This window comes from Candidatus Uabimicrobium helgolandensis (assembly GCF_041508025.1).
In the GTDB taxonomy this organism is placed as follows: Bacteria; Planctomycetota; Uabimicrobiia; order Uabimicrobiales; family Uabimicrobiaceae; genus Uabimicrobium; species Uabimicrobium helgolandensis.
On the sequence record NZ_CP165719.1, the window covers coordinates 7,088,419 to 7,146,089 of the forward strand.

34 protein-coding genes and 1 tRNA gene (2 of these 35 only partly in view) are annotated in these 57,671 nt (G+C 34.4%); 20 read left to right on the plus strand and 15 right to left on the minus strand.

The genetic code is table 11. The annotated features are described in order from the left end of the window. From UABHE_RS26310 to UABHE_RS26365, 12 genes are all read left to right on the plus strand, one after another. Positions 1-605 carry the 3' portion of a hypothetical protein gene (locus UABHE_RS26310; protein WP_372366289.1) on the plus strand. It extends 907 nt beyond the left edge of the window, so the window shows 605 of its 1,512 coding nt (coding positions 908-1,512); its start codon lies beyond the left edge, outside the window; it ends in the stop codon at positions 603-605. A 114-nt stretch (positions 606-719) separates the two neighbouring features. Continuing rightward, positions 720-4,982 carry a hypothetical protein gene (locus UABHE_RS26315; RefSeq protein ID WP_372366290.1) on the plus strand — a complete coding sequence of 1,421 codons (4,263 nt, stop codon included), beginning with the start codon at positions 720-722 and terminating at the stop codon, positions 4,980-4,982. Between the two features lie 282 nt (positions 4,983-5,264). Then, positions 5,265-6,293: a tol-pal system YbgF family protein gene (locus tag UABHE_RS26320; protein WP_372366291.1), complete on the plus strand. Its 1,029-nt coding sequence runs from the start codon at positions 5,265-5,267 to the stop codon at positions 6,291-6,293. Beyond that, positions 6,286-6,861, plus strand: a complete 576-nt coding sequence (locus UABHE_RS26325) for a hypothetical protein (protein WP_372366292.1) — start codon at positions 6,286-6,288, stop codon at positions 6,859-6,861. Before UABHE_RS26320 ends, UABHE_RS26325 begins: the two co-directional genes overlap by 8 nt. 8 nt (positions 6,862-6,869) lie before the next feature. Continuing rightward, positions 6,870-7,220, plus strand: a complete 351-nt coding sequence (locus UABHE_RS26330; protein ID WP_372366293.1) for a hypothetical protein — start codon at positions 6,870-6,872, stop codon at positions 7,218-7,220. Beyond that, a complete protein-coding gene (locus tag UABHE_RS26335) occupies positions 7,217-9,769 on the plus strand; it encodes a M14 family zinc carboxypeptidase (protein WP_372366294.1) in 2,553 nt (850 codons plus the stop codon). The genes UABHE_RS26330 and UABHE_RS26335 overlap by 4 nt, the downstream gene beginning before the upstream one ends. Positions 9,770-10,042: 273 nt before the next feature. After that, a complete protein-coding gene (locus UABHE_RS26340; protein WP_372366295.1) occupies positions 10,043-10,882 on the plus strand; it encodes a hypothetical protein in 840 nt (279 codons plus the stop codon). Next, the gene (locus UABHE_RS26345; RefSeq protein ID WP_372366296.1) at positions 10,879-12,408 is read left to right on the plus strand and encodes a pentapeptide repeat-containing protein; all 1,530 of its coding nucleotides are present in this window, start codon (positions 10,879-10,881) and stop codon (positions 12,406-12,408) included. The genes UABHE_RS26340 and UABHE_RS26345 overlap by 4 nt, the downstream gene beginning before the upstream one ends. Before the next feature lie 50 nt (positions 12,409-12,458). Beyond that, on the plus strand, positions 12,459-12,827 hold the full coding sequence (locus tag UABHE_RS26350) for a cytochrome c oxidase assembly factor Coa1 family protein (RefSeq protein ID WP_372366297.1): 369 nt from the start codon (positions 12,459-12,461) through the stop codon (positions 12,825-12,827). Positions 12,828-12,830: 3 nt separating this feature from the next. Next, entirely contained in the window at positions 12,831-13,430 is a 600-nt protein-coding gene (locus UABHE_RS26355; protein ID WP_372366298.1) for an HAD family hydrolase, read from the plus strand. 109 nt (positions 13,431-13,539) lie between these two features. Further along, positions 13,540-14,094: a hypothetical protein gene (locus UABHE_RS26360; protein ID WP_372366299.1), complete on the plus strand. Its 555-nt coding sequence runs from the start codon at positions 13,540-13,542 to the stop codon at positions 14,092-14,094. A 225-nt stretch (positions 14,095-14,319) separates the two neighbouring features. Next, complete coding sequence (locus UABHE_RS26365; RefSeq protein ID WP_372366300.1) at positions 14,320-15,030, plus strand: alanyl-tRNA editing protein; 711 nt, start codon at positions 14,320-14,322, stop codon at positions 15,028-15,030. 138 nt (positions 15,031-15,168) lie between these two features. Here UABHE_RS26365 and UABHE_RS26370 read toward each other — a convergent pair whose 3' ends face one another. Then, on the minus strand, positions 15,169-15,945 hold the full coding sequence (locus UABHE_RS26370; protein WP_372366301.1) for a hypothetical protein: 777 nt from the start codon (positions 15,943-15,945) through the stop codon (positions 15,169-15,171). Between the two features lie 563 nt (positions 15,946-16,508). Between UABHE_RS26370 and rbfA the strand changes: the two genes are divergently transcribed. Next, on the plus strand, positions 16,509-16,985 hold the full coding sequence (gene rbfA, locus UABHE_RS26375) for a 30S ribosome-binding factor RbfA (protein WP_372366302.1): 477 nt from the start codon (positions 16,509-16,511) through the stop codon (positions 16,983-16,985). A 68-nt stretch (positions 16,986-17,053) separates the two neighbouring features. Here rbfA and UABHE_RS26380 read toward each other — a convergent pair whose 3' ends face one another. Both UABHE_RS26380 and UABHE_RS26385 read right to left on the minus strand, forming a co-directional pair. After that, positions 17,054-18,142 carry a PQQ-binding-like beta-propeller repeat protein gene (locus UABHE_RS26380; RefSeq protein WP_372366303.1) on the minus strand — a complete coding sequence of 363 codons (1,089 nt, stop codon included), beginning with the start codon at positions 18,140-18,142 and terminating at the stop codon, positions 17,054-17,056. Positions 18,143-18,167: 25 nt separating this feature from the next. Further along, on the minus strand, positions 18,168-19,307 hold the full coding sequence (locus tag UABHE_RS26385) for an acyltransferase family protein (RefSeq protein WP_372366304.1): 1,140 nt from the start codon (positions 19,305-19,307) through the stop codon (positions 18,168-18,170). Between the two features lie 442 nt (positions 19,308-19,749). Here UABHE_RS26385 and UABHE_RS26390 point away from each other — a divergent pair, with 442 nt between their 5' ends. Further along, entirely contained in the window at positions 19,750-22,710 is a 2,961-nt protein-coding gene (locus UABHE_RS26390; RefSeq protein ID WP_372366305.1) for a protein kinase, read from the plus strand. 44 nt (positions 22,711-22,754) lie between these two features. On the opposite strand, the gene UABHE_RS26395 is transcribed toward UABHE_RS26390, so the two are convergent. Continuing rightward, entirely contained in the window at positions 22,755-23,495 is a 741-nt protein-coding gene (locus UABHE_RS26395) for a hypothetical protein (RefSeq protein WP_372366306.1), read from the minus strand. A gap of 280 nt (positions 23,496-23,775) precedes the next feature. On the opposite strand from UABHE_RS26395, the gene odhB reads away from it, so the two are divergent. From odhB to UABHE_RS26410, 3 genes are all read left to right on the plus strand, one after another. Next, entirely contained in the window at positions 23,776-24,981 is a 1,206-nt protein-coding gene (gene odhB, locus UABHE_RS26400; RefSeq protein ID WP_372366307.1) for a 2-oxoglutarate dehydrogenase complex dihydrolipoyllysine-residue succinyltransferase, read from the plus strand. A 1-nt stretch (position 24,982) separates the two neighbouring features. Further along, positions 24,983-26,380 (plus strand): dihydrolipoyl dehydrogenase, encoded by a 1,398-nt coding sequence (gene lpdA, locus UABHE_RS26405; protein WP_372366308.1) that lies wholly within the window; start codon positions 24,983-24,985, stop codon positions 26,378-26,380. 630 nt (positions 26,381-27,010) lie between these two features. After that, a tRNA-Leu gene (locus UABHE_RS26410) sits at positions 27,011-27,096 on the plus strand. 741 nt (positions 27,097-27,837) lie between these two features. Here the strand turns inward: UABHE_RS26410 and UABHE_RS26415 are convergent. Then, positions 27,838-35,316, minus strand: coding sequence for a LamG-like jellyroll fold domain-containing protein (locus tag UABHE_RS26415; protein ID WP_372366309.1), 7,479 nt, complete (start codon positions 35,314-35,316; stop codon positions 27,838-27,840). A gap of 1,054 nt (positions 35,317-36,370) precedes the next feature. Here UABHE_RS26415 and UABHE_RS26420 point away from each other — a divergent pair. Further along, positions 36,371-39,223 carry a hypothetical protein gene (locus UABHE_RS26420; RefSeq protein ID WP_372366310.1) on the plus strand — a complete coding sequence of 951 codons (2,853 nt, stop codon included), beginning with the start codon at positions 36,371-36,373 and terminating at the stop codon, positions 39,221-39,223. Positions 39,224-39,266: 43 nt separating this feature from the next. Here UABHE_RS26420 and UABHE_RS26425 read toward each other — a convergent pair whose 3' ends face one another. The 3 genes from UABHE_RS26425 to UABHE_RS26435 form a co-directional block, all read right to left on the minus strand. Further along, positions 39,267-40,811: an RNA-guided endonuclease InsQ/TnpB family protein gene (locus UABHE_RS26425; protein WP_372365609.1), complete on the minus strand. Its 1,545-nt coding sequence runs from the start codon at positions 40,809-40,811 to the stop codon at positions 39,267-39,269. An 18-nt stretch (positions 40,812-40,829) separates the two neighbouring features. Next, positions 40,830-41,423: an IS607 family transposase gene (locus UABHE_RS26430; RefSeq protein WP_372365789.1), complete on the minus strand. Its 594-nt coding sequence runs from the start codon at positions 41,421-41,423 to the stop codon at positions 40,830-40,832. Positions 41,424-41,696: 273 nt separating this feature from the next. After that, positions 41,697-42,368: a hypothetical protein gene (locus tag UABHE_RS26435; protein WP_372366311.1), complete on the minus strand. Its 672-nt coding sequence runs from the start codon at positions 42,366-42,368 to the stop codon at positions 41,697-41,699. 193 nt (positions 42,369-42,561) lie between these two features. On the opposite strand from UABHE_RS26435, the gene UABHE_RS26440 reads away from it, so the two are divergent. Further along, entirely contained in the window at positions 42,562-43,485 is a 924-nt protein-coding gene (locus UABHE_RS26440; protein ID WP_372366312.1) for an ATP-grasp domain-containing protein, read from the plus strand. 42 nt (positions 43,486-43,527) lie between these two features. Next, positions 43,528-44,076, plus strand: coding sequence for a hypothetical protein (locus tag UABHE_RS26445; RefSeq protein ID WP_372366313.1), 549 nt, complete (start codon positions 43,528-43,530; stop codon positions 44,074-44,076). A 662-nt stretch (positions 44,077-44,738) separates the two neighbouring features. On the opposite strand, the gene UABHE_RS26450 is transcribed toward UABHE_RS26445, so the two are convergent. The 7 genes from UABHE_RS26450 to UABHE_RS26480 form a co-directional block, all read right to left on the minus strand. Further along, positions 44,739-45,686 carry a histone deacetylase gene (locus tag UABHE_RS26450; protein WP_372366314.1) on the minus strand — a complete coding sequence of 316 codons (948 nt, stop codon included), beginning with the start codon at positions 45,684-45,686 and terminating at the stop codon, positions 44,739-44,741. 976 nt (positions 45,687-46,662) lie between these two features. Next, positions 46,663-47,931, minus strand: coding sequence for a Clp protease N-terminal domain-containing protein (locus UABHE_RS26455; RefSeq protein ID WP_372366315.1), 1,269 nt, complete (start codon positions 47,929-47,931; stop codon positions 46,663-46,665). A 20-nt stretch (positions 47,932-47,951) separates the two neighbouring features. Further along, on the minus strand, positions 47,952-49,766 hold the full coding sequence (locus UABHE_RS26460; protein WP_372366316.1) for a Clp protease N-terminal domain-containing protein: 1,815 nt from the start codon (positions 49,764-49,766) through the stop codon (positions 47,952-47,954). 25 nt (positions 49,767-49,791) lie between these two features. Then, positions 49,792-52,110 carry a Clp protease N-terminal domain-containing protein gene (locus UABHE_RS26465; protein WP_372366317.1) on the minus strand — a complete coding sequence of 773 codons (2,319 nt, stop codon included), beginning with the start codon at positions 52,108-52,110 and terminating at the stop codon, positions 49,792-49,794. Positions 52,111-52,218: 108 nt separating this feature from the next. Continuing rightward, complete coding sequence (locus UABHE_RS26470) at positions 52,219-54,912, minus strand: pentapeptide repeat-containing protein (RefSeq protein WP_372366318.1); 2,694 nt, start codon at positions 54,910-54,912, stop codon at positions 52,219-52,221. Next, positions 54,905-56,122: a P-loop NTPase fold protein gene (locus UABHE_RS26475; RefSeq protein ID WP_372366319.1), complete on the minus strand. Its 1,218-nt coding sequence runs from the start codon at positions 56,120-56,122 to the stop codon at positions 54,905-54,907. Before UABHE_RS26475 ends, UABHE_RS26470 begins: the two co-directional genes overlap by 8 nt. Continuing rightward, positions 56,119-57,671: the 3' portion of a CHAT domain-containing protein gene (locus UABHE_RS26480; RefSeq protein ID WP_372366320.1), read on the minus strand. It continues 1,126 nt past the right edge of the window; only the last 1,553 of its 2,679 coding nucleotides appear in the window; its start codon lies off the right edge, out of view; the stop codon is at positions 56,119-56,121. Before UABHE_RS26480 ends, UABHE_RS26475 begins: the two co-directional genes overlap by 4 nt.

Below are 57,671 nucleotides of genomic sequence, written 5' to 3' on the forward strand. Positions count from 1 at the left end.
TTTGGTTTTACCGAAGTCTAAAAAATATTTTCGACGTTCAAAAAAATATTGTTAATATCCAGGATCTTGATATAACTATTGCTGCTGGTTGGCAAGAACTTCGGAAAAAGCTAACTGCTAGTGACAAAAAAATTATTTGTTGTATTGACGGCATAAATTTTATGCCAGAAAAAGAATTTCGTCGTTTTTTAACTTTTATAACAGACGATCTTTTTTGTAATATAGTATTTATTTTCTTTAGCAGAACACATACAAAAAATAAAATAGACGCCACTTATAAAATTTGCCTAAATCCTCAAGACAATATTGCCTTTGAAGAAGCTTTTAATCAAACGTATGTAAACAACCTGTTAACAGATTATTTATATGAAAAAGAAACACAAAAAATATTCAATTATCTCGTTAAAGAAAAACAAAGCAATGAATTTACAATAAAAGATTTATCTGAAGAACTAGAAATTTGTACACCGAAAGTGTTAAAATACATTGAGAGTATAAAACCACTATTAGTCTATAACAAAGAAAAACAAACTCTGCGACTATTTGATATTGAAGTATGCCACCAACTAAGTTTGTCTAGCGTAGACAAAAATATCGACCTCTAACGAAAAATGGGCTTCTAGTAGTAAATATAAATTATATGAAAACTTTAAAAAAAATTGTAACTATGCACGCGAACATGACGAGCTTAAAGCAAAATTAATGATGGAGTAGCTGTGATGAACAAAGAAATTACATTTCAGGAATGTTGTAGCTTTATTTATGCCGCTAAACAATATTGCTTGTTTTACGATAAAAATTTAACAGAAGAATTACTAGCTGACTTCAAAAATGATCATGTTCTTATTATTGAAAGTGACAAAGAGCAATATTTAGTTGTTCATGCAGAAAATGAAATCATTGAATATCATTTTGCCAACGACACATTTGTCGAAGAAAACAGCATGTCTCCTTCCTTTAAGGATTCGCTTGTCGATACGAAAGCAGCTTGTTACGCAGTAGGCATTAAAAATCTCAATTATTTTTTAAATGCAAATCCAGGCACACTTTCCACAATACACGAAGAAATTGATTTTGAACTAGCTTTACGCTTACGTAACAGCTTTTTTACAAGCCCTGAAGTTGTGTATGTTATATTTGTATGGACAAATGGTTCGACTCTTTTGTGCCAAAAAGATGACCAAAAAGACAATTTCTTTTTTGGCGATGCACAGGAACTTATTCGTGATCAAAAAGCACTAGAAAAAATTCGCGAAGACTTAGGAAACATACCCTGTTCCCTGAAAGTGCTAAAATCAGAGCCTGATGAAGATTACATCGAAATCAGTCCTGACGTTCAACAAAATAGTTTTGATGCAGGAATGATGGTTGTGGAAATGGATATTCCACGTAGCAAACCAAATCTCGATGCTATCGGCAATGATCAGGTCATAGGAGAAGATTCAATTGTAACATTAGACGAACCTCTTCCTCCTCTAACATCTAGTGATATGGCGATTCTAAGTAAATATGGTATTGACACTATTAAGAAAAAAGACCTGCACAAAGGAATTTTTGAGGGCTCTGTGGTTATTCGCGACGAAGAACTACCACAATTAGGCCCTGATGACATCGAAGTACTCAAAAAATACGGAATAGAAATACCTACCGGCGGTCAAATACAAGAAGAGGAAGAAGAAGAATTCTTAAGCAGTAAGCAATTTGTTTTCGAAGAATCCCAAATTCCTCTTGATGAAGAGTTACCAAGTTTAGGACACGAAGAACTCGAAATATTCGAAAAATACGGTGTTGCTATTAACCAAGAAGAGAAAACAACACCACGCGCTATCCGCGAAGCATTCGAAGATTCGGTTGTGGTCAAAGACCAAGAACTACCAGCTCTTAGTGCAGACGATTTTAATATTCTCAATAAATACGGCATTACTTTAGCACCTGTCAGTAAAGAAAAACAGACTCAAAAAATATCGCGAACACAAACAAGCAAACGCGTACAAAAACCACAGATATCAAAAGATCAGTCACCGCAAAAAGCGCCTACATCACCAAGTCAAAAAAAACGCTTCCCTATAGAACAATATTTAACAAAACAAAACATCATCATTGTTCTAAGTTCTATTATTGCCCTTTTAGTAATATATTGGGGCATGGTTCTCTACAAAAATTACGATGAACGCCAAACAACAATTACTGAGTGTAACAATGTTATAGTTCAACTAGACTCTTACACAGAAGAAATGAAGAAAAAAACAAGTGAAGTAACAGTGATTGTCCAAGAAGTGACTAAAAAATTTCCTTCTAAGCTAGGTTTCCCTGAACCGAGCCCACGTATCACCACAGAGATAAAACGTATAGACCAAGAAATTGTGGGAATAAAAGACACTATTACCGAAGCAAACCGCCTAATAGCTGAAAATAAAGAAAAAGAAGCTTTAACATTCTTGCAAAATAAATTCAAAGGTTATTCGCAAGAAGAGTATAAAAACGAAATAACCAAAACCATTGACAATTTAAAATTAAAAGCAAACCACACGCTTAGTATGGCACAGTATATGAACAACATTCGTATACAAGAATCTTCAGTGCGTCGTGTATTACGTAAATTGCGTGAGAACATTATTTTATTCTCACAACTACACAAATCACTAGATAGTAAACTTTCTATCTTGCAAGAAAAATACCCAGAGTCAAATGGTTACCCATCTGCGCCACAAAGAAGTTCACAATTAGCAGTTAGTACCAAAAAAGACTTAGATAAATGGGGCAGTGCTCTTCAAAAAATAGAAAAACTACTGTTCACAGGTAGCCTAACAGCAGCTTTAAAACAAAGCAATACCTACAAAAATCTATCATCTCCTGATGGTACGGAAATCAAAAACATGATTGAATCCGTAGATCAAACACTTGTAATTTGTGAAACAGAAGCAACAAAGAAAGAACGTAGGCGTCAATACCTTGTGCTTCTACAAGGATCAACAAAAAGCCTGACCACAATAAAAAGTGAGTTAGATATTTTAAGTGCTGATTTGGTCACCCTCCAAAGTTTCGATCAGGCACTAGATATACCAAAAGAAAACCAAGAAACTTTAGCAATTAAAAACAAAGCCGAACAAGAAACTTCTCGCCTAAAACAAGCTATTGAGAATAGTCGAAGTGCAGCACACCAAGGCGATTTTGAAAAAGCCATCGCAATACTAGATGAGGTTTCGGAAGAAACAAACCTACTCATTTCACTAAAACAAGTAAGACAAAGCACAGCAGACACAGTAAAAATCGCTCAGAGTATGAAACAAAAAAGCGAAAAAGGTTTACGTGTTGTTATTCTTTTGCAAAAGATCAAAAAGCAGCTACTTCCTCTTACCGATTTAACATCTTTGCTACAAGAAAAAGTAAACTATGTGCGCACAAACTTCGACCCTGATCGCGAGTCGCGACAATTCTATCGCGCAAGTAAACCTCTTGTCGAAAAATCAAATAGAATGGTCGCACGTTTGAATTCCATATCAAACAATATAAACAAGAAAATAGAACAAGAAAATTTAGATGACGCCATATATATCCTAGAAAATTCATTATCCCTTGCATCAGATTCAGAGAAATACATAACAAAAATTAAAAGGTATCTACAAGAAGCAGAGCGAGTTATCAAAAGAGCACAGTTAATTAAATACGAGAAACAACAAACAGAAAAGCTAAGTGCTTACATCACCAAAATCAAAGATTACTTAGGACAAATGCAGGAAAACATAGATCCATTAAAAAGACAAATCGAAATGATGGAAAGCCGTTATCCTGTATCAGAAGGCTACTCTGAAGTTCCAAAACTTGTTAAATCGAAACTGGCTTCGAGTATATCTCTAGTTGCTAGCCTAAACAACGCAATCAAAGACGGTCAAAAACTCAAAAACAACAAAGAGTGGGACAAGGCAAACAATTTACTTCGTCGTTACGCCAAAGAAAGCAAACTAACACCTGAATTTTTAGCAGAAATAAGCAAATATCGTTATGAAATTCAGGATATGGTTACTGAGGCAATGAAAATCGGCAACAATAAAAATAAAGTATTCCAAATCAAAGATATACTACAAGTATTGCGCGATCGTCGTGGAGCGTTCAAAGGAATGATCCAAAAAATGAGTGAAACAATCAATACTTGGGACAAAAAATACCCAGATGATTTTTTCTTTAAACCACCCAAAGGTGCTCTAAGTATTTTACCTGAGTCCGATATTGAATTTAAAGAGCTTGATGATGTTATTGCTGATGGTGAAGAAGGATTACAAACAGGTGAATATGATAATTCACTGCGTAGTTTAACAAGTTATATGCGCGATGTAATTTCGGTACTCCCAGCAACCAAAGTCGCTTGGGAAAACTTAAAGAAAACACAGAAAAAAAATGAAAAATTACTCAACGATGATAGTTTCAAAACCCAAATAGTTGCCCAGCGACAACAAGAAGCTGTTCTTCAAAAAATAAAACAAGAATGGCGTAAATCTCCAGGCTCTTGGTACTCAAATGTACAAAGTGAAATCAAAACCATTAAATCAATGGAATCGAACATTCGCCGTGCAAGAATAAAAGCACCTATACTCGACTCTCTCAATGGTAACTTAAATTTGATTAAAAACATTCCAATTGAAATGGCAGAGTTAGGAGTAATCGTATACAAAATCAAGAGCGAAAAAGGGCGTTCTGCCGAAGACATACTACAAGAAAAATACAATAGTGCCAATGCACCTCTCGCCAAAAGAAAAATACAACTAACTTTAAATTTCTTACGCACAAAAACAATCGATGTAGATGTTGACTCACACAGCACAAGATTGCGTAAGAGTGTTGTTACCATGCGTAACAAAATAAACAGTTTTCAACCATTAGAAAATAAAGACGTCTCCAACGCAGCAAACGCAATGCGCTTAATTTTAAAAATATTCAAAGATTCTTTCCAAGAAATCGAATCAGAACTAACAAGATTGCGCTAGATGAATTTTTACAATAGTTTGCAATAAATTGAGTCAAATCTAACAAGATTGCGCTAGAACAGATTTTCTTCATGGCAGCGCGGTGTAGGGGCGGTCTTGTGCCGCCCGTATTACAAATATAAAATAAATAACGTTTGTCATTACATCAACACCAGAACATGAGATGAATTTTTACAATAGTCTGCCAAAGTTGGGCGCCCTATCTTATTAAAGCCAAAATATTTTCTATCTTTGTAAAAGGAACACACATTCATTCGCAAAACTACGATCTGCTTCTTATCTTTGCTCATAATTATCTGCGGCTTGTCTTTTGGATTTGGTCTTAGAGAGTTATATATTCGCGCGACCTATTTTTCACAAAAAATCGGCATTGACACAAAAACCAAGTACACACATTCACTTCGGGCGGCTCCCTGGAATTATATAAAAACACAACAGCAAAGCCCTCTTTTACAAACGCAAAAAATCCTAAATACAAACTACTGTTGTAAACAACAAAAGCGAATTATACTAAAAAAATGGGGCGAGCATCTTTTAAAGTTAAAAGAGCACAAACTCCTAAAACTTATCATAGATAGTTTTTCATCCAATTCTCCAGAATACCTCCACCTACAAGCTAATTCTAATAAATCACCTTTTTTATATTTACAAGAATTACATAATAAATTTCCTCACCATATTTACAGTCAAAAATCGCGTAAAGAGTTTTTACTTCTTAAAATAAAAAATAAACAGCTTCTTTCAAGTGCAGATTATTACGAATTGCTAGATTTATTAATATATAAAAACGAATGCGAAACTGCTCTAAAAATGCTAGATAAAAACAACACAAGTCACTTATATTACTTTATAAAAATTCACTATAAGCAACAACAATTTCATAAAGTAGTCAAAAAATCTAAAGATTTTCTTACTACACTTCCCAAAAGTAAATATAATGAAGAAATTCTGTGGAAACTATCATATTCTTTAAGTCATAGACTTAAAGAATGCAAACAGGCTCTCGTATATTACGATATGTATTTGCAAAAATACTTGCACGGCAAATATTTTGCAAATGTACTTCTTGCAAAAGGAGATACATTGATCTGCGTAAATAACCCAGAAAAAGCACTACAATCTTATTTACAACTCATTAAAAGTAACTGTAAACAACATTTAAAACAAATAGCAAGCTACAGTATTGGAAATATCTATTTTAAAAATCATAACCACCACCAAGCAATACTTTTTTGGGAAAAAGCACTAACATATCAAGGAACACTCACCAAAAAAATCGCTCAAAAAATAAAGGAAATTACAAATGACTAATGTAATTGCACTCGACATTGGGCGCGTATGTATAAACTTGAACTATGATGACTGCGCTCAGCTATTAGGATTTTCACACATTGACGATTTTTTTGCTTGCAAAGAAATATGGGCAAAGAATATACTCATGGAAACAGGAAAAATATCAGCAAATGAATTTGCAAGCCAAATACAAAAAGTATTACCCGAAAAAAGTCAGCAACAAATTATAAATGCTTGGCAAGCAATTATAGGCAAGGAAATTTACGGAATACGCGAAATAGTAAAGTTGCTTGCAACTAAAAATAAAATTGTCTTTTTGTCAAATACATCGCAAATTCATTTTACACAAATAAGGAATATGCTTTCTTTTTCCTCTGCGATTGATCAAGCTGTTCTAAGTTTTGAAGTCGGATGTATGAAGCCAAATTTACAAATATACCAAGAATTCGAACGTCAATTTGGACGTCCTCAACTGTTCATTGACGACAAGGAAGAAAATATCCTCAGCGCACAACAAATACACTGGCCATGTTATCACATGGGCAACACCGAAGAATTGCGCAAAATAGTAGATCAATTGATATAGGAAAAAAGATGCATCCAAAAACAAAAATTCTTTTAGAAAAACTGCAACGTGGTGAATACGTAGTAAACTGCGAAGGCGGAAATTCAATGGCTCCAAAAATTAAACATCGCGAACCAGTTGTTCTTGCCCCTATCGAAAGTCCACAATTTTTACAAAAAGGCGATGTTGTTTATTTTAAAAGTAAAGGATCATTTAAAACCCATATTATTTGGACCATAAAAAAAGAAAAAGACAAAACAAGATTTTTAATTACCAATATCAAAGGTAAAAGAGGAGTATGGGTAGCACAAGAAAATATTTTTGCTAAAGTAGTCGCCATAGGAAAACAAGCTTGTGATGAATTTAGGAGTTCACAATGAAAACAGTTCTATTAATATGCGTTTTATGCGTAACAATATGCGCACAGGTTAAATTAGATTATTATTTGCCAAAAGGAGAATATAGTTACGATGAGAACATTCCCACACCTAAAAAATTTCTAGGTTATGAAGTAGGGGAGTGGCATGTAGGACATGATCAACTCATTAATTATATGAAAAAAATAGCACAACTCTCCCCGCGCTTTAGTTTCAGTGAATACGCAAGAAGCTACGAAGCACGCCCACTTATTGTCCTTACTATCACAAGTATTGAAAATCATAAAAACATAGAGGACATACAAAAAAAACATCAGAAATTGCGAAGTGTAAGTACTGATATTAATATCAGTACCATGCCTACTGTAGTTTACATTGGGCACTCTATTCACGGCAATGAACCAAGTGGAGCAAATGCATCCTTGGTAGCTGCGTATTTCTTAGCCGCTGCTCAAGGTGAAGAAGTAGAAAAACTCCTACAAAATACTGTTATTCTTCTAGATCCATGCATGAATCCTGATGGCTTTAATCGTTTTGCAAGTTGGGTAAATTCACATAAAAGTAAAAACGCTATTGCTGCAGCAATCAACCGCGAACATATTGAAGCTTGGCCACGTGGAAGAACAAATCATTATTGGTTTGACCTAAATCGCGACTGGCTTTTAACTCAACACCCCGAAAGCCAAGGCCGAGTAAGAATATTTCAAAAGTGGCAACCGAACATATTGACAGACCATCACGAAATGGGAACCCATGCAACGTATTTTTTTCAACCAGGTGTTCCAGAACGCACTCATCCACTAACTCACTCCAAAAACCAACCTCTCACGAAAAAGATCGCCAAATTTCATGCAAAAAAACTCGATGAGATAGGTTCTCTATATTTTAGTGAGGAACGTTTTGACGATTTCTATTATGGTAAAGGCTCAACATATCCAGATGTACAAGGAGCGATAGGTATACTATTTGAGCAAGCAAGTTCAAGAGGACACTTACAAGAAAGCGAACATGGGCCTCTTTCTTTTCCTTTTACCATACGCAACCAAGTTCAAACGGTATTCTCTACATTAGAAGCGGCCCAAGAACTTCGCAGCGAATTACTTGAATATCGTCGCGAATTTTATGCTTCTTCCCGCAGCTTAGCTCAAAAAGATGAAACGAAAGCTTATATTGTAGGGGACAATAAAGATCCGCAACGTCTACTACAATTTTCTCAACTACTACAAAGACATGACATAAATGTTTATCATTTAGCAAAGCCTATTACCGTTGATGGCTTGGAATACAATGAAGATAACTCTCTTCTTGTCCCTGCTAATCAACCCCAATACCTTCTTATCAAAGCGATATTTGAAAAACGTACATCTTTTGCTGATAACATATTCTATGATGTTTCGGCTTGGACAATGCCTCTCGCTTTTCACTTAAATTATGCTCAGCTAAAAAATAAAGCCCAGCTAACTTATCTTCAAGGTAAAAATTACCAACACCCAACAGTAACTTCTTCTTTTGACAAAAACGCTTACGCTTATTTATTCACTTGGGATAGCTACTATGCTCCTCGCGCGTTAAATCGTTTACTACAAAACAATATCAAGGTAAAAGTAGCGACAAAAAAGTTCTCTGCTATTGTTAATGGACAACAAAGAGATTTCACTTATGGTACAATTCTTGTTCCAATGGGAATTCAATCAGATAAAAAACAAACTTCTCTTCTTATGCAAAAAATTGCCACTGAAGATTACGTTCAGGTTTATAGCGCCAAAACAGGTTTCACTCCAATTGGAATGGATCTAGGTAGTGGCAATTTTCGTTCTATTAAACCTCCAAAAGTGGTTATGATTGTCGGTAGCGGCGTAAACGCTTACGACGCTGGCGAAGTATGGCACCTTTTAGATGCGCGCTTTGATATACCACTAGTCATGGTAGATGTCGAACATTTCTCAAGCTTAAATCTAAATGACTACAATACTCTTGTTATGGTAGACGGTGGCTATAATCTAAATCAAAGTAATGTAAAAAAAGTTCAGTCTTGGTTACAAAGCGGTGGAACGCTAGTTGCTTCTAAACGCGCAATCAACTGGGTTGCTTCAAACCAACTTGCAAGCGTCGCATTTGTTGCAAACGGGACTAATCCTAGCAATCAGAGATTACCATACGCTACGCGGGTAAAAAATGAGGGTGCGCAAATAACTGGTGGAGCTATTCTTCAAGGAAAAGTAGATCTCACTCACCCACTGTTATACGGCTATCATAATGATTTAATTGCGCTATTTCGCCGTGGCAATATGGCTCTAAAAGAAACCCAAAACCCATATGCTGTTCCTGTTCAATACAGTGAAGAACCACTTATTAGTGGCTATATGTCTAAAGAAAACCAACAACACGTCAAAAACACACCCGCAATTGCTGTTTACGGCAAAGGAAATGGTAAAGTTATTTGCATAGCTGATAATCTAAATTTTCGCGCTTTTTGGCTGGGAACAAATAAAATATTCATGAATGCTATACTTTTTGGAAATCTCATAGACAGTGGTTCTACGGAAAGATAAAGACTAAAAAAATAGTAGTTCTATACAAGTATAGGTTTATTGTAATAACGTACAAAATAACTCCAATATAATTCATTCATGATTAAGACTATTGTTTAACATCAAAATATAGTGAACATCAAACATCGCGATGTTTGATGTCTGAAAACAACAGGCTCTAAGCATGAATGAGTTTTTATTTTCGAACCTTACCACCACTTGTAAAGAACTATCAAAAAAATAAACAGTTCTAACAGATTCTAAAATCATATACACGAAAACGAGGAAAACAAATTGGAATTGCACACACTTTTATCAGCAAGGCCACAAAATTGCTCTATTTCTAATTGGTTTGAAAAAATAGCTCAGTGTTTACTTAACAAAGTTTCTTTGGTAATAAATGGTGAAAATTACCGCTTCATTGAAGTTGAATTTTATTATCAAAATGATAGCGACCATAATGACCCTTGCGTACATGGCGACCCGCTGCAAAAAACTTGTCATCTTTGGTATTTTCATCGTTCAGGAGGCACATATCGCTCAGGAACTTTCAAAGGCCTTGACATAACCTTTGCAGAAAAAGACGTTTTTGGTGGGATTATCATTCGCGGCATAGAAAATGAAAATGGCGAAGTTATTGATGGACCATGTTTATGTGTTAATCACATGCTAGCAAAAACAAATAAAAGTCATGTTCGAGAACTAGACAATCTCGTAACTCCTTACGATATATGGAATGCAAAGAGCCCTCTATTTATAAGAGAACATGAGAGTTTACCACAACGAAATATTATAGATTGCCCGCGCGTTGGTTTAACTTTACGTTACCGAAATAAAGCGCAACAAATGAGTAACTACATAATGAAAAACTATCGTTATTTGAGTGCACCGCGTAAAACGAAAAAAGGTAAAGTTTACTCAGCATTATCATTACACACAAAAGGAAAAACATCCGAAGAAATACAGGCAATAACTGCAAGTACAAAAAAAGCTATCGGCAATTACATCGGTTTTTTTCAAGAAGGGCAAAAATGCAATGACTTTTCTACGTATATTGGCAAGAAGCTAGATGCCCAATCGATTGCACGCCTTTATGGAACGTGGTGGAATGTTTATGGAGACGAATCGCAATGAATTCTTTCGCGAGATATCTAGTACTGTGTTTTTGCATCACTATTAGCGGTTGTGGCTTTGTCGACGTAATGAAGGATGTAGCAGAAACAACAAAAAATACTACGAAATCTATGGAAAATGTAACTAATTCCTTAAAAGACGCTGTTTCAGGAATGAAAATTGACAACAAAGCTTTTAATGAACATATGACGCGTACATCAAAAAATATGGAAAAAATGACAATAGCTTTGCACGAAACAACCTCAGGTATTTCTCAATCAACCCAAAACATTGCTACATCTACAAAAGGCATGGCTGAAACAGCACAAAATATCGACAAGTTAACAAAGTCGTTAACAAAAGCAACAGATAACACCAACAAAAAAGTTACCAAGATCTTTGATGAAATAGATTCAGTAATTACTTCTTCAAAAAAAATGATGGCTCCACTAAAACAAGTAGGAGAAAACTCCGAGCAACTTTCACAAGTAGTTGACAAAACCATAATAACAGCAAATCAAGTTCTCGACAAAGTACAAAATATGAGTAACGATGAGCAATTTTCGCGCGTTATGAGTAAACTAGAATCTGTTGGCGGTACTGTTGATGCGTCGCTTGAAAATTTAAAAGCCATTACTTCAGATGCAAGTGAAGATTATAAAAGTTTACGCCACAATGTCGGAGTCGTTTCCGAAGACCTAAAAAAAGAGGCGGTCAAAAATTTTGACAAATTAACCAATCAAATTGTAAAAACGTTAAAAAATCCATATGCTTATGGCCCATGGGTAGCTTTATTTTTATTGTTAATTCTCTTTTATTTCTTGTCAACACAAAGCAAACGACGCTTTCAGAATTTTATCAAACTACAAGGTGAAAATTTTCGCCGGCAAAGTGCAGAATTTGAAACGATGAAAAATTTACGCGATTTGTCTGAAAATATTTCTCTTGAAAAATGGAAAAACAATTTCAAAACAACAGTCATAAAGTCTAACTTACTCACTATTTTTGATGATGCCATTCCTAGCTTAGTTCAACTTTCCAGAGACAAAGTTCCAGCAGTAATGTATCAACTAATTCAAGATATATTCGTCACAAAGAAAAACAATCTGCGTCATAAAAATTTAGCGCACATCCATCTTAACAATATCGACCTTAGTGGTGGTGACTTCGTAAAAAGCGATTTGAGCCACGCATACTTAATACAGGCCGATCTGAGTTCTGCAAACTTAAACAAAGCAATTTTATCTCATGCTGACCTTGAATCTGCTCACTTACAAGATGCCTCTCTAAAAAACAGTAAACTCGTATCCGCAAACTTAAGTAGCGCAAACTTAACAAATGCTAACTTTGCAGGAGCCAATCTAAAAAATGCCAACTTGGAAAACGCAAACCTTTGTGGAGTTAACTTAAAAAAAGCCAACTTAAGTGGAGCAAATTTACACGGTGCAAATCTCGAAGGAGTGAAACTGGAAGAAGCAAATTTTAGTGGCACTATATTTGAAAACCTCAGTGACAGTAAAATACTCCTTGCTTTGAAAAAGAAATAAAAGAATTCATCCGAAAGCGCATCGACTTCAGAAATAAAAAGGATTTTCTCATGAAAGAATCACATTTCAATCGTTTTGTTGCCATTAGTTTTGTTATTTCAATTATTGGCACATTTGCGATCGTTTATTTATTACAAGTAGGAATGAAATCCTCTATTCCATACAAAAAAGCTGTCGAATTTATTCGCCAAGACAAAAAGATTATTGAGCATCTAGGTAAACCTATCAATGAAGGAATTTTTCTTTCAGGAGTGTTAGAAGACAAGAAATCTTCAGGAGACGCAAAATTTGCTATACCAATTTCGGGGCCCAAAGGTTCAGGAACTGTACATGCTGTTATTCTAAAAAAAGATAACATCTGGACAATTTCGGTAATGCTTTTCCAATACCAAAAACAAGAAATAAACTTACTGGAGTAAAATTTGAAATACTCTGGCATCATTTTCGATTTATATAACACTTTAATACACACAACATATAAAAGTCATTGCTATCGTCGTTTTTTTCAAAAGCGAAAAACTTTATCTCGCGAGACAATATATACAGCAATGACAAAACAACATGATAACTTTGCAGAGTTAGCAGTACATCTTTCTATGAAAATCGAAGACTTTTCAGAATATGAAACTGCTTTAAAAAAAGAGCTGAGATCAGCACAACTTTATCCAGAGGTTAAACAAGTTTTACACGAATTAAAGTCGTACAAAATAGCTGTAATTTCTAATCTTGCAACGCCATATTGCCAGCCGTTTTTTGATTTAGGACTTAACAACTTCGTTGACGATTATATCTTTTCTTGTGAAATGGGTATTACTAAACCAAATCCTCAAATATACAAAATTATTCAGCAAAAATGGTCGCTACCGCCGCGCGAAATTCTTATGGTAGGTGATAGTCTAACTTGTGATGTACATGGACCGTATAAAGTAGGATTTGACGCTATTTTACTCAATCGATCTCAACAAATAAACACGGAAGTAATAACCGTTAAGTCACTTTGCGAATTAAAAAATCACTTATAAAAAAAGATTAGTCAATTCTTTCATTAAACACTATAATATAATATATAAGATATAGGAATGTAAGATTTTTACCACATTCTCCCTTACAAATACATTTTGGAGGAAAACTATGAAAAAAATAACTCTCATATTACTTTTTCTCAGTTTATGTTTGGCAGAAAACCATAAATCGCAAACTTCAAAACCTCAATCTCAGAAATCACCTTCTTTAGACAAAGTAAAAATTTGGATCGAATGCCAAAGGAGATTCTTTGCTCAAGATAACATTCCAATAAAAGTTTGGGCTTACAACGGTAACTCCATAGTAATGCCATTTAGATATAAAACATTTATCAAAATAAACAACACTACGTTTAGAACAAAGAAGTCTCATTTATCTACAAGAGTAAAATTACTACCTCGTAAAAGAACTCTCATAGGCACTTACACACAAAAAAAAGCTCAAAGTGGCAAATACAGAATCCTTGGATTTGTAAAACTCAAAACCAGGACCTTAAAAAGCAATATAAAAAATGTCCAAGTATCCACTTCCATTCGTCTTAAAAGCCTCGAAGGAAGAAATAGTCGTTTAAAAACGAGAATAGAATCAAGAAAAAGAACTCCGCGAACTACTCCTCGCGAAGAAGAGGAAGAAGAGCACTGCCCTCCTCGATACTATAGATAATATGTAAGAGGTACGGTGGAAAAATATGGTAGTTGAGTTACATTGTTCACGCTCATGCAAGCATTTTACATGAGCGTGAACAACTTCACATAGTGGAAATAAAACTACTTACATATCTTTTACAAACATTACGAAAATACCATTTCCACCACACCTCTAAACAACTTACACGTCTTGCGAACCTAAAATCCATACAGTTCCTAATTTCAACGAAAGAACTTCCTAATGACAAAATTATTGTACCAAACAGATAGTTACCTAAAAGAGTTCACTGCCACTATTATCGAAACTGTAGAAGAAGGCGTTGTTCTCGATCAATCAACTTTTTATCCCGGAGGAGGAGGGCAACCTTGCGACTATGGAAGCCTGGAAACTTTAGATGGTAAAACTTACGAGATCAATGCCATTGCAAAACGCGACGGTAAAATAATTCACGTAATAGATGGTGACAAACCTCAACAACAAGAAGTCAAAGGGAAAATTGATTGGCAGAGGCGTTATAAGCTCATGAGAACGCACACGGCGATGCACATTCTATGTGGTGTGATATGGCGGGACTACAACGCGGCAGTTACAGGTGGTAATATGCAAGTTTGTCAAGGAAGGATGGATTTTGAGTTAGAAGGTATGCAACGCGAAATGGTTAGCGAAATAGAAATCAAAATCAATGATGAAATTCGTCAACAACGACCAATCGTTATCAAAATACATCCACGTGAAGAAGCATTAAAAATACCAGACCTTATTCGCACAAAGACAAACTTAGTCCCTAAGGAAATAACAGAAATTCGCACGGTAGACATTGTAGGGCTTGATCTTCAAGCAGATGGAGGCACTCATGTCGCTAATACAAAGGAAGTTGGAAGCTTAAAATTGATCAAATACAAAAGTAAAGGCCGCATCAATAAAAGACTTACGATGGCTGTTGAAGATTAAGTTTGTGGTCTTGTACAATGCATCAATTTACCACTACCTCAAGTCCTGCAACCTTTAAAAGTTGGGCGGCACAACACCGCCCTTCTTTATACGATACTTAGCTTGAGTATATTTTACGAGAATACTTTGTCAATAATCTTACCAATCACTATCTTCTAAATCATCAATCCCTGAATCATCTTCAAACGAATCTTCTGAGTCGGCGTCTTCAAACGAATCCTCTGCATCTTCGAATGAATCTTCTGAATCAACATCTTCAAATGAATCCTCTGCATCTTCGAACGAATCTTCCGATGGCGAATCTTCTGAATCAACATCTTCAAACGAGTCTTCTGAGTCAACATCTTCAAACGAATCTTCTGAGTCAACATCTTCAAACGAATCTTCTGATGGCGAATCTTCTGAGTCAACATCTTCAAACGAATCTTCTGAGTCAACATCTTCAAACGAATCTTCCGAAGTTGAATCCTCGAAAGAGTTTTCAGAAGATTTATTAGTATCATCATTTGAAATAGTCGTATCTTCACCATCTTCAATTTCTTCAATAATAGCCGGCTCTGAACTAGAAAAAGCATCGCTAGGACTTGCCGAAGGAACACTACTTTCCATATTTAAAGTGCTATCTTCAAAAGAACTAGCTTCCGAGTTCGTTTCCCAAGTACTATCATTTAAACTAGTAGCTTCAGTATCAAGCGAAGATGCTTCTGGCGCAAGTTCTTGCGGCTCTGCATCTTGTATTTCAGTATCACTACTTGCGTCGTTTATTGAGTTATTGCTTTCTATTGGATTTTCGGTAATATTACTTTCTTTTTGCGTTTCTGTTTCTTGGGTATTTCCCAAATTTGATTGACTCTCAGTTGTTGCACAGGAGATTATCATTGCAGCAACCATCATTAGCAATAAAATACGTGTCATACTTTTTCCCTTCATAATGAACATTGTCTTACTACAGACTTGCCAAGCATAAAAACAAGTAGCTCAACAAAAGTATCTAAAATGTTTAGGAGTTTTCTTTTTTAGTAAGCGCTACGAAACAGTACAGCTAAGAGCAGCAAAATTAAAAAAGAAAAGAACAAACAACAGAACAAATACCTCTGCTACTTAACTATTAGCATAAGTTTATCTTGGCATTAATTAACTGTCAAACATTTTGTCAGTTTCCAAAATCAATAAGGACCAAGGATAAACATTTCATCTACACACCTTTATTATAACAAATATCTTTTCATCAACATGTAATTGTTATGTCATCATTTTAACATATTTTAATAATAGTTATGTGATAAGCGGTGCGCACCTTAAAACTTGTTTCTTTTTCTTTTTATGCCTCTTGATATTTCTATACTTTCATAGTACACTAGCCATGAATTCACACAATTACCAAAACAAATTCTAGAAAATATATACTTAGGGAAACAGCTGAAAATAATAAATTATTCTCAACCGCGTCCCTTATTTTAAAATCGCGGATATTAAATATGCCAAAAACAGATCGACTAAACAAAAGAGTAAAAGAATTAGCCTCAAAAATTATCTTATATCGTTTAAGTGACCCTAGAATTAAACGCGTTACAATCTTACGAGCAAAATTTTCACCCGATTTACGTTATTGCACAGTGTACGTGTCAATACTGGGGACAAAATCTCAAGTTCGAACGGCCTTGCGCGGTTTGCAACATGCTCGTGGTTATATCCAAAGACAAATAGCTGAACGCCTATCACTGAGATATGCTCCTATAATAAAAATAGAGCACGACGAAGGTCTAGAGCAACAACAAGAAATGTCAACTCTTATCGACGACATCAGAGAAGACGACAAAGAATATACTCCTGATCTTGAAGAACCACAAGAAAATGATCAAGTAGACCAAGAAGTGCAAAATGAAGATCATAAAACGACAGAGAACAACGACTCTGCAAAGGATGAAAATATCTCTCAAAATCAAGATAAATAAATCGATCGAGCGTTTAACTGGTTAGAGATGTAAAGTAAAACCTCTAACCAGTTAGTTTTAGATCTTTACTATTTACTCAAGGCATAGACAGTTCCATCATCACATCCAATTATCAAATATCCTTGGCTAACAGCAGGTGAAGCATAGATACGCGAACCCGTTTCAAAAGTCCATATATGTTTACCACTTTTTTTATTGATAAAATGTAATCGTCCAGAAAACTCTGCAAACACAATCTTGTCACCGACAATAATTGGTGATGTTTCTATGCGGCTTTTCGTTTTATATTGCCATATGTCTTTTCCTGATTGTATATCCACAGCAAAAATCCGTCTTTTTTTACTAGCAAAAATAGCGCGGTCACCATCAATAAGAGCACTAGCATAACATTCACCTTTTCCTGCCTTTTTTTCAATGCTCCACAAAGTTTTCATTTGAGAATAGTCTATACAATAGTAATCGCCGTTTAACGAACCGATAACCACTTTATCTCCACCAAAAGTGGGTGCTGATGCAAAATACGATTTTCCATCAACACTACCTTGTTCTTTTCCGCTTTCTATATTTATAAATCTAATAAGTCCATCACAACCAGCAATAACAGCATTTGTATCAACAACACAAGGAGTTCCGTGTACAGGAGCATCGGTTTCTAGTTTCCACAACAGCTTACCATCTTTTTTTGATAAACAATAAAGATGATGATCATACGATCCAAAAATAAGTTTATCTTTGTAATAGTTCACACCGGAAATTACCTTATCCTCACAAGTAAATTCCCATAATTTTTTTCCAGAGCCAGCATCCAAAGCATGAACTACCCCATCTTCATCTCCAACATAGACTACTTCACTTATTACAGAAGGAGATGCACTAAAAGTACTTTCCGTAGTGTATTCCCATATTTTTTTTCCCTCTATTAAATTAACGCATATAACTTTCCCACTTACAGTGCTCAAATAAACATTGCTTTTCACAATAGCAGCTGTCGCTTTTACCCCATCTTCAACTTCAAAAACCCACTTTTCTTTTAAAGAATCAGGTAATGTCTCCCTTGAAATACCTGTTGATTGAGAATCATGATGCTGCATACACCAGTCATCTGTTTGTCCTAGACAAATAGAACACAATAAAAAAAGTATAATACTTTGTTTCATAAAAAATCCTCCTCAATAACAGGTTCTAAGAATAGGAAAAAAATCGTTTAAGTTTTAAAAAAGGTTTTTCGATCACTTGATAAACTATCATAGACAACAAAATACTGACCAAAATATACACGCTAAAAAGTAATACAATATCAAAAATGCCTTGCGAATCATTCCACGGAACGATAAAAGCAAAGACAATTGTATGCATTAGATACAACCCATAAGAATATTTACCGAAAAGAGTTAGCACAGTAGAACTCACAATACCAACATACCACTTAACGCGATTATTAATAACAAGGGTAACAAGAGACATTGAAAACAAACCCCAACAAAATCGCGCAAAAACCTCACGCATAATACCGTGCTTGAACACAAAACTAATCACAACAAAAAAAGGTAAAGCAATCAACCCACATATAGTAATCCTATTCCATAATTTCTTGCGAAAATTACTTTCTCGTAGCAACAAAGCAATAAAAGTACCCATGCACAACATATCAAAATTACAAATAACTAAAAATGTCCAGCCACTACCTTTATCTACTGTTGTTAACGCAAAATACCCACGGCAAAACAAAGAAAAAGTGATTAATAAATACACAACAGTAAACAAGTTTTTTAATGAAAAATACTTAATAACAAAAGGCCAAAATAAATAAAACTGTTCCTCTACTGCTAAGCTCCAAGTAACGACTAAAAATAAAGGATAATCATAGTGCCCATTTATAAAAAAAAGAACATTTGAACTATAACTAAAAAACCAAAACATATCTCCATTAGAAAAATTTCGAAATAGTTTAGTATAATCCTCGCCAATCAACATCGGGAAAAAAACAAGCATTATCAATAAATAAGAGTAGTACAGAGGAAATATCCTCAAGGTACGCCGAGAGATAAAATTAAAGAAATAGCCGTTACTTGATCGTTGATCAAGTAAAATTCCACTGATTAGATAACCACTTAGTACAAAAAAAGTTTGCACTCCGACATCACATAAGCGAAATGAAAATCCTAAAATATTTATCCAAAAATTACCGTGTGTCCAGTAAGGCCACTCCACAAAAAAATGGAACACCATAACAAGTATAATCGCAATACCCCGTATTCCATCTAAACCTTTTATGTGGCCTTGGTATTCAGGCTTGTTATCTACGCAAAGAGAATATAACATATTTTCACTCTAAATCTAAAAGTACCGAGGTACGTTGTTACGCACCTCGCAAAACGTTGATAAAACAATTGTTGTATTTTCAGTATATTTTTCCTTATAATTCATATACTATATTACAAGTACATCAATATATCCTTCAAATAAAAGATACGAAGAAAACAAAATGCCGAAAAACGTTAATAAAAGAAAACCATCACTACCTTTATGGGAAAGACTTGTACTCTGTGTAACAGTAATTACCATTGTTGTTATCGTATTTGTGTTCACTAAATAGCTGTGTACAAAACAATACGCCTAACAAAATAGTCATCCAATTACAATATAAAAAGTTCTATTTTGGAATACTAAAAACACATAGTTGCAGTTGAAATAAGAGTAAATTAATTGTTATAGAATGCTATTTCTATCCTTATAGCAGCTATTCTATTGGAAGAGAGATCTTATGGATGAGAATGAACAGACCCACAATTCTGCCCAAGAAACACTTGCAGCAATGCCTACTAGTGCAGGTAAAGAAAAAATTCCTACACAGATAGGCCGCTATAAAATAATTTCAGAGTTAGGCCGCGGTGGAATGGGAATAGTATTTAAAGCGCAAGATAGTAAACTAAAAAGAACTGTTGCTCTAAAAGTGCTCATTGGAAACATTCTAACCAACGAACGCAAAGCACGTTTTTTCGCAGAAGCGCAATCTATGGCCAAATTAACTCACGAAAACATCATTAAGCTATATGACTATGGTGAAGACCAAGGAGTTTGTTTTTTTACAATGGATTATATCGATGGGCAAACTTTAGATCAAATAATGAAGCAAAAGCGATTTTCATATAAAAAAACCGCTGCTCTTTTAGAGAAGATTTGTTTAGCCATGGATTACTGTCATAGCCAAAAAATCATACACCGCGATCTAAAGCCTTCAAATATAATGATCAAAGACGACAAACCTTATATTATGGATTTTGGAATCGCTAAAGCAGAAACAAGCGAAGATGGTCTCACTAAATCAGGTGCTATTATTGGTAGTCCTCACTATATGTCTCCAGAACAAGCAGAAGGAGATCGTCGAAATATAGATTATCGCACCGACATTTACTCTTCAGGCATGATCCTTTACTACTGTCTAACAGGAAAATCATGTTTTTCAGGAGAAAGCGCCATAAAAATTTTAATGAAAATTATGCGCGAAACTCCTATTCCTCCAACACAAGTCAATCCTAAAATTCCTAAAGGTCTAGAAAATATTTGCCTAAAAGCACTATCCAAAAGGAAAGAAGACCGCTACGAATCCATGCGCTTTTTTGCACGTGATCTCAACAGATTTTTACGTGGTGGCCAAGTAAAAGTTCGTATACCAAAACAAAAACCTTCAAAGCAAAAATCTTCAAAGAATAAGTATTGGGCTTTTACCTCCATTGCAGTTGTCTTTATTCTCATAATTTTTGTTGCTTTAGCCGAACCTTCTCCACTAGAACGCTTAAAAACACAAGCAGAAGAATACTTAGTAGGAGGGTTTTCTCAAGAAGCGATCATCACCACTCAAGATATACTCAACACGGATTCCTATAATGAAGAAGTTTGGGATATTTGGTTTACAGCAAACTACCAGCTACTATCAAAAAACTCTTTTTCCAAAGTAAAAGAAAACATTGAACGTCTTAGAAAAAAAATACCAACTAGTTTTGAAATAGAAACCAAGGCGCTCGACCACTCTTTAGAAGCTCATTCACTAATCGCCAAAAAATCGTTACGTAATGCTAAAAAACAAATATTAAAATTACGAAACAACGATAAATTCTTTACCCAAACATTACTACAAACTACTGCCAAAAACTTAGAACAGCTAATATCTCAAACACAAATTGACATACAAAAAGAAACTCTTGCTCTACAAAAAAGACAACAAAAAGAAAAAGAGCAAAAACAAGCGGAAGAAAAAAGAAGAAAAGAACTCGAAGCAATGCATGCCAAAAACGAGCAATTGGCATTAGAGTTAGAACGTACAAAAAAAGAGAAAAAAGAAAAAGAAGCGCAACAATTAACTCCAAGGGAATTTATTCAAAAACGCATAAAAGAAGCAAAAAATGATATCAAAGATAACGTTGTAGACAACGTCAGGGATAAAGTTAAACAAATCGAAAAAGACATTCGCAAAAAACTAGAAAATCCACAAGTTCCCGACAAAGAAATTCTGAAAAAAGACCTTCAACAAGCGCAAGAATCTACTCAAATGTTTCGCCGCAACATTCGTCGCGATGGTATAACTTCTCAACCAGATGTACTAGATTTAATTATCAAAAATAAATGCTTTTTAGAAAGCGTTCCATTGTTAACACCCCCTGTAGCAATAGGAAATGCTTTGTATGTTCACAATAACTTAGCGGTATATAGGTTAAACATCGAAACACTAGAGCCAGAGTGGACATTTTTTAAATTACAAAATCGATTTACGAAGACCCCTCACATAGTTCCACCGCGCGAAAAATTTTTCAAGCGCGACTATGAATACTCAGCTTTGTTATGGGACCAAGGAATTCTGTACTTTGCTTCTAATTTGCCTGGAAAAGGTAGTAGAAGACCTAGGCGAAACAAAAAAAATAATATTTCAAATAGTTTCCATGCTATAGATACCACAAGCAAAACCCCTAAAATAATCGACCGTATTGATATACCCTCTAAAATTACTACATCACCTCTTATACACAATAACCGTATCTACTTTGGTTGCTTAAACGGATCTGTATATGCTTTAAATTTTAAAAATAACAAATTCTCAATTGCAGCCAAATACCCTAGTAGAAAAAATAAGGCTATTATTTCATCGCCTCTTATTTACAATAATAAACTTATTTTTCGATGCGATGGCAAGTACATCTACAGTTATTCGCTTACAACAAAAAAAATGAACCAAAAATTTATTGGTGGAGGTACTTTTTCTACTCCAGTGGCGTACGACGATTACATTTTCGTTGCTAACCGCGAAGGAAATATAGGTTGTCTAACAGACAGTTTAGAAGAAGAATGGCTTATGGATGGAGAAGGTATACCTATAAAATCTTCTTTGGCCATTGCAAAAGATACTATATACGCCTTCTTTAGTAATGGTCACTTTTGGGCACTAAGCCGCGATTTAGATGATGAAACAGTATACTATGGTTCTGTTGGCCCAACGAGATGTTCTCCGACCATGACTAAACAATATCTATATATCGGTAATGATGCCTCTTCAAAAGAAGGTGGGATTGTCCATATTTTCGATTTATACGATCTAGCGAATGACGATGGTGAGATACAAATTTTTAATGAATCTTCTCCAGTAAACGGCAGTATTGTCGCAGAGCCACTACTCTACAACAAAAAACTAATTACTGTAACTGAAACTGGTTGGCTATATGTAATGGAATAAAAAGCGTACGACAGCGTATTTGGATATCCAAATACGCTCTAAATTTAAAATGATCTTCCACTAAAAAGAATATTTACATTCGACCAGAATAAGTACTTAGTACCGCCATTGATAAAATCTTCATGAACTTCATCTAGTCTTCGCAAAGCATAAGTCATTATATTGCGCGTAAACCATCTTTCCCGCGTCGCGATACGAAAAATTTCATTAATGCTAATAGCAAAATGCTCCGTCAAAAACACAGGCCTCATTGAATCATGATTACCAATGCCAATAGTCGCCCATCCCAAACGGGTACGATACACACAAACAGTATGTCCTGCTCCTAAGTTTATTCCTGTCATATACATCAAATAAGCATCAATTCCTTTTTCTCGTAAAATTGCAGCTGCTAACATAGCCGCTTCAACACACTCAAAAGAAGCTAGTTGCTTATTTTTATTATAGGCATTAAAAATCTGCCTTGCACTATGAAGACAAGAAGGCTTCTGAGGAATTAAATCTTCCTCTTCACCATCGCGAAGAAGCCACAATAGAGTAACAATATCTCGAATTGTTCCTTCATCCGCTATTTTTTTTATTTTTTCATGAGTACTTAATTTACCATCTGCAAGAATTTCTTTGAGGGCTTTTTCTTTAAGAGAAAATGTATCTAACTCTTTTTTTATTTTATCTTTAGAAATTTCATTGATTGGAATATCACTAATTCGTAGAGAAGTTCCACAGCCGATAACCACCCAAGAGAAACACAAAATCATGAGAAAATTTTTAAATATAAATTTCATAAAGCACTTGATCTCGATACAATAATTTTAACAATAACAAATTCCAGATAGTATTTTTTTAAGTTATTAGATTATGGTAAAGTTAGGTAAACTAACAAAGTAAGATAGTAAATAAGTGGCCTGACAAAAATAGTTACCCAGTTAGATACCTGTAAAATCTTCCATTAATTGTTAGAGCGTTTCAACATTTATTGTATAAATCTAAATGTTAGCACGCCCTATTATAAAGCGACATCGTACAGTTATAAATAAATTTTTACCTCACACGAAGGATTTTTTTATGAAAGCAGAAGTTAAAGTTCCCGCCGTAGGTGAATCTATAACCGAAGTTACCATTTACAAATGGTTAAAACAAAACGGTGATTTTGTACAACAAGACGAAATTATTTGCGAAATAGAATCTGACAAAGCCACTTTAGAACTGACCTCTGAAAAAAGTGGCGAATTAACTTGTAAAGTAGAAGAGGGAGCTACATGTGCAATTGGTGATGTCGTTGCTGTAGTTGATACAGAAAAAAAAGGAAACGCTCCGCAAAAAGAAGAAAAACAAGAGCAAAAACAAAGCGACTCAACAACCAAAGCCACCAAAAAAATCGTGCACGCCTCTCCTGCCGCCCAAAAAATCCTTAACGAAAAAAATATCGCTACTAACGACATAAAGGGCACGGGAAAAGATGGTCGCATAACTAAAGAAGATGCGCTCATGGCGACCCAAAAAGTAATCACCAATAACAAACCAGAAACAACTCCACAACAAGAATCATCAAACGACAATAAACCTTCAAACCGCAATATACGCCGCGAAAAAATGACTTCACTGCGCAAAACTATTGCAAGAAAACTTCTAGCAGCCAAGCACGAAACAGCAATGCTCACAACGTTTAACGAAGTAGACATGACAAATGTGATTGCCGCTCGCAAGCAATACAAAGAAATGTTCAAAGAAAAGCACGGAGTTGGACTTGGCTTCATGTCTTTTTTTACCAAAGCTGCCGCTATCGCAATGAAAGAATTTCCAGTAGTAAACGCTGCCATTGATGATGATCACGTTGTATACCATGATTATGTAGATATGGGAGTAGCCGTTTCAACTCCACGCGGATTAGTTGTTCCCGTAGTACGCAATGTTGAATCTCTAGGATTTGCTGGCGTCGAAAGTGAAATCATCCGCTTAGCCAAAAAAGCCCGCGACGGTAAAATTTCTATTGCCGAAATGACTGGCGGCACTTTCACTGTAACCAACGGCGGTGTTTTTGGTTCTATGATGTCGACCCCTCTTATCAACTACCCACAAGCAGCAATTCTGGGTATGCACAACATTGTAGAACGTCCAATGGGAGTAGATGGACAAATCGTCCTGCGTCCTTGTATGTATATTGCACTTTCTTACGACCACCGCATTATTGATGGCCGTGAATCTGTAGGATTTTTGCGCACCGTCAAAGAATTAATCGAAAACCCTATTCGTATGATGCTAGAGGTGTAAAATGAAAAATTATGATGTAGTAATAATAGGCTCCGGTCCTGGTGGTTATGTATGCGCCATTCGCTGTGCGCAACTAGGCATGACAACAGCTATTATCGAAAAATACAACACTCTAGGTGGTACATGTCTAAACGTAGGCTGTATTCCTTCTAAAGCGCTTCTCGATTCTTCTGAACACTATCATCAGGCCAAAGAAAAATTCGATGCTCATGGCATTTTAGTAGACAATCTACGCATTGATCTAGACAAAATGATCAAACGCAAAAACGAAGTTGTTTCACAAACCTGCCAAGGCGTCGACTACCTTATGAAAAAAAATAAAATCGACGTTTACCATGGCACAGGCTTCTTTGAAGATAAAAACACCATAGGTATTCGCAAAGAAGATGACAGCATCGAAAAAATTAGCGCTAAAAATACAGTAATCGCAACAGGCTCAAAACCAACTGTTCTACCATTTATCCCAGTCGACAAGGAACGCATCATTACCTCTACAGAAGCACTAAATCTAAAAGAAATCCCAAAGCACATGATTTTAATCGGTGGTGGAGTTATTGGAACAGAACTAGGATCTGTGTACGCCAGGCTAGGAGCAAAAGTAAGCGTAGTAGAATTGCTAGATCGTATTGTTCCACCTTTTGATAAAGTATTAAGCAAAGAACTTCAAAAATCATTAAAAAAAATGGGAATGAAATTTTATTTAAAACACAAAGTAACAAAAGTAGTGCGCGATGGAGACAATGTAAAAGTTCACGCCGATAAAAATGGAAAAGAAGTCATCCTAGAAGGTGACTACTGTCTAGTTGCTATAGGACGTTCTCCATACACCAAAGGTCTCAACCTCGATAAAGTAGGTATAGCAACAGAAAGAGGTCGCGTAGTAGTCAATGATAATCTACAAAGTTCTGTAGAAAATATATACGCTATCGGTGACGTAATTCACGGCCCAATGTTAGCACATAAAGCTGAAGAAGAAGGTATCTTTGTCGCTGAACTTCTAGACGGGCAAAAGCCACATGTAAACCACTTAACAATTCCAAATGTAGTATATACTTGGCCAGAAGTAGCCTCAGTAGGCTACACAGAAGAACAAGTAAAAGAACAACAGCGCGAATACAATGTAGGAACATTTCCATTTAAAGCAAGTGGACGCGCCCGCGCCAGCATGGACCTAGAGGGATTAGTAAAAGTAATTTGCGACAAAAAAACAGATGAGATCCTTGGTGTCCACATCATTGGCCCACGTGCTGCTGACATGATAGCAGAAGGTGTTCTTGCCATGGAGTACAAAGCATCCGCTGAAGATATAGCAAGAATTTGCCATGCGCATCCAACTTTTACCGAAGCATTTAAAGAAGCTGCACTAGCAGCTACCGACAACAGAGCTCTGCATATCTAATTATTTTTCAAAACAGCGACGTAAAATAATTATTTTAAAAATATTTTAATATCATAAAGTAATAAGTAGTAAAAAGTTACGACGCTAACATTTAAAAAAACTTTTTTTTAATTTGCATTTCAAGTAAACCATGTTGTAGACTCTTCCGCAGAGTGTTGCAAGAAAACCTAATTACCAATAGAGGTTTGTTACACCCCCCTGTTACAATACTAATTTAAGGTTGTAATAGGGGCTTGTAATTTTCCACTATTGAGATTAGTGCAAAGAAGCTCTTCCCTAAACAAAAGTTTAGGTTAATAAAAACTCAGGTATATGTAAGTAAAGCAAAACAACAAATTTAACCAATTCACAAAAAACCCTTTAGGAGAGTAAGGAATGGAGATTAAAGCAAAGCGCAAGATATTTATAACAATGCAAAATCACCAAGTGAATAATCAAGGAGCCTGTGATGTCTTCTAACGATGATGGCAATGAAAGCCAAAATGACTTAGACACACACGCTCCGAAAAACTCGGAGCTTTTTTTATGCCTTCATAGAAAAACAGAACGCCGGCCTCTGTTTTAAACTAGGGACGTAAAACACTCAGGAATACAAAAGTATGTAGGTTCGATTCCTACCGTCTCTTTTTCGACCTTGTGGTGAGTTAGGTAGCAATACAACACTCTAAAGCGTTGTACCGTCAGGTATGGGGGTTCAAATCCCCCCAAGGTCACCAAAATTAAGCGAGTTTGTATGGTGATAATTTGCAAAAGAAGTGATTTACTACTTTACAGAAACGTGTAAAACAACAAATTGAATTTAAGCAAAACAGCCACTTTCCGCATTGTGGCAATATAGCGGCAAAGTTATCTATAAGTATACCCAAAAACTATAAAACAAAATCGATTTTGGTATACAATAGTTCTGAAATAAGCCAAGGTTTTCTTCAAACAAGGAGAAAAAAAATTGGCTAAACCACAAAAAATAAGAAATTCGTGGAGATTGTTACGAAGGAAAAACATATCACCGCTTTTGCATAAAAAACAAACAACAAGCTATAATTCTGCAAAATCGCGTAGACCAAATTATAGCAGAAATTAAATATGGATTAGTCCACTTACCGCAAGGAATTTCTGTCGATTATTTTGTATTTGATCAACTAATTGATAATTCTAATCCAAACCCCCAAATACCTCAAACATCAACAATACATCAACTAATTGGTGAATTTACCCAAACCTCAAAGCCACCACAAAAAACCGAAGAAACCATAAGAATTGAACAAATTCACATTCGTCATCTAAAAAGATTCCTAACACAACAACTAAACTCAAACCCAGAGATAGAAGAAATCACCATTGGATTCTTCAACAAATACAAATCATACCCTTTTTTTCTACATATACCAGCACAGGACTCTACCAAGCTTTTACAAAACAAAGCTCAGTAAGAGTCTTATTCTCCTCTATGTGGTGGTTTAAGAACCCAAACGATAATACCTCTGTAAAAAGAATACAACTTGGTTACGTAGCAATACTTTGTTTTCGTTATTTTCATCTCCAGTTCCCCAGTAGGCTTTCCATGATGCATCAATGTCTACTAGTTTCTCATCCAACAAGTTATCCACTGCCTCTCCAATCGCAGCTAAAGTAACAGTGTAGGGGCTAATTTTTGGATCAGTGACATTTTCAACCATGTAGATAAGCCATTTGTTATCCATCACTGAAGTTTTATCAGGATACCAAACCTCTGTCGCTTCTTCAGGTTTAACCCAATAGTTAGAGTCGTTAGGTAATACTCGATTTACATAAGTAACGCGATGGAAAACCCGCCACACTCCATTGGGATGAGATCTGGCATGACGTAAAGCGCTAGCATCTGGGTCGTTACTAAAGCGCAACCATTCATTATCGATAACCTGATCAAAAAAAGTATCGAAATGCTCTGTTTTTGGAGAAAGATAAAAAGAATGGAAACGATATCCTCGTACTTTACCTGGTGCAAGGCTATCTTCATAAGGATATTTTTCATCCTCAGGGCCAATATCATCATCCTCCATGCGCTTATTGATAAAACCTTCACCATCGACTTTTACCTTGAGGCCAAAAGAAACTCCCTCATTTCTAGATTTGCTGACATTGACATTAAGGTGCCCACCAAATAATAAATCAAAAGAACCTTCAAAACCAGAAGAACTTTCCACAGAGTAATCAACATACATACCCAAATTTGTTGCTAGATGATAGGAGCCTCCGTGAGATTCATTTCTTGTTACTGAGAACTGCTCTTGTTCAGCAAAAACACCACCGTCAGCTGTCCATACATATGTATTAACAAGGTCTTTTTTTGACAGTAATTTACTCCAATCATACCCCAAATCAGAAGAAGGTAAAGCGTCTTGTGGATTTTGTTTGCTGCGTTGTTCGGTGTCGTGTTGTTTATAGATTGACTCCAAGCGTTTGTTTTCGCGCTTAATTTCTTCTTTTAAAGCATAAGTTTCTACTGGTTTAAAATAACTGCCGCGGTCTCCTTCTTGTGCTTTTTGATAATCAGGGTCAGAAACAAAACCAACCATGCCGTCAAGGGTTCCATTTTTAGTATAGCGGTTATCAATAGGGAAAATAATAATGTTCCAATCGATAGGAATATCTGGATTGGGAACCATTTCATAACCAAACAGCGCACCAGTATCTTTCAGACGTAGGCCATAAATATCAGCTGTTCCTGATTTGACAATAGCATATCCAACGTTTGCAACTAAGAAACGACGATGAACATCCTCATTTAAAATGTTTTTCCTGTTTTCCCAACCGCCAACTATTTCCAATTTGTTGTTGCAAGATTGTTGCAATGAAACACCCTTACCCAATATACGCGAAGTTTCAGTAGAAAATTTCAAATCGCCTTTTAATCCAAAAGAGAATCCCGTTGCGATCAGTAATTGGCTAATTCCGAATGCGGCGATACTCTTTTCTGATTTATTAGCATAGCCGAATTTGAAATTAGAATTGAGATCAAAACCATGAGAACGGCCAGCTTGATATTGATAGGCTACCTGCTGATCTTCACTTAATTCAATCGAAGCAGTACCAGTATAATCATCGGGCTTTGGGGGTGCCATCACCGTGAGGTTTTCACTAGGAACAGGCGGAGCACCTTCGATGTAACCAATAATCGTAGGTTGTAGCTGAGCTTGTCCCACATAAATCAAGTCGAGATCACCTACCAGAAAATTCTCAAAACGCATAACTGGATTGTTATCTTCGCTATTTTGTGATGAATATAAATAGGTGCGCTTGAGGGTACCTTTTGGCAAAGAATCACCATCGGATAACTCGATATCTCCATATTCGACAACTGAAGGGCTGTTGTCAATATTTACGGCATAGTCAGTGTTAAGTGTAGAATTTGCTGGAACAAAAGAGTGAGTGACTATAGGGGCTTCTTCTCCCACAGGTGCTTCCACTTTAAAAATACTCCTTTCATCCTCATCAGCAAATACTTTCATTCTGTTAGAGTAAATCGACTTATCAACAATCTCGTAGTACGACTTATTATCATCTTCCACTTCCCAATTAATCTCGCCATCAAAGTCCCAATAACCCAGTAGATCCTCGGGGAATTGTGACAGTGGTCGAAAACGATAGGATGCAATTTCTTCTGGTGAACGTGCACTGTTCCAAATGCGTAATTGGTCTATTTGGCTTCTGAGACAACTTGCTGATGTATCTTTATTCCGTCCAATAAACAAATTGGGAGAATGCTTTGCAAAAACTTGACCTTTATTTTCTTCTTTTGGAGTCATGTGATAACTAAGAATCGATTTACCATCGACAAAGAATTGCCAATTTGACTTCATTGTTGAAGTTCCCCACATGGTATCACTAACAAGAGTGCCATGATTATGTCCACTACTATCAACAATTCTAATACCATCCCTCTTGTTCATTTGCCACTGTGAGATAATACCTTCTTGATTGTTTGGCAACCGTTGGAAATGGAAAAGTACACCAATTTCATAATCAGTAAGTGCCCGTCTCCATAGACTAAGATTGGCAATGTCACCAATAAATTGGCAAGTTGGCTCGCTTGACTGTTCTATAAAGTATGCTCCAACAATAAGTGGCGCTTTTGATGATGAGATAGTCGGAAATCCGACTCCATTGTAGCTTTCTCTACCATCGTTTTTTACAAGTTCTTTCCCATCAACATAGATAACGAGTTGCCAATTAAAATTTCCTTTTAGCTCTCCGCCATTCCCATTGGATTCGTATGTAGTTGAGGATTGCAAAACACAAGTTGCGGCAATATGGTGCCACTTGTCTACACTTAATGTTTCAAATGTCTCACAATAAAGTTCACTTGCAGGAACATTATCAGAGTAAGTAACACAAACGCTAAATTGCAACTTGTTCTCGGTGTTAAGTACCAATTTGTAACTTTTACCATCATTTACATCACCTATCTTCATCGCAATGACCTGGGTATTATCATTTACACTTTCAGGAGGCAAGTGTTGCTTGGGACGTATCCATCCTTCGATGGTCATCTGTTCTCCGGGATTAAAAGAATCATTGTTGCCGAAATTAATCCAGGTTGCAGTAGAACCTTTGCTATCACTGTCGAATTCTAAGATGTTGCCCATGCGAAAAACAGCTGCAAGGTGATACCATTGGTCGAAATTTAGCCTAACATTTGCGAGCCCCATCATACCATCAGTATAATCTTCAAACGCACCACACAGGTTTATGCTGTTTTTCGCATCATCCAGTAATGGATCTTGCCATTTAAAACTGAGATCATCATTTTTACTTGCCAATATACCGTGATAGTTGTTACCACTCAAATCATATATATTTTTTTCGTTGCAATCGTTCATTGGGTAATAGGCTACAAGCCCTTCTTCATTTCCTGTGAGGCGATTTTTTTGAGTGGATAGTTCAATGTTTTCTGTTGGCAGTGATTTTCCCCAAAAGCGAAATTCATCCATTTTACCTTTGAAAAAATCATCCAGTCTCCCGTCATTCCAATCCTGTCCAAGATACCAACCCATTTTTCCTATTATAAGGTCCTCATTCTTAACATTAAATCTGTCGATAATATAACTTTGTGAACTACGCTCACTACCCAAATAAAATTTTACAGAAACATAAGTTTCACTAGAAGCAGTTCCATCAGAGTTAAGCTTTGGAGACAACTCAAAGCAAAAGCGATAGAATATCAGATTATCGAGAACGGTTTGGTTTTCGAATTCTCGAATAAAAAGGTGCACATTGATATCTCGTGGGGTATTTCCAACAATGACACGCAGTGTGTGTGATCCCTTCCAAGAAATAGCATAAATCGCATCCTCACCTTCACTGTTTGTCTTTTCCTGCAAACTGACTATTGTTGGATAATGGCCATTTCTTCCTGGTTGAGTGCCTTCCAATTGTGCCCAAAATTCAATGGAAAATGTTGGCGGAACAGAAAAACGGGGCAATTTGATATAATCACCGTATTCACTCTCATTATTTTTATCACTATTAAATTCCAAGCTATATGCTGATCTTTTTGCCATTAACGAAAACCGCTTATTATTATTGTGGTTATCGTATTGCAAAATATGGAGAAAATCTCTCCCATGACCACTCCATATTTCTTCATTAGGTTTCAACCACAGCTCAAAAGAACACTTACCATCTTGTGCGAAAGTATTTGGCATTTTACTTTTGCCGTAGGAATAGCCTCCTGCAGCACGTTTTAAATTGAAATCGAGACTATGTTTATCTTTGTCAGCTGATAACCAGTGAGGAGATTCACCATTAGTAAATAGATTTGCAGTTATTGGACCTTCTTTTGCCAAATCAGTGTCTAAGTTATCACCTCCGATATTGACTGCATTAGCAGAAAATAAAACACTATGATGATAATTGCTTTTCTCTTTTATATCACCTTGCGGTGTATAGTCGCAGCCTTGATTGATTTTGTGCTTTCCGCCACTTTCATAAACCCCTGGATTTACAAAGTTTTCCATACCAATGTTGAAAAAAGTAAAAAGACGCGACCCTTCAGGCAGTCCATTTATCGATTCTTCCCCTTCTTGATGCAGAGAACTATACTGACTATAATCATAAATATAATTACCTCTATTATAGCCACTATTATAACCATCTGCTTTCCCTGTTAATACTGCTGTAAATAGTGGCCCAGAAAGAGGAACATTCTTCCACTCTTCCCTGTAAGCGCCAATACCTTTTTGCCGCAAAGACTGTATTGTTTCGACAGTGGAATTATTAATTAGACAATCTATAGTCTGGTGAGGACCAGTAACTAACGAAAGTACATCAGCTTCTTTCCAATTATTGTCTCCAACTCCATTCTTGTAATAATCAAACGTTTTCCAACTACTATCAGCATACTCGTAGCAAATAACACCCCCATTTTTTATCCCGGTCCAAAGTTTTCGTTCGTTGTCAAGAGCCATTGTTATAACATGACCCTCATTTGCTATGGACTCAATAGAAAGATCTCCCAGATTCAAAAGCTTGATACCCTTGTCAGTGCCTAATAAAAATTGCCCAGGTCCCCATGAAACAGAGCAATAAACTGAATTTACACCATCTATCTCTAGGCTTCCAGACCACTTTTCATTGTTTAAGTTGTAATAGGCATAATTTTTTCTTGCAGTGGCGAGTAATATGTCGTTTTCATCAATAGCAAAAGACTCAATATTGCCATCAGCGTTAGAAAACGGAACTTTTTCTATTTCTTTTTCTATCTTATCTATTGGATTGTAATAACAATATACCTTTGGCCCATCATCATCTCTTTTGCCTGATACCCATAAACGGTTGTTAGCAGTATCAGCATATAAATTATGGATGTTATGGCCAAGAGAATCGAATTCTATTGGATCATCAAGTGCACCATCATTGGCACTTTCTATATCATAGCGTCTTATATGTTTACTGGATTCTCCAATATAAATAAACTGCCTCATACACGCGATAGAATTTGTATCCTTCTCTGTCTCGTTTGTTGTTACAGCTTCAATATCATCTTTCCATTCCTTTATTGCTGGATTGTAGCGATAAAGTTTCCTATGTGATAAACGACATAAAAAACCATTACTATCGTATGCAAGTTTTTTTGTTGCAGAGTTATTATCCTCAGCAGAATTAGCGGAGTTGTATAATGTGCGATAAGTTTTGAATGAGCTGGAAAGTGTCACATCGGCTTGCAGATATGGGTTGGCGGTATCTATGTTGTTAGGTTCACTAATAGTGATAGAAACAGGATCGGTACTACTAATATGAGCAAAATCTTTCGTTACACATTGAATGCATGCTACCTCTTTTTTTTCTTGAGATTCCTCTTGAGATTCCTCTTGAGATTCTTGAGGAACCTGAGGTTCTTCATACTCAGGCAATAAAAATTGTGTGCGATCAAAATCTTGCTCTAGGGTTGAGTAGTCGTAAAAGACAGCTTTACCTTCTATCACTTGCATATCATCTGCTGGATCATTGAGGGCTTGGCCGTTTATCACTGAAGTCAATTGGTTAATTGCTTGTGGCACGTAATTCCATTCTTCTTTGTTGCCCTCTGTCTCATCATCTTGCAAAGTTAGTTTATAAAATCCTTTTACCCACAGATTTTTATCCCAGGGAGCATTTATCTTTTCTATTTTAACTTCTGGTGTTGCAGAGGATTGGATTGTTTGTCTGGTCGCAAAAGTTAATTTACCGTTGGCTACATTAAACCCTATTTCTGTTCTTTGAGCTTTAGTTTCGTATTGAATAACTGCAAATTCATTATTAGTATTGCGAAAATAACAGTGAACCAGACCATCACCGCCATCTAATAAAAATGGAACCCCTTGCAATTTAATCTTGTCTTTAGACATCAAAACAGCACACACTGTAAGTTCTGGAACTTTTCGATTTGAATTGATGATAGGCATCTCACCATCATCTTTTAATTGGTCATTGGTGTAAGTAAGCTCAGAAAGTTCAATAGTATCAGAATCAATATCAGCGAGTTTACCAGTAGTTGTTACTGCAAAATCAAGAATTGCCAAATTATTTGAATCCGATATTTTTACAGGAATAGCTAACATCATTCGCAAATGACGTTTTATATGTTTGTTATCATCTTTTACATCGGGCAGGTGCTCTTGTAAACTATATTTACTAGTAGCAATACCATTGATAATATCCAATTCTAGAGAATATTGATGAGTTGGTTCTATAACACCATTGTCTTGCATTGCAGAAAGTGGTATATCCCATAACCCTTCCTCATTTTGCGGAAGATAATAAACATTTAGCTTCTTATTATCAGTGCCTTCTACAGTATAGATATGCCATAAAGCCTCGTCTCCTTGTGAGGTAGGAACCAGTTGTACACTAAATATCCCCTCATAAGCACCGTTAATAGGAGTTAATTCTAGCATTGGTTCATGAAAAGGCTTTTCATCTTTGTCTTTGAACGACACTTCATCTTTGTCATTTTCAGGTAAATTTTTCTTACCACTATGCTTATAGCGCACTTCATAAAGAGGTTCTAATGTATAATCAACTTCTCCAGGTGAAACTGCATCGGTACTATCTGGCTGTTCTGTAAACGTTGGAACTTCCACTAATCGAAAACGAGTCAAGTAAATTCGATCTTTTGTATCGTTATTTTGATTTGAATGACGAAAGAGATAGATATTCTCTCCGTCAGTGATAACATCGATATTTTTATGAAAAGAAAGCTCTATGTTGGCAGTATCTACTTTCAAAACTCCTGTGCTGCCAAAACGCACGGCAGAAGGAAAAGTTAATTTTTTTTGTTCGGTCCAAACTTCAGGGCTATCAGAAAGCCCTGGTTGTGGATCCATTATTTGGTAGGATATCTCTTCTTCCGAAGAAACATAAAAAACTACCACCAATCCACGATAACGGATTGATTTTATTTGTTTTGTTTCAGTCATTTTACCCCTCATAATTTTTCATATAAAACAATTATATATTATAGCGCTGCATCAATGATCTTATTTCGGTTTTAGGAACAACATAAACTTAGAGAAGATCACTTTCCAAAATCCGTCGTGTTTGAACTATGACTAGTATTAGCGTAAAACCATACTAAAGCCGTGTATACTCTGCTCAGTTTTTATATTGCAAATTTCTTATATTTTTCGGAATTTAATTAAAATGATATTTTTTGAATATTTGTAATTGTTTTCGTTTTTGCTCATAGCATATTCACCTTTCGTGAATAAACTTTTATATAAAAGCATTTGGCTAATTTAAAGATTACAAATAACACTATTAAAAGGATTTGGTCATGTGTTTAGGTAAAACTTATAAAGTTGAAGATATTAAATCATTTTTGCTATCATTTTCTTTTTTTGAAAAGCATAGCTTGTAATTTAACAATTTTAGTTTGTGATTTGAAAAAGACTATTTGTGATTGTAGAAGTGAGAATAAGAAAGCTAAATTGTTTGTATAAAAGAATTTTCTTTGCGGTAAAACAATTTTGCAATCCTATAGTAAGACTATAATAATAAGTAATCAAGAAAATTTCAGAAAAGGCCTCTTTTATAAACACTTTTGTCGTAGAAAATAAATCTCGATTTTTGCAGTAAAGAGCGGGTAAAAAAAATAGTCTTTTATGAACATTGTGTTTTTTAAATAAGCAAGTAGAAACAAACTGGACTTCTCAGTTAAATCCAAATATTAATTTACAAGGTGGCAAAGTGGCAAGATTTTCGCAAAAAGATTGTAGTTGTACGATTTTTTAGTTACCTAAACTTGAGCAACAACAAACTGGTGTACTTACCAAAAGAAATAGAAAAGTGGCAATCTCTTAACTACTTAAATTTATCCAGTAACCAATTAACAGAAATCGGATAATTACAATTTCTTACTAAGTTTATTTGTTATACAATTTTGAACTAAAAGAGGAAAAAAGAAAAGAGATAGCAGAGTGTTACCAAACTGCGAAATATAGAGAGACCTTTATCGCGTAGAAGAGGGCTATCATGAGTTACAATCTAAATGAATTAAAAAAACAAAAGAGAACAGAATCTGTCTGTTTAGAAAAACTACCGCTCTGCGCTTACGAAGAAAAAGATATTAATTTGTTATATGAACTCGCAACAAGCCGGGAATTTATCGAAAATCAAGTAAGATACGACGACAGTTATGATCTTGCCTGCCAAACTATAAAATATGCAATTCTGCTACACTGTGAGAAAAATGAATATACAAAACTTATAGAGCTTTTACAGATATACCAATCGGTAGTTGAGAAAGATAACCAATATGAAATTGCCCAGTGGTTGAGTGAAGAGAAACTAGACAAACTTTTATCCAAATTATACTCTTATCCTGATCAAAAACTGTTTAAAGCTATTTTATATTTGATATTGCTGGAAGAAGATAAAGAACGCATAAAAAAAATATTAGGGGTTTATCGTAAGCGCAAAAAATTCAATTTACAGTTTGTTGATTTTCGAATAATTACTTGGTGGCTAAAGCATGTTTGCGAAAAAGTTACAGTGGATGATCTTGTTTATATTATGAAAACATACGATAATAAATCGAGTGATCACAACTGCGTCGTTCTTGCAAAGATTTTACTAGAAAAACAAATGCCAAAACCAGCCCATAGCATTATGAAAAAAATCGTTAATAAATCGTATAATTATTCAGATGTAATGCTGCAGATAGAGAATGCTTTAAATAAAGGAATTTACGTTGAAGCGGAGCCTGAAGACTCTATATCGTTTTACAAACCTGTGGCTCCAGATATTACTTGCGAATTAGAAAACAATAACATTGACAGCATTTTGCAGCGATTTACATTTGAAGAACGTTCAAGAATACTACAACGATTAGTTTGGGATACTACCGAAGAATCGCAATATTTTTTGGAAAAAGCTTTAGAAAATGCACTAAAAGTTCCTAATGCCGAATCCAAATATGGACACTTACACTCACTTGTGTTATCAGCATTATACTCAGATAATTTCGAATTTGCTCAAGAAGTAGTAAATCACTTTCAAAAAGATTATGATCGCAATGAGGCCATGAGAATTATTGCGGCAAAATATTTTTTACAAGGAAAGATTGAACAAGGATTGGCATTATGGCGGGATCCTACACATAATTACGAGTATGTAATGCTATATGATGATTTCTCCACATATCCAAACAGTAAAAAAATCTTGTTGGCTTTTTTAAAAAAGCTACTGTCTAAAGAAAAACAACAAACAAATGTCCACGGCTCTATTGTAAAAATTCTGTTTAATAAAGGGAAACCTGTAAAAGCACTGGAAGCAGTTAAATATATAAAAGATGAAAAACTTAGATGCGAAATGTTACTTCAAATAGTCAAAAAAATCTCGCCATGCACTGCAGAATTTGAAATGGCTTTAGATAATATTTTTACTGCCTGTAAAAGCTTAAATCGTTTTGATGTTTTGTTTGTAGAAGCTGATCTTTGTGATTTTTTGGTTGAAACAGATAAAAATCGCGCACAAGAACTATTTATTTCGCTCTGTCAAAAACTACCGTGTACAGATATCGAAACTTTTATAAAAGTAAAATACTCCGGTGAGTTTTTCAATATTTTCGTTAAAATCTTTGCCATTGCTCATCAACTATCTAAATTGGATTTTTTGGAACAGACTATTAGTAATAGAAAAGACATTCTCAGTATGTTCAAAGAGTGCAAAGTAATTGAAATTCTAGAACAAGAGAGCATGAATGGAGAGGAAAAAACTTTTCTACTCGCATACGCAGCTACAAAACAGTGGTATAATGACCGTTTCAAATTACTTTTTGCACCAATTTTAAATGCACTGTATGGAAGAAAAGCATTTTCTTTGCTTATAGAATGTGTAAAATCTGAAATAAAGTTTCATTCCTCTGATTATCAAAAGCACCTTGACTATCCAGAAAAAGCTGTAACAAGGAGAGCTCGTGCCTCTAATTACAACAAGTATCTTGACTATGCCACACAATGTATTTATCCGAAAATGGATATGAAAGATATCAGAGCTTTTGTAAAGCTTCATTGGACAGGTATTCATCTTAAAGAGTTGGCTGCTAACCTATTAAGCTGTGGACACTCTACTTATTTTGTAAAAAGTGCATTTACTATAACCTCTCCAGAAATCACCTCTCGTTTTAATCATTCTAAAATCATGCAGCTACTAGAACATATGCAACAGATAGAATTTTTTTTTGAAGTAGGCGCTTCTCGCGAAAAGAGTACACGCAACAAATCTCTCAAACAATCTACATCCGAAAGCACAAATCACAGTATAATTAGTATCATGTTAAAGAAAGGAAACCATCGCCAAGCTATTCGGTTTGCACAACATTGTTCTTCCGAAGAGAGTCTACTATATTACATTTTTTCTACCATTTTAGATACAGAAGAAAAATATGAATATATGCCGCGCTTAAAAAATCTAAAAGGTAATGCGAAGGCTATTAAGCTTTCTACTTCAGAACAAATAGATTTATGCAAAGAGTTTTTGGACGGATGTCCTTGTGAACCTATTTTGCTATGCCTTGTAAGAAATGAGAACTGGACTAAAGTTGAATCCTTTATCGATAGAAATTCGCATACAAAATTAACGTCAAAAACTTTCTCCAAGTTAGCTATAATTGCTGCCAAGCAGAAAAGGAACTTACTAGCATTTAAATGCCTAAACAATATAAAGTTACAAAGCGTTTTTGAACAGACAATAGAAAATTGTATCTCTCATTTTGCGAAAAATAACTCGTGTCGCACATTCACTGAGTTTTTACAGCCGCATATACCTCGACTAAATAATTGTGAAAAGATTTTACAAAAGTGGCTAGAAAGTATTGCTCTATAGTTCACGAAAACATGATCAAATATTACATTTAATGAATTTTCATTTAAAAAGGAGTGATCCTTTTGGGGAATACTACTATGCCCTCTATCCCGTTAGCAAAAGCATTCGGGATTGCTTTTCGAATAATGTTTGCTGCCCCGTTGATATCAGCATTAAGCAAAATATTTTGTTTAGACCTAAATAGACCTCGTTTAACACGGCGTCCCAAATAATTTTGATGTTTCTTGATCGGTTCACTGTCTAAGAAAGAACATTTAGAAGTGTAACTTTCTTCTTGAATAAGAACTTCAATACCAGCAAGTTGGGCTTTGTAGGTAAGTTGGTTAACAAACTGAGAATGGGGAATAGAAACAAAATTTTGATTATTCCTTTTGCCAATGTTAATCTGTTGCTTCCAATCATCGTTTTTGCCAATAACTAATGTTCCAATACTTTTCTCAACTAGCAATTTAATGATATAGCGACTAGATTGATGAAGGTAGTTGCTAACAACGCAATTTCTTTTGTATGTAAGTTTTTCAATTCTTCTACTAGTTCCTTTGTTACCGATATAAGACATTAAACAAGAACGCTTTTTGTTAAAAAATTGGTTAATCGATTTTAGAGGTCTACCGTTAATCAAGACAGGAGTGAAGTCTTTTTGATTTGAAGTTATAGCCGCTAAGTTGTTTAACCCAATGTCTATTCCAGCGATTTTGTTTTTATCAAGGTTAGGATTAAGAACTTTATGTTTTCCTAATTGTTTGTAACAATCTTCTAATAATAATCTATTGAACTCAAGTAACTTTTCTTCTTTTGGCTTTTGACTTAATATTTGTTTTGTTACTTTTGATAGTGTTACAGAATCAAAAATATCTTTGTTATAAATTTTTGTTTTGATCAAAGAATTCAATTTATCTGCTATTGCTTTTTTTAATAACTTTGCTGGTTTATCGCATTTGTAGTTTTCTATTTTTTCTTGCAATATTTTTGAACACTTTTTTCTCAAATACAATGATATTGGTGTATCTTTTTGTAGTTCTAAGAGAAATTCCGACGTGATATCTTTTTCTTTGAGTAGATACACTGATTTCTCATAAACAATCTCTATTTTGTACATTCCATATCGAGGAACTATTCTTACCTGTTTGATGTGTTTTTGTTGACATGACAATGTTATGTTACACATTGATAGCTTGATTTTGTTCTTTGTTAATTCTTTTTTGTTTATTGCATCTATTGGGTATAAAACTATATTCCGTCCGTTACTCTTATGTTTATACTTTGGCAATTTTGGTTTTGCCTTGAATTTATTTGGATTGATCTTGTATCCTTCTAACCCTCTAAAAAATGATTCGAAGTTTTTGCACAATACTCTTAATATCTGCTGACTTACTTTTGTTGGTAGTGCGTAATAGTCTGGCTGCTTACTTTGTTGTAGCTCTTTTTGAAGATTTTCGTAACCTATAAAACCTTTTCCTGCAAAAAAATTTTGACGCACTACATACAATCCAGCATTATATAGATTTTTTGAACGGAAACTTAAGTCGTCCAGTTCAGAGTATTTTTTATTATTTTTTGTTATGTTATGTTTTTCTACGAGCTTCATAATTTTGCTTAAACTCACTTATTTTTCAGTTTTACTCATTTCTTCTTCTAACTCTTTTATAATTTTCTCTGTTCGCCTCTTGTTTCTTCTCAACCCATATAATCTAGCACAAAAAGAAGTAATTATACTTACGAAATCTTGCATCAAGTCCTCTTTATCACCACTTGTTTTGTTTATTACTTCTATTTTTTTATTTTCTTTTGCTAATAATATTTCAATGTAATTTAATCCAAATCTTGCCAAACGATCTTTGTGCTCTACTATTAAAATTTCCCAATCATCTGATTCTAAAATTTTCTTTAATTTTGCTCTCTTATCATTTAATCCAGATCCTATTTCTTTGACTTCTTTTGCTATTTGATAGCCTCTAGCACTTGCATAATCTCTTAGGCGGTTGCACTGAGACTCTAGATTTTTTTTATTTTCTGATGATGATACTCGTGCATAAATGATCACGCTTGGCTTTTCTTCCTTAGCTTTTTTTTCCTTTTCGTCGAAAACAACTATTGTTCCTGACGGGAGTTGTTTTCCTTTTATATAGCCTTTTTGCCAATGACGATAAGCTGTTAAATAAGTTATTGAATTCTTTTTTGCATATTCTGATAGTTTCATTACTTTATTATACTTTAGTTTTTCTTTTCAACAAGAACAATTTGATATTTTTTGATAATATTTGATATTGATTTATGTTAAACTTTACTATACTCCAATAATCCTAGTTGCGATATCAAGAATGTTCTGCCATTAATTAAAGCACATCCTGATACTATTTTACTTGCGAAAAGCATTTTAGAGTTTCATCTTCTTCAAACGAGATAAATAGTATTTTAGGAATAAATGAACGAGACATTATTTTGATTTAATCTCAAAATTGGTAGACTAGCTTTAGTAATTGTGTTTGCAAAAACAAGAACGACAAAGTGGGTAAGCGACACTGGAGTTATTGCATTTTCCGCAAACATAACAGCATTGCTCTCCATATTCATAGTTCTTATAGATATTCCATACTCCAAAACAAGGATTACATAAAATTGAATATGGTTTAAATTCATAAGCCCTAAGACCTTTTACTTGTGCTGAAGGGATTTCTTTTCTACAACGAATACAATATCGTAAACCAGTTGTAATATTTCTGTTGTGGGTGAGACATGTTCCGCAACGAATAGCTCTTTCTATCTCCTGTCTTAGTGTGTTGTATTCTATAGCGTCTTGTAGTCTATCAACTCGAAAGCCTATACCACGGCTATCATATTGTAGGTAATATTCAAAATCGACGTTGGTGTAAATCGCAGAATGGTTGGTGAGAATTACTTGTGCAAATATGCGATCTGTAACAAAAATTGTAAGATTTTCTATTTTTGCTATAGTAGTATCTAGACTCTTTTTAGAATAAGAGCAACAAATAAAAACAATAGGTATAGCTAGTTTTCTCAAGTAGTATAATAAAACGTTGTTTACTTCCAACCTGGGAAGCACTATAAAAATATGATTACAAGACGCATGTAAAAAATCTGTAATCGTACGTAGTAATCGCTGCGGAGATATTAATTCTGCCAATTTTGAGACCCTTTACTTGTATATGTCCAGGATTTAAAGCACTATTTATAGACTTTACTTTGAGAAAAGGCAAATCTATTTTACAAAACGCTTCGATACCTTTTTAGGTGTTAATTAAAAATAAAGACTAAGTAGCATATTACTGCCAGTAGCGAAACTTTTCAAAAATGAAAAATACAAAGAAGAATATGAAATGAATTTAGAAATTGTGTATCTATTACCCAACTGGCAATATCTTGAATATGTTTTATCATGCCCAGAATTGAATAACGATCCAGAAAACGATGAACTTCGCATAGCAAATATGATTTGTACAGAAATAAAGATATGCAAAAAAAATCATGTTCCTGTTTATTATATTGTGGCCACAAATACTCCACAACAATTTTCCATTGATCAAAATGGCCAGTGTCATGACTATGAATATCAACTCTTCGATCAACATCATAATGCTATTGCATCTTTGAATGAGAATCTTTTATTGCGAAGCTCTTGCGCAGAAATAGAAAAACCTCTCTCGTATTTAAAATCATTAGGAGGCTCAAGTATTCTTACTTGGCAAGATGAGTGCGCTATTGCCAACTGGCATAAGCATATATCTCTAGAGTTTACAAAAAGAAAGATACTCGAAATCACAAAAGCACAGTTAAATATAGAGCTACTCAATAGTTTTTCTGAAAGAGACCGAGTATTTATCAAGTCAAAAACAAAAAATTTTGGCATTATTACAGATACAAATATTTCGCATTTTGATATTGCAAACTCACTCGCTGCGCTTCCTGACGATGAAATTCTCATTATTTCAGAACCTTTGGATCTTTGTTGCGATGAACATGGTCCAATAGAATATCGCGTATGGGTTTCACAGTACCAAATGATAAGCATTTCTCGTTATATTGATGAGGAAACACAATACGATACGCATAAAGATATAAATAAGTTTGTTGAAAGATTTATCACGAAGTACAAAGATGTATTTCCCGCACACTATATTTTGGATGTCGGAGTTGATTATAACGTAGGATTTTCAGTAATTGAATTAAATGGGATGATCGCCAGCGGTCGTTACTACCACAATAACTTTGATGCTTTTTTAAAAGTCCTTAAACAGGATTAAATCGATAAAAAGTAAGACAAATTGTTGAGAGATGAAGAACAAATGCCAATTATATTTCCGTGGAATAAAAAAGAGTGTATTGTCAATACAATTGAAGATAGAAAACAATATACTCTTTTTACTCTATCTGACAAATCCTCTTTCAAAATAGGTATTCCATTACAGCAGCTGAATAAACTAATAAGACAGGATCTTTGTGCTAATGTTGAATGCATAAATTTGAAGATATTTTTACCTAGATTTGAAATGACTTCAGATCAATGGCTGGAAATTTCGCAAATACTAGCTAGGAATTCGGAGATACAAGATGCTTTTAGTAAATCTTCTAAATTTCAAGAACTAATCAAGTTGGATTATAACTCTTTGCGACAATTACCGATTTTATTATATTCTGGTGGATATAAAGTTGGCTTCCTATATCTTTCTTATCCTGTAAATTTTCATAAAAAACGCAACCTGGCTAAAAATTGTTACATGAATTTTTTTTGGCACAAAGGTCATTGTATAAGAGTTGTGGTTGATTTGCAAAATAATATCATTACTAAACTGCAAAGCGCTTTTGATGTAAATCATTATATTGGAGAATATTAGAAATAGGAAATGTGGTAAAAACTTAATTAGAGTTACACTGTTTCCTATATGTTTAATTTTATTTTACATTTTGGTAGATGCCATGGTTCCTTTGAATGCCTCTCTCACTACGAAAAAATAAGTAAAGCATGTTCTCGATGTAAAAAGTTAGGTGATTTTTTTTCCCTTGGAGTAATATATCTCGTAATAGATAGGAAACGAAAAAGTTTAAAAATTTTTATTACTTTCGGAGAATGGAGGCATTGCTTCTTTAGTTTTGATATTGTTGGACAAGGAAAAAGAGGAAAGCTGATCAATAGAAAGAATTTGTATTTCCCTCGTATGTCAATGCCATTTAAACATCTTGTTGAACTTGGAAAACAAGACCCAAATTATTATAATTTAGCGATTTAGTTTTTGAAAAGTAAGAGAAGATAAAATCCTAAGATAATAATTCTGTGTCCGAAGAACCACGTTTATACGAAACTGTGGACAAGAAGATGTATATCTATGCCTATTTCAATAAATCTATTTATTTGTTTTTCGTGGAATCCTTTCCGATGGTTTTCAATGCATCCTTATAAACACCTTTTTCGTAAAAAATAAATCTCAATTTTTTGCGGTAAAGAGCTGATCAAAAAATAGCCTTGTTATGAACACTATCGAATTGATTTTTTTGAATATTATTGTAGAGCTAACAAATGATTTTTATATATTTGAACTAATGATTGACCAATAATATTAGCACTGTCTTTACTGTAACCTCCAGACAGCAGCATTAATATTGGTATTTTATTCTCTACTGCATAAGAAAAAACAAGATGATCGCGTTGAATAATTCCTTCTGCTGAAACACTCAAACCTCCTAAACGATCTTTTTTATATATATCGGTGCCAGCATTATAGATAATTAGATCTGCTTTAAATTGATTACATTTTTGTAATCCTTCTTGTACAAAAGACAAATAATCCTCATCTTTGACATAAGAGGCCAGTGGATAATCGAAATTAATATGTTTCATCGCTGTGATGTCTAGAGGATATATTTGGCCGTTATAAATATCAAAGGTACAAACTCTTGGATCATCTTGTAAAATAGCTTCAAAACCATTCCCTTGATGTGCATCTAAGTCGATGATTAACACTTTTAGTTCTGGTTGTTTCTTCCACAATTTACGAATAACAATAGGAATATCAGCAAAAAAACAAAACCCTTCGCCACTACTGGCTTTTGCGTGGTGATATCCCCCGGAAAGATTGATTGCCCATCCATACTTCATCGCTAATTCACCACCGAGAATAGTCCCCCCTGTTCCATATTTCATTGGATTTAATAAGCGATTTTGTAATAACATATTAGGAACCATTGCCAAAAGCTTCACTTCTGCTATCTTAGCAACATTTGCTGAAGATGATAATGATGCTAAATATTCTGGAGAATGCGCTATTTGTAGTTCTTGTTCGCTAACAATTTCTGGCGTATAAAAGTTTTGTTTTTTTAGTGCTAGATGTTTACACAAGTATTTGTAAACTTTACTATATTTACAAGTATCAAAAGGATGTAATTTTTCTATACCGCATAAAGTAATATCATAATGTTTGGAAAAAATAATCGGGATTTTATTCATCATTTTATCTAATTTCATAAGACTTAAAGAAAAGTATGACACCTGTGCCAAGGGCCATGAAAAAAATAAAGAGAAGAACTATGCAAATTTAGCAAATGCTTTAGAAAAATAAACTTCAGAAAATTGATATAATCTCTCGTTGTACCAAATTCCTATCTTCAGCAACAGTTCCTTTTTTGTAGTACATTAAACTTCTATTGATAGTCAAAAGTTCGATGCGTAGATTTTTAGTTTTATGTTTAACTAGAACATCATTCAATACAGATAAAAATATAACGGATTCATTTAATGATACGCCAGTAGTATTGAGCCCGAGCCCGTTTGCGAGCCCGCGCCCGAAAACTTTTTGAGAGCGACAGAAAGTGATTTATTGGTTCAATACTAGTTTTTTGCGATGGAAAAAGAAACTTTGCTTCTTTGATAAATTGTTAGTGAAAGTTTCGGAAACGGGCTCGCAAACGGGCTCGGGCTCGAAAAAACACACAATATTTTGAATGATGAGACGCCCTAACTAGCGATAAAAAAATTACTCAAAATTAAAAATTACAATGCACAAACAAAAATGAGTACAAGTTTTTGCTATCCTACGTTAGGAATAGTAGATATATCAATAGATACAGAATACAAGAAGGAGAAGTAATAAGAGATGTTTCTAATATTGTAATTTAATGTGTTCTTAATAAAAATTATTCTGGAAGTAAGATGCATGCGAAAAAATATCATATAATAAGTGCTTTTACAGTACTGGTGGTCACAGCATTTTTTTGGAGATAGACTTAAACCAAATAGATTATTGATGACGGCATGTATTGGTCCAATAGCTTTTATCTACGTCTGGTTTAAACACTCTTCTTACGAAGATGCAAAAAACCGTTCCCTTCCGTTTTGGCATGTAATAGCCTTCACACTTTTAATTTGCATGATTATAGAAATTAAGTGATGTGCATTTCAGATTAGTAAAAATGTGCGATACACAAGCTTATAGAACACGATCAAAAAAGTTAGCAACACTTTTCGAATCTAAGACAAATTTTGTATCTTTTTGCCACCATTGAGTCTTGTTTTCTCCATATATTGAAAATCCGGTTACTTTAGAAAGAATATTGGCAATACATTGATCCAACATATCGATATTTCGCGTAGGTTTTTCGCGCTCTGTTTCAAGTTGATCTGCAATTTCTACTATTTTTGTTAATGCACAGTCGCGAATTTCTATATCATAATACTGCTCATATTTTTTTCGCGTTTTTTTTAATATCAGCAATATGTCTTTATTCGGAAGAGGCTGTACTATAACTGGTTGAAACCTAGCATCTAAAGTTTTGTCAGATTTAATGTACAAAAAATAATTTTTTCTAGTAGTAATACCTATACAGCGAATGGCTTTTCTTAAATCCAGCTTTATAATATCAAAAGCTTTAATACCACCATCTTTATGGCAAAATGCTAGATTGTGAATATCATCAATTACTAAAATAATGTTTTCAGATTTTCGAACTTCAGCGAGTATTGCTTTAAGTCTTTCTTCTAACTGACCAGGACTGTTTATATCTTGCATCAGTATCTCGCAATTCAACCCCAAAAAAAGATAGTCGGGCATAGAATGTGCCAATTGATGAACAATAGTGGTCTTTCCGACACCTATCTCACCAACTATAAGAGGATTACGATTTTCGCGACAAATAAGTATCTCTTGCATTTGTTGTAATTCGCAATCTCGACCGATAAAATAATTAACTGCACCACGATTATTTATGTTGGTTGAATATTGGGTGAAATGATCGAGAGCTGGTGTTTTAATCTCCTCGTCTTCTTCTATACTCAGAAACTCTAAAACTTCTTTCTCAACCTCTTCTAATTGAACTCCTAAATATCCTAATATTTGCGCCGCAGTACTTTCTTGTTGTTTTATCAAGCCCAATAGTAAGTGTTCTGTACCGATGTAATTGTGCCCTAAATTGTTAGCTTCTTCTAAACTTGATTCTAAAACTTTTTTTGCACGAGGAGTAAAAGGAAGTTGTTTGGTTTGCAAATTCTCGCTTAATTTGGCACTTTTTTCCACCTCTAAACGTATATTATCCAAGCTAAGGTCCATGTTTTTTAGAACATTAGCCGCAACCCCACTTCCTTCTCGTATTAATCCTAACAAAATATGCTCTGATCCAATATATACGCTATTAAATCTTTGCGCTTCTTCTCTAGAAAGAGACATTACTTTGCGTGCGCGTTCTGTAAATCTTTCGTACATTAATTATCCTTGTTACTAAGTTATAGATCAGAAATCAGTATATCATCTATTTTTTGACACAGCTCGCTACTAAACTGAACATTAATTGCATGAAAGAAATGTTCCTTTACTTTTTGTTTATTGGTAACTGAAGGTAAAATCTTTTGGTTTTTCATTGCGTCCATTTCCCAAGTCGCGACAACAATAATGTTTTTAAGAGAAATACTATTTCCAAAATCGTCTTGCCAATATCCTGTTGTAGCAGCTTGTAGAATTAGATCCAATATTTGTGGACTGGCTCGATTTATATTTTTGATATATAGTAATGAGCAAGGGTTATAAAAAAGCTGCTTACTTAGTTTTTCCAAACAAAATGAAGAAAAATCTTCTGCGTCGAAAGAAATAAACTTTGAATGATGAAATAGATGTTCGCATATAGATTTTGCAGCGCAATTTTCTTCAAAAAGAGGTAATACAAAAAAACCAAGAACTCCAAGTGGTTCTGCTACACCTGTAAGCCTCTGGCAAATAACTCTTAGTATTGATTGGTAGTGACTTTTATCGGTATCAAAATCATTATCAAACGATTTGTGTCCTAGTGCATGGCGTAAAATATGAAAAGGAATCTTTGTTATCTCAGATAAAGATTCACATGTAAGAAATTCGCTGTCTTCTGATGAATTAGAGAGCTTGTTTTTTGCAATAATTCGATCAAATACACCAAGCGCTTCTTCTAAAGAAATGCAGTGCGGTAAAAAATAACGAATAGTTTTTTCTATTTTATGTATCTGCATTTGAGGTTCGTAGTTTTGGTATTGCTTGCGCTTGTGTTCTAGAATTTGCTGCATTTGATTGCGATTAGATGAATCGATATTGACAGGCTGAAATAACCCTAAAAAAGTATTATCTTGTCTTAGCATTCTTCGATATTCGCAAGTAGAAGTCGCCGCTATTAGTTTTATTTTTTTTGAAGACATAGCTAGTTTTATAGCATAAGAAACCGGTAAATATGTGGTGCGAATATCAAAAAGAATATGGAAATCATCAATAAAAAGAATAATGTTTTTAGATCGCACGGTTTCCGTTGTAATAGCTATAATACGCTCTTCTAATTGGCCGCGATATTTTGTTCCAGCAACTAACATTGCCAAATCAAGTTGAATGATGCGATAATCATTTACTTGCTCAGGAACCATAAAGTTTTTTAGTTGTACCAAACTGGTAATGATATTCTTCCCTGTTCTCGAAAGATCTAAAAGAATAGGACTTTTATTTTGGCATAGTAAAATTTGAAAAACGCGCTGCGTTTCTTGTTGATACTCGGGAGCCAAATTTAAATTTTCTGCGCGAACTGTTAAATCTTTGCCAAAAGCATCAAGCGCAGGTGTTTTTGATTTTGTTGAGCTAGTTTGTTGAAACTCTGCACCTAAAAATTCTAATACTTCTTCTCTAACATCCTCTATTTTAAGAGATAACTTTTTAAGAACTTTCGCAGCAGTGCTTTCTTCTTCTCTAAGTAACCCTAACAATAAATGCTCAGTATCTATGTAATTATGCCCTAAATTGTTAGCTTCTTCTAAGCTGAGCTCTATAGCTTTTTTTGCGCGAGGTGTTAAAGGAAGCTGACTAGTCTGTAAAGTGCTAGAACCAGGTTCAATCACTTTTTCTATTTCTAAACGAATTATTCTCAACTCTACATCCATATTTTTTAAAACATTAGCTGCAGCACCGCTTCCTTCTTCTGCCAGCCCGAGTAATATGTGCTCTGGCCTTATGTTTTCATGGTTAAATCTTTGTGCTTGTTGTCTTGATAGACTCATTACTTTGCGTGCACGTTCAGTAAACCATTCGTACATTAAACAAACTCCCATTTACAATAACTTAGTTATTTTCAGTAAAAGTCAAACTTGTTTTATCACAGCCGATAAAAACTCCGCATTCCTTATCTAATTTTCCAGTAATTAATTTTTCGCACATGGGATTTAATATAAGTTGATTGAAGAAGTGTTTCGTACTAAAAAACTTATGGTCTTTACTACAAAAGCTCTTTAGAAGAAAATGGTAAGCTTTCTTGCTAATGTTTATACATATACTATTTTTCCTTAGTCTATCCTTGAACGATTCTAATTCTAGCGTGAAAATAATTGGAATGTTACTATCGTGTAGAGAGGAGAAATAGATTATGTTGTTTATACTAGCAAAGTCATTTCCTAGCAAACTCTCTATTTCTTGGGGTATTTGTTGTTGATTGCTACTATCAAAGTCCACTACATCCCAACTCATAATAATAATAGTATTCTTAAAAGATACAGAGTTGCCAACATCATCAATTAAATATCCATGAATTATTTGCGACAAAATTTGAATATTATCAGAATTTGCTTTGTGTATTTCTTTTATAAAAATTACTGCAAAAGGCTTTAACATTAACTTTTCCAAAAGTTCTGTTAATTCGCGTGGCATATTTGGAAAATTTACAAGTCGGTTAACATGGATACTGTATAAACTTTTTTCATCGTCGCACAAAAATTTGGTTAATAGTTTTGCTAAATGTATTTTGCGAATGTCTAAAACACCATAAAAAACAAAAGGCGCAATAATTTTTGTGTCGCTAACACCAACTATTTTTCGATAAAGAAAATTACAAATATGTTCTCTACTTTCTGTATCGAGAATATCACTAAGTTCGTTGCGTAAACGCGTTAATTGTGAATTCACTTGTTCATCTAACAAAGCATAAGAAATTCCAACTGTTTCAGAAATCACTTGTTTTATACTACACAAATCTACGTCGATAACTACTCTAGTCTCTTTGCGCCAGCTCTCAATGATTGGATTGCGTTTTTTGTATAGTCTCATTACTTTATCGCGAAAGTTAATAGCGCGATTAAAATCTTCATCAATAACAGCTTCCTCTTTTTCTCTATCTAGTTGACGAATTTCGTCATCTATTTTCTTTAATTCTAAAGGTTTAGTTTTCGATTTTAAGCACAACTTCGCTGCCGACTGATCCATCAAGTCAATAGCTTTATCTAACAAAAATCGTCCGGTCATATAACGGCTTGCTAATTCTACTATTACTTTGATAGTTTCATCTTGGAATCGAACATAGTGATGAGTTTCATGCTTATATTGTAGCTCTTTTAAAATAAGAAAAACTTTTTCGTTACAAGGAGGTTCAATAATTATAGTTTGAAAGTGGCTTGCTAAAACACTACTTTTTTCTACATATTCACTATATTTATCGATAGTTGTTGCACCAATACATTGAACTTCACCTCGCGAAAGAGCTGTTTTCAAAATATGAGAAGCATCCATAGTTCCTCCAACACCACCAGCGCCAACAAGAGTGTGCAGTTCATCTATAAATAAAATAATGTTTTTTGAGCGTCGCATCTCAGTAATTATTGCTTTAGCACGTTCTTCAAATTGACCGCGATATTTTGTACCAGCTATCATCATTGCTAAATCCAACGCAACAATTTGCTTATCGTACAACTGTTCAGGGACATCGCCTTTGGCTACTTTTTGTGCTAGCCCCTCAATAATTGCTGTTTTTCCAACACCAGTTTCTCCCAATAATACAGGATTATTCTTAATACAACACAACAAAGTTTCTATAACACACTCGATTTCTTTTTCGCGTCCGATAACAGAATCTAGCTTTTTACTACGCGCCAGCTCTGTTAAATCTTGACAAAAAGCATCAATTGCTGGAGTTTTAGATTTTTCTATAGCTTTTGTTGAAGTTGTTCCTTGATGCTCTGCTCCCAAAAATTCCAACACTTCTACGCGAACATCTTCTAATTTAATGGATAAACTTACTAGAGCTCCTGCTGCAACACTTTCTTTATCTTTAAGTAATGCTAATAATAAATGTTCTGTTCCAATATAGCTGTGTCCTAAATTGTTAGCTTCTTCTAGACTTAATTGTATAGCGTTTTTTGCACGAGGTGTGAAAGGAAGCTGACCAACCTGTAAAACGCTAGAACCAGATTCAACTACTTTTTCTATTTCTAAGCGTACATTTCTCAGTTCCACGTCCATATTTTTTAATACGCGAGCTGCAACACCGCTTCCTTCTTGTATCAATCCTAATAAAATATGCTCTGTTCCTATATATTCGTGATTAAACCTTTGTGCTTCTTGCCTTGATAAACTCATAACTTTACGCGCGCGTTCTGTAAATCTCTCGTACATGGATACTCTCCAAAAATTACACTATTCAAAAAAATCGCTTCTAAAGATTCTAAAAAAATAGCTTTTTTACAAAACATTCTATTTAAATATAGTCTTTTTTTTACTGAGCTACTTTATTTGTACTGTTACTTTTGAAAATACTACTCGGTTTCTACTTTTACTTTTATTTTTTCCTTTGGGATTATAGTTTTTTCTCAAGAAAAAGAATTTTTGTAGTTTTAAAAGGCAATCAAAATTTTTGGTTTGTTTGTCGAGGTATAAATATTCGCACAGTACATGTTCCATAGAAAAAACAGTGCCTTTTAGACGATAAATAGACACCCCTGTTATATTTACTCCATTTAGCGTACTACCGTGAATATTAGCGCCAATAAGATTGGCTTTATAGAGGTTTGCGTTGTCTAACTGACAATATGTCATTGAACTTCCTGCAAAATCTGTTTTTACCAAGTTAGCCCCCACTAAACTACAGTTGTCCATTTTAGCATTTTTAAGAGTATTTTCTTGTAGATGTATTTCTTTTAAGTTGGCTCCGCAGAAATTTACATCGTTTAGGTTTACGTTTTGCATTACTACTTTTGTTAAATTTGCTTCTGCAAAGTTTGCACCCTGTAAATTTACTGTCGATAAATTAGAATTACTCAAATTTGCACCTTGTAAATTGTTTTTTTGCATGTCGACCATTAGAAAATATGCATTTTGTAAACAAGCTTTTTGTAGTTTTGCATAAGAAAAATTTGTCATTATAATACGAGCGAAATTCAAGTTTGCTTTTTCTAAGTTTACTTTTTGTAAATTCGCTTTATTGATGACTGCACCTTGTAAGTTCGCTTCTGTAAGTAAAGCATTTTGCAAGTCCGCACAGGTTAAGTCGGTATTGGCTAGATTGCTATTTTGCAATTTGGCGTTTTGTAAATTTGCACTGCGCAAGTTAATATTTTGCAAATCAAATTCTGACAAATCTAATTGCTGAAGGTTTTTTCGGTGAATGGAAATTACAAATTTCAAAAAGAATTGGCTTTCTGTTCCTAAATCAGAATATTTTATCGTTGGTTGGTGTCCGTTGACTATTTCATCAAAGTAGTTTTCTGCTAGAAAATACTCCATGAAAGATTTGTGAATAAACTTATAATATCCTTCTTGATCGCGGTTTAAAAAACTACAGGTAGTGGTCTCATATTGATAGTAATCTTCTGCGTCTAGATTGAAATCGTCTTTTAGATACTTTTCTTCGGGTTTTGTTAACTCAGAATAGTGTAGAGAAAAGTCTCCTCCTTTATGGATCATTTGTATGGCAAGTTGCCACATAAATTTTCTTTTTCCCTCTGGTTTCATTTGCGCTCGCCAGTCTCCTAAACCAATCCATATATCAGTATATGTTTGATAGAGAGCTGCAACATTGATTTCTTGTTTGCTCTTTAGCGCTGGTAGGGTTTTCACGATCATATCAAGTAGCAGAGGGCGCTCGGATAGCTCTTGCAAGTTATAGGTGTTGCGAATAATTTTTAAGGTTTCTTGCGTTTTTGTTTTATTTTTTGTTACTTTGGCAACATACTCTTCTATTTGTTCATCGCTAAACTCTTTTAATTGAAGTCGCCCTACTTGGTAGTTACTTTTTGTAGCATAATTGCGATATAAAACGGTATAGTTTGCGGTTAGTATTTTCTTTTCTTGGATTTCATTAAAAAAATAATGAGTTCGACATGTCAGAAATACTTTATTCGCGGTTTTAGCAACACTAAATTTTTTGGTGAGAAATAATGTATTTTCAAAAGTTAATTTTGTTAGCTCTTTGAAGTTCGCTGTTGTCAGTGACGAATTGGAAAGAGAAGCCATTTCATCAAAACCATCAACAAAAAACACAAATTTTCCCTGTAAGGCAAACTCTTGAAAAACATCAAAAGATATTTGTATGCCAAATCGATCATAAAATTCTCTAACAATAAGTTTTTCTATATTTATTTTTCCTTTATATTCTCTAAGAGATATAAATATAGGCATGCGGTTCTTATCACTCTTTAGATACTCTTTGGCAAGGTGAACAAAATACTGCAAAGAAAATGATGTTTTTCCTATGCCAAAATCTCCGAGTAAGGTTAGAAAGTTTTTGCTATCGTCTTCAATGAAATTTTTCAGAAAATTGTTTACCGTCCATTCTTGTCCTTTTTGATCAATGCAGTTCGATTCGATATAGTAATCGCATATATTTGCGCGTCCCATCACCTCAACTAAAAAATCTTGATCTTGATCTTTTATTTGCTGCCAGTTTTCGTATTGTCTCACAATTTCTTGATAGTAGTTTCTCAATTTCTGCTTATTTTGCTCATTTTCTTTAGTGTCGTGCGCCTTTACGATATCTACATTACTGAAATCGTAGGTTCCTGAAAGCCAGTGGTAAAAGTCAGGGGCCAATTCAAATAACTTTTTACTAAACTTAGAATTTATCCAAAATACTAAAGAATAAGGTTTTGATTTAAAACGCTCCCGTCCATATTGCAAGTGCTTTATTAACTCATCTTGGTCACTTGTATTTAGTTTCTCTGTTCCAGTAACATGGAAAATATTACTTTTTTCTCCTAGTTGTTCAAACGTCTGCTCAAAAAAAAGAGGAAAGCCCATTTTATGTTTGTCTATCTCTAATTCAAATTGAAATTGTTCACCTAATTCTTTTTTTAGCTTGCATATAATTGCGTTTGCAACACATTCATCTTGATAAAAAGCCAAAAATAGACCACCTGTACGGCAAATACGCAGTTCTGTCACAAGATCGTCATAGTTTTCCTCAACAGATATATTAGTCATAATTTTCTCCATCGATTTGTAAAGCTTTTTCTAAACAAGGGTGAACACCGTACCACAGTATTTCTTGGGAACGATATTCTAAAATAAAAAGATAGTGAAGAAGATAAATAAGGGAATCGTGATCTATATCTTTTGCTCTTGTTTTGTGGATGGTCTCTATTTTGCTTTGATATTGATCAAAATCAAAAATACGTGAATAGTCATTGACATGTTTATTTATTATTCCCACGGTAATCTCTTTATCTATTTTTTGTACATCTTTACGAAATGCTTTTAGGCAGGCGTCTTGCATAAACTTAACCAAATCGCGTAATAAACCACCACTAGAATAAATCAAATGTTTTAATGCTTCCTCATCGATAAGATTTTTGTCAATTCTTTTTAGAATAAGTGTTTTTAAATCGTCAAAAGACTGCGATTGAGGCTCTTTTTTAAAGTCGTACAAATTTACTGGCGAAATAAATTGATCGTTAAACTGATCTCTTAACTGAATAAATGAAGGATGATAGTAACAATGAAGAGGATAAGTAAACAACACTTGTGCTTCAATCATGATCAAAATATTGGCTTCAGTGAAAAAAACTTTTTTCGCAATATTTGTTGCGAGTTTATCTAAATCGTCGATTATTATCAGTACTCTTTTGTTGAAGCTTTTTTGGATTTCTTTACATAACTTCGACAAATTGTGCTGAATACGACCAATTTCTGTTTTTAGTTGACGTCGAACCTCGTTTCTTGTTTCAACTTCTACCTGAAGTTTAAAAAGAACGTCCTCTAAGAGATTCGGATTTCCTTCTATTTCAATTCGATCTTCGAGAAACTCGATTACTTCTTTGAAATCTTGTATAGAATCATTCAGTAAACTTCCCGTAGACTTAAGAACTTGTATATAACAGGTTAATAAAATATCCAAAGATTCAACGTCCATCATATTTAAAACATCGCTTGCTGAAAAAGAAACTACATGGTACTTATCCTCAAGTTCCTCAGCTACTTTATTGAGGATAGTTGACTTGCCACAACCACGATGACCAATAACAAGTATCTTACTTTTTGTTGGAGACTTAGTTATGTGTATAGTCGTTTTAATATTCTCGATGGAGTCTTTTGTAAAGCTCTCAACGTAAAAATCTTTAAGCCCCTGCCCACTAAGAGGTCTAATTTCAAAATTGTTGTACGCATCTATAAATACCTCTTTTTTATCTGTCATGATTTAATTTCCGCTCTGATAAATTTTAAATATTCCTCTAGTGACTTTAAAAATTTTGCCGAATAATCTAAATTGTTTTTTTCTAGAAAGAAAAAACTAGCAGTATTGGCTTCTTTCGGCCCAAAATCAAACATAATTTCCTGGCATCTTTTATGATATTGTTGTGCAATTTTTTGCTCCCATATTGTTTTTTCAGGATACATATCAATAATGAATGTCTTAAATGGCTTATAAACAAATCCCTTATAATATTTATATGTAATTTGGTTATGCTTAAAAATAATCTCTCTGTTGTAAAAAAGTTCATTTCTTTCTAAGAACTGTGAAATCTCTTCCCAAAGATCCTTATCAAGTCCCAACACATCCCTGACTTGAGGATTCCATATTCCGTGAGGAAAGGCGATAACAACTTTAGACAATATGTCTATTTTTGCTTGCGAAAAAAAACTATAAATCAAATAAAAAACTTTGTTTAGAGAATTTCGAACAACTTTGTCCGTCACGGGTTGATTTTTCAGTTTGTTTACTAATGTTACTAAATCATACTTTTGCAATTTAAGTTGACGGAGAGCTAAACATATTGCCAAAGGAAGATATCCGGCGCTTTTTAAAAAACTTGGTATCTTGTTTTCTTGTTCGCGAAGTTTATCCGAAACCGCTACTAATTTTGCAAAATGCCACACTAAATTTTCGGCTTCGTCTTTGCTTAAAATACCCAGATTTACCTCTTTTGTTATTGATGGCATCCAATGCTTTTTTTTATTCGAAATTAATATTACTCGGTTACCATGAGGAAGCTCTTTTGTTAGAAAATTATCTAGCTTTTGTTTTATGTTCGCATTAATTTTTCCACAGTGATCCCAAATTAATAAAGATGGTTTTTGTTTTAAATAGTTGAGTACGTAATTGTGCTTTTCTTTTGTATTATCTTGATCATCTATTTGTAAATAAATTTCATTTATAATTTGATCTATATTGACACTATCAGCACTATGAAAATCATACCAAAAATGCCCTCCTTTGAAAACATTGCACAATCGAGACCAGCGACTTACCATTTTACCAATAGTGGTTTTTCCTGTTCCAGGATATCCTTGCAAATTAATAATAGACACATTTTCCATTAGCGCACGATCTAGAATTAAATGATCTTGATCCCTTTGAACAAATTCATGTTGCTGAATAAAATAATCTTGCTTTGTGTATTGATTATTGACAGGTTTAGATAATATTTTTGGTAATTGATAGCTAACATTTTGATACAAAAGAGGGTTAAACCACCTATCGATACCATTTCGCGCTAGAAAAACAGACATTTCTATGCTATTTTTTTGAATATATCTATAAAAAAGTTCAAAAAAATCAGCAGCGCTTTCTTTATGCTCTTTATCATGAATTGCCAACAAAGCTGAATTTTCTAACCTAGAAGCAAGATCAAAGTAAAATCTATGACTATGATTTAAGACATTAGTACTTATAATAAAAAGTAAGACTTGGCAATTATTTATATGACACTGTAACCTTTCAGCTGTAACTCTCTCTACCTTTA

Coding starts and splice junctions, on each gene's coding strand:
- UABHE_RS26315 (WP_372366290.1), top strand. CDS start 720: ATGAACAAAGAAATTACATTTCAGGAATGTTGTAGCTTTATTTATGCC.
- UABHE_RS26325 (WP_372366292.1), top strand. CDS start 6,286: ATGACTAATGTAATTGCACTCGACATTGGGCGCGTATGTATAAACTTG.
- UABHE_RS26330 (WP_372366293.1), top strand. CDS start 6,870: ATGCATCCAAAAACAAAAATTCTTTTAGAAAAACTGCAACGTGGTGAA.
- UABHE_RS26335 (WP_372366294.1), top strand. CDS start 7,217: ATGAAAACAGTTCTATTAATATGCGTTTTATGCGTAACAATATGCGCA.
- UABHE_RS26345 (WP_372366296.1), top strand. CDS start 10,879: ATGAATTCTTTCGCGAGATATCTAGTACTGTGTTTTTGCATCACTATT.
- UABHE_RS26350 (WP_372366297.1), top strand. CDS start 12,459: ATGAAAGAATCACATTTCAATCGTTTTGTTGCCATTAGTTTTGTTATT.
- UABHE_RS26360 (WP_372366299.1), top strand. CDS start 13,540: ATGAAAAAAATAACTCTCATATTACTTTTTCTCAGTTTATGTTTGGCA.
- UABHE_RS26365 (WP_372366300.1), top strand. CDS start 14,320: ATGACAAAATTATTGTACCAAACAGATAGTTACCTAAAAGAGTTCACT.
- UABHE_RS26370 (WP_372366301.1), bottom strand. CDS start 15,945: ATGACACGTATTTTATTGCTAATGATGGTTGCTGCAATGATAATCTCC.
- rbfA (WP_372366302.1), top strand. CDS start 16,509: ATGCCAAAAACAGATCGACTAAACAAAAGAGTAAAAGAATTAGCCTCA.
- UABHE_RS26380 (WP_372366303.1), bottom strand. CDS start 18,142: ATGAAACAAAGTATTATACTTTTTTTATTGTGTTCTATTTGTCTAGGA.
- UABHE_RS26385 (WP_372366304.1), bottom strand. CDS start 19,307: ATGTTATATTCTCTTTGCGTAGATAACAAGCCTGAATACCAAGGCCAC.
- UABHE_RS26390 (WP_372366305.1), top strand. CDS start 19,750: ATGGATGAGAATGAACAGACCCACAATTCTGCCCAAGAAACACTTGCA.
- UABHE_RS26395 (WP_372366306.1), bottom strand. CDS start 23,495: ATGAAATTTATATTTAAAAATTTTCTCATGATTTTGTGTTTCTCTTGG.
- odhB (WP_372366307.1), top strand. CDS start 23,776: ATGAAAGCAGAAGTTAAAGTTCCCGCCGTAGGTGAATCTATAACCGAA.
- lpdA (WP_372366308.1), top strand. CDS start 24,983: ATGAAAAATTATGATGTAGTAATAATAGGCTCCGGTCCTGGTGGTTAT.
- UABHE_RS26415 (WP_372366309.1), bottom strand. CDS start 35,316: ATGACTGAAACAAAACAAATAAAATCAATCCGTTATCGTGGATTGGTG.
- UABHE_RS26420 (WP_372366310.1), top strand. CDS start 36,371: ATGAGTTACAATCTAAATGAATTAAAAAAACAAAAGAGAACAGAATCT.
- UABHE_RS26425 (WP_372365609.1), bottom strand. CDS start 40,811: ATGAAGCTCGTAGAAAAACATAACATAACAAAAAATAATAAAAAATAC.
- UABHE_RS26430 (WP_372365789.1), bottom strand. CDS start 41,423: ATGAAACTATCAGAATATGCAAAAAAGAATTCAATAACTTATTTAACA.
- UABHE_RS26440 (WP_372366312.1), top strand. CDS start 42,562: ATGAATTTAGAAATTGTGTATCTATTACCCAACTGGCAATATCTTGAA.
- UABHE_RS26445 (WP_372366313.1), top strand. CDS start 43,528: ATGCCAATTATATTTCCGTGGAATAAAAAAGAGTGTATTGTCAATACA.
- UABHE_RS26450 (WP_372366314.1), bottom strand. CDS start 45,686: ATGATGAATAAAATCCCGATTATTTTTTCCAAACATTATGATATTACT.
- UABHE_RS26455 (WP_372366315.1), bottom strand. CDS start 47,931: ATGTACGAAAGATTTACAGAACGCGCACGCAAAGTAATGTCTCTTTCT.
- UABHE_RS26460 (WP_372366316.1), bottom strand. CDS start 49,766: ATGTACGAATGGTTTACTGAACGTGCACGCAAAGTAATGAGTCTATCA.
- UABHE_RS26465 (WP_372366317.1), bottom strand. CDS start 52,110: ATGTACGAGAGATTTACAGAACGCGCGCGTAAAGTTATGAGTTTATCA.
- UABHE_RS26470 (WP_372366318.1), bottom strand. CDS start 54,912: ATGACTAATATATCTGTTGAGGAAAACTATGACGATCTTGTGACAGAA.
- UABHE_RS26475 (WP_372366319.1), bottom strand. CDS start 56,122: ATGACAGATAAAAAAGAGGTATTTATAGATGCGTACAACAATTTTGAA.